The organism is Bordetella sp. 15P40C-2 (genome assembly GCF_009763235.1).
Lineage (GTDB): Bacteria > Pseudomonadota > Gammaproteobacteria > Burkholderiales > Burkholderiaceae_B > Bordetella_A.
Window position 1 is genome coordinate 57286 of the sequence record NZ_WSJA01000014.1, and the last position, 57671, is coordinate 114956.

The following is a 57671-nucleotide window of genomic DNA, read 5'->3' on the forward strand; positions in this document are numbered from 1 at the left end:
TATTCGGGACCTTTTCGCATGACCTAGCTCCCGATTTAGATGGACACCTACACCGTCGCAGCACCTGCAACGCTTAGCGTTTTGCAGCAGTTTCAAGCTTCCCTGAATGCATCGGATTCTGCCTTTGCGCATGAATCCGGCTCCCCCCAGTCTCCCGCCTCACTTCCTGGCTCGGCCCACGAACTCGCACAGTCCCTCGCCAAAGGGCTGATCGGCCACAACGCCATAGTCCCCGGACCGTTCGGACCCAAGCCGATGGTGTACGCCGACTATGTCGCCTCGGGTCGCGCGCTGATGCAAGTCGAGCAATTCGTGCTCGCACACGTGCTGCCTTACTACGCCAACTCACACACCGAAGCATCCTACTGTGGCGGCTACATCACGCGCCTGCGCCGCGAGGCGCGCGCGGCCATTGCTCGCTGCTGCGGCGCTTCGGCCGAGCATGCGGTGATCTTTGCAGGCTCTGGCGCGACCGCCGGGATCAACCGGCTGGTGAATCTGTTGGGCGTCAAGGCGGCGGTCGCCGAGGGCCGCGCGGCGCGCGTCATCATCGGCCCCTATGAGCACCATTCCAATATCCTGCCCTGGCGCGAAAGCGGCGCCGAATTGATCGTTCTGCCCGAATGCGAACACGGCGGTCCGGATCGCGACGCGCTGGCCGCTGCCTTGCAAGCGCCGGCCGGCACGCTTGTGATTTGCGCGTTTTCCGCCGCCTCTAACGTAACCGGCATCGTTGCCGACGTGGCCGGCATCACCCGCCAGGTCAAGCAGGCCGGCGCGAAAATGGTGTGGGACTATGCAGGCGGTGCGCCCTATTTGCCCATCACGATGATGCCCGATGCCGACTCGCCTATCGACGCTCTCGTTTTCTCGCCTCATAAATTCATCGGCGGCCCGGGCGCGTCCGGCGTACTCATCGTACGACGCGACGCCGTCACCACCGCCAAGCCCACGTGGGCCGGCGGTGGCACGGTGAAATTCGTATCGCCAACGGGCCATGACTACAGCGACAGCCTGGAATCGCGCGAGGAAGCCGGCACCCCCAACGTCATCGGCGACATTCGCGCGGCATTGGCGCTCTTGGTCAAGGAGTCCATCGGCGAAGCCTATTTCAAGGATCGGCAGACGCAATTAGTGCAGCGCGCGTTGGAAAAGTGGAAGGACGTGCCCAACCTGGAATTGCTGGGCTCCTTGACTGCGCAACGGCTGCCGATCTTTTCCTTCCGCGTGCGTCATCCCGCTGGCGGCCTCGTGCATCAACAGCTCGTCACCCGAATGCTAAGCGACCGTTTCGGCATTCAGGCCCGGGGTGGATGCGCGTGCGCCGGCCCGTATGTTCATGATCTGCTCGACATCGAGCCCGAAGAATCCGCGCGCATACGCGAGGCGATTCTGTCCGGCAACGAAATCGAAAAGCCAGGCTTCACGCGACTGAACCTGAGCATCCTGCTCGACGACGCCAAGGTCGATTTCATCCTGAATTCGGTCGCGACGCTGGCCGCTGATGCCTCGCAGTACGTGGATCAATATACATTCGATTCCAGCCGCGCGATCTTCACGCCGCTGCCGAATTGAGCGGGACTTTGATGCATTAAAAGTGTTGTTCGTAGACGCCAAATACGTGTTGTTACACCGCGCTTCGCCACGATGAGTATGATCAAAACGTTACCCACCGCCTGAGAGGAGTACACGTATGAGCATTATCATCATGATCATCGTTGGCTTTGTCGTCGGTCTGATCGCGCGTGCGATCATGCCCGGGGATCAATCCATGGGCATCATCATGACAACGATTCTAGGGATCATCGGCGCGGTCGTTGCCGGATTTTTAGGGCAGGCGATGGGGTGGTACGAGCCGGGCGAGCCCGCCGGATGGATTGGCTCGGTGGTAGGCGCCATCATCGTGCTGTTCGTCGTGGGTCTGGTGACGAAAAAACGAGCATAACGCACCAGTCTCGCGCCCACAGGCGCATGATTGCAAAAACGGGCGGCTTCTTCACGAAGCCGCCCGTTTTTATTTTCGGTACATAGCCGTCTCGCAACCTGCGCGCATGTCAGGGGCATGACGCTCCGGGCGCGTGGATGTACAAGCTGTACCCTTGCAATGAACAGCCTTTTCAGCGCCCCCCAGGTGCAACCGCAGCACCTGTGCTCTGCTCGGGCTGAGATGCGATGGTCGACTCCGTCCAGCCCCCGCCCAGCACCCGATACAAGGTCACGAGATTGGTCAAACGCGCGAGTCGCGTTTCGACCATGGTCCGTTGTGCCGTGTAGAGCGAACGCTGCGAATCCAACACACTCAGATAGTCGTCAATGCCTTGATCGAAACGGGATTGCGACAAGTCATATGCGCGCTGATAAGCAGCGACCAAGAGCCCCTGTGCTTCGATCTGATTTTCCAATGTGCCCTGCCCGGCCAAGGCGTCGGCGACTTCACGGAACGCAACCTGGATGGCGCGCTCATACTGCGCAATCTGGATGTTCTTGCGTACCTTGGCGACATCCAGTTCCGCTCGGAGCGCCCCACCGGCGAAAATCGGTACGGAGATCGATGGTGCAAAGCTCCACGCGCCGGATCCCGCATCAAACAAGCCGCCCAGACTGCTGCTGGCCGTACCGGCGCTGCCTGTCAGGCTGATCCTCGGGAAAAACGCGGCACGTGCCGCGCCGATATAGGCATTGGCGCCACGCAGCTGATGTTCGGCCGCGCGAATATCCGGCCGCCGCATCAACAAATCGGAAGGCAGGCCCGGGGGTAATGCCGCAGGCACCACGTTATCGGGCAGGGTCTTAGCCTGGTTCAATCTGGCAGCGATATCTTCCGGCAAAGGCTGACCCGCCAACAACACCAGTGCATTGCGGTCCTGGGCGACACGCCGCGTGTACTCCGCTTGATTACGCTGCGCGGTGCGCAACGAGGCCTCGGCCTGGCTGAGATCCAGCGCGGTCGCAACACCCAAGTCATAGCTTTGCTTGACGAGATCGTACGACTGTTGCTGCGAGGCCAGCGTCGACTGGGTCAGCGCCAGCAGCTCTTGATCGGCGCGCAGCGTTAAATAGGCAGAGGCGGTTTCCGCGATCAACGCCAACTGCGCGGCAATGCGGGTCTCATCCTGCGCCAGATAGTTCTCCAGCGCCTGATCGCTCAGGCTACGGATACGCCCAAACAGATCCAGTTCCCACGAAGCCGCGGCCCCGACCTGGTAGGACCGGTTGATGGCGCTGCTGCCCGTGCTGCTCAGATCCGCGGGCACACGCTGCACCGATCCCTCGCCACCCACGCCGACCGAAGGAAGAGCATCGGCACGTTGAATACGATATTGCGCGCGCGCCTGTTCCACATTCAATGCAGCAACGCGCAGATCCCGGTTCGCCGAAAGCGCCATCGAGATCAGTTGCTGTAGCAACGGGTCGGCATAGAAATCGCGCCACCCTATATCCGCGACTGGCGCCTGCGCGGCCGGCCCCTGAGCCGGACGGGGCGGCACATACGCCTCTCCCGTGGGATATGTGGCGCTGACGGGGGAGTCCGGCCGTTCGTAAGTCGGCGCCAACGAGCAGCCCGCCAGGGCCGCGGTCAGCGCGGCCAGCATAAAAGGTCGATGCATGATGGATGTCATTCTCACGATTGCCCCCCAGTATGACCGGGCAGCGGTGCGGGATGGGTGCCGGGGTGATTGCCGCCATCCTGGTCGTCATCGTCTTCCTCGGCCAGTCGCTCGCTCAGACGCTTGATTTTGAACGCCCTCAACATCACCACAAAGAACGCGGGCACAAAGAAGATCGCCAGGAACGTACCGGCCAACACGCCGCCGATCACGCCCGTACCAATCGCATGCTGGCTGCCCGAGCCCGCGCCGTTCGAAATGGCCAGCGGCACGACGCCCAGAATGAACGCCAACGAAGTCATCAAGATAGGACGCAAACGCTGGCGCGCGGCATGCACCGCCGCTTCGATCAGGCTGGCACCGGCCTCATAGTGGGCCTTGGCGAATTCGACGATCAGAATCGCGTTCTTCGCCGTCAGGCCGACGGTGGTCAGCAGACCCACCTGAAAGTACACGTCATTGGACAAGCCCCGCACCATCGTCGCCGCCAGCACGCCCACCACGCCCAACGGCACGGCCAGCATGACCGAGGTGGGAATCGCCCAACTCTCGTACAAAGCCGCCAGACACAAGAACACCACCAGCAGCGAGATCGCATACAAGGCAGGCGCCTGCGACCCGGACAAGCGTTCTTCGAACGACAACCCGGTCCACTGATACCCCACCCCGGTCGGCATGGTGGCAGCGATCCGTTCCATTTCTGCCATGGCATCGCCAGAGCTATAACCCGGCGCGGGACTGCCCTGGATGTTGAACGATGCCACGCCGTTAAAGCGATCCAGACGCGGCGGACCATAGATCCACTCGGCCGACGAGAAGGCGGAAAACGGCACCATCTCGCCACTGCTATTGCGCACATACCACTTGTTCAGATCCTCGGGCAGCATGCGCGAGTCGGGTTGACCCTGCACATACACCCGCTTGACGCGACCCCGGTCGAGAAAGTCGTTGACGTAGGAACTGCCCCAAGCCGTCGACAGCGTGCTGTTGATGTCAGCGATCGCCACGCCCAGCGCACGGGCCTTTTCCCGGTCGATATTCAACTGGTACTGCGGCTGATCGACCATGCCGTTCAAGCGCGTACCGACCAGGATAGGACTCTTGGCGGCCTCGGCCAGGAACTGGTCCCGCGCTTCGGCGAGCTTTTCATGCCCCAGACCGGCTCGGTCCATCAGCTGAAAATCAAAGCCCGACGCATTACCCAGCTCCATCACCGCGGGTGGCGCGAACGCGGCGACGCGGGCATCGTGCAAGTTCGTGGCGAAAAAGGCGTTCGCGCGTTGTGCCAGCGCCGCGACCTTCTGATCGGCGTTGGGCCGGTCCGCCCAGTCGCGCAGCTTGATGAACATGATGGCCGAGTTCTGACCACGTCCGCCAAAGCTAAAACCATGCACCGCAAACACCGATGCCACGACATCTTTCTCGTCCTCGAGCAGATACCGGGTTGCCTCACGCACCGTGGCACTGGTGCGCTCCGCAGTCGCCCCCGTGGGTGCCTGCACTTGGACAAACAGGATGCCCTGGTCTTCGTCGGGCAGAAAGGACGTTGGAATCTGCGTGAAGAGAAAGCCCATCCCCAGCACGAGCAGCGCGTAAATCACCATCAGGCGTTTCGTGCGTCCCAAGCCACGCGCGACCGAGTTGGCGTAGCGACGGTTAGAGCTCTCGAACATCCGGTTAAACCAACCGAAGAACCCTGTCTTGGCACCATGATGGCCCTTTGGAATCCGCTTGAGCATGGTCGCGCACAAGGCCGGCGTAAAGACGATCGCCACCAACACCGACAGCGTCATCGCCGCCACGATGGTGATGGAAAACTGTCGATAGATCACGCCCGTCGATCCGCCAAAAAACGCCATCGGCACAAACACCGCGGATAGCACCAGGCCGATACCTACCAGCGCACCCGTAATCTGCTCCATGGACTTGCGGGTGGCCTGCTTGGGCGACAAACCCTCCTCCGCCATCACGCGCTCGACGTTCTCGACCACCACGATCGCGTCATCCACCAGCAAACCGATCGCCAGCACCATGGCGAACATGGTGAGGGTATTGATGGTGTAGCCGAACGCCGCCAGTACCGCGAACGTGCCCAGCAGCACCACAGGCACAGCCAGCGTGGGAATCAGCGTGGCGCGGAAGTTCTGCAGGAACAGATACATCACGAGGAACACCAGGATGATGGCCTCGATCAGCGTATGAATGACGCTCTCGATCGACAGGGATACGAAGGGCGAGGTGTCATAGGGATAGACGACCTCCATCCCCGGCGGGAAATAAGGCTTCAGCCCTTCGATGGTCGCCCGCACGGCCTCGACCGTATCCAAGGCGTTCGCGCCGGGCGCGAGCTTGATGCCCAGACCCGTGGCGGGTGTGCCGTTATAGAAGCTGTCGATCGCGTAGTTCTGCGCGCCCAGCGACACGGTCGCCACATCGCGCAGTCGCACTTGCGATCCGTTCGGGTTGACCTTGAGCAGGATATCGCCGAACTCTTCGGCCGTCTGCAAACGCGTTGGCCCGATGATGGTGGCGTTCAACTGTTGGCCGCGCACCGAGGGCAAACCACCCAAGGCGCCAGAGGACACCTGCACGTTCTGCTCTTCGATCGCGCGCACCACATCGTTGGTGGTGAGCTGGAAGTTCAACAGCTTGGCCGGGTCCAGCCAGATCCGCATCGCGTACTGCGATCCAAATAGCTGAAAATCGCCCACGCCTTGCGTGCGGCTGATCGGGTCCTGCACGTTGGCGGCCACATAGTTGGCCAAGTCTTCCTTGGCCATGCTGCCGTCAGTCGAGATAAAGCCAGCAAAGATCAGGAAGTTCTTGGTCGCCTTGGTGACGCGGATACCTTGCTGCTGCACTTCGCGCGGCAACAAGGGTTGTGCCACCGCCAGCTTGTTCTGCACCTGCACCTGAGCCGTATCCGGATCGGTGCCCTGCTTGAACGTCAGCGTCACGCTCATGCTGCCGTCAGAGTTACTTTCCGACGTCATATAGCTCAGGTTATCGATGCCGTTCATCTGCTGCTCGATCACCTGAACCACGCTGTCTTGCACGGTCTGGGCGGACGCACCCGGGTAGTTCACCTGAATGCTGATCGCGGGCGGCGCGATATTCGGATACTGCGCCACCGGCAGCGCCAGGATCGACAGCACGCCCGCCAGCATCAGAACAATGGCGATGACCCAGGCAAAGACCGGCCGGTCAATAAAAAATTTGGCCATGCGGGCTCCTTACTTGGTCGCGCCAGCGGACGCGGGGGCAGCGGCCGCCGCGGCATTCCCGCCCTGGTGCTCGAAGGGCTTGGCCACCACTTCCACCCCGGGTCTGACGCTTTGCAGACCTTCGACGATGACGCGATCGCCGGCCTGCAAGCCCTCGGTAACCAGCCACTGATCGCCGATGGCGCGGTCGGTCTTGAGCGTACGCAATTCAACCTTGTCCTCGGCATTGACGACGAGCGCTGTGGCTTGGCCGCGCTGATTCCGCGTCACGCCCCGCTGGGGCACGAGCAAGCCTTCGGGCGCGACGCCTTCCAGGATGCGAGCGCGCACGAACATGCCCGGCAACAGCTTGTGGTCGGGATTCGGGAAGACCGCACGCAGTGTTACCGAGTCGGTACCTTCATCTACGGTGACTTCAGAGAACTCGAGTTTTCCTTCCAGGCTGTAGGGTTGGCCATTGGCCAACACCAAAGAAACCCGCGCCGAGTCCTTGCTCATGTCACGCTGCAACAAGCCACTCTCGATCGCATCGCGCAGGCGCAGCAGTTCGACGCTGGACTGTGTGACATCGACGTAAACGGGGTCGATCTGCTGAATAAAAGCCAACGGCTCGGCTTGATTGGCCGTCACCAGCGCCCCCTCGGTCACCGAGGACCGCCCGATAATGCCGTCGATGGGCGACAGGACTTGGGTGTAGACCAGATTGATCTGTGCGGTCTCCAGCGCCGCCTTGGCAGCCGCCACATCGGCCGCGGCTTGATCGCGGGCCGCCACGGCATCGTCATAGGCCTGCCGGCTGACTGCGCGCGTCTCGGTCAAGGGCTTATAGCGTTGCACCAACAGCGTGGCCGTCTTCAACTGCGCCTGCGCGCGCGCCAGCGCGGCTTTCTGGCTGTTGTAGCTGGCTTGATATAAGGCGGGGTCGATCTGATAAAGCGCCTGGTCAGCCTTGACCTGGCCACCCTCCGTGAATAACCGCTTCTTGATGATGCCGCTGACCTGCGGGCGAACCTCGGCCACGCGGTAGGGCGAAGCGCGGCCCGGCAGCTCCGTCGTCAGCACCACTGGCTGTGTGCGCAGCGTCACGACACTGACTTGCGGCTTGCCCGCGGGCGGTGGCTCGGCCTTCTCGCCACATGCCGACAGTACCAGCGTCGTCACAGCCAGAGTCAACAAAGCGGCGCCGCGCCGCAATCCAGAGCAATTCATACGATCCTTTCCGAGCTTTTTCTACCGGCCACCTTATGTGGTCGCCCGCCACTATCCGTGTGTGGTCCAGACGGACGCAGTGCAATATGTTGCACTGCGCAACGCGCTATTTTGCTTTATGCCAATTCAGAAACAAAGTAGGGACACGGCAAAACATCATCCCATATATGGAACAATCAACGATTCTTCACAACGACTAACTCACCAATGAAACGCCTGCAAGGGATGGAGCTCTTTGTCGAGGTAGCCAAAACCTGCAATTTTGGGCGCGCCGCTGACAATCTGGGCATCCCACGATCCACCTTGTCCCGACAGGTGGCAGAGCTGGAGCGTTCGCTAGGGCTGCAGCTGCTGAGCCGCACCACGCGTAAAGTCGAGCTGACTGAAGCGGGCAAGCTGTATTTCGAACGCTGCCAGCGCATCGTCGCCGAAGCCCAGGTGGCGCACGAAGAGCTACAGAATCTCGTACAGACGCCGTCGGGCCCCTTGCGCGTCAATATGCCCGCGGATTTCGGCACCGACTTTTTGGCAGAAGCGTTTCTCGAATTCGCCGAGCATTATCCCGAGGTCACGTTTTACCTGGACCTCGCCAGTCCCGAACATGCGGGACGCGTATTCCAGACCTGCGATATTTCCATCGAGATCGGCGCCCTGCCCGATTCCACGCAAATCGCACGCATGTTGGGGCGTCTGTCGGCGCATCTGTATGCCTCGCCCGAATACCTGGCGCGTCATGGCGTGCCTAAGCACCCCAGCGACTTGCAACACCATGAGTGTATCGAATTTCGCGCCGACAACGGTCGCGTCACCCGTTGGCCGCTCTCGCGCGAGGATGAGTATATCGAGATCACCCCGGGCAAGCGCTTTTCGGTCAATAGCATGGCGATGGTGCGCAGCCTGGCCTCGTTGGGCGCGGGTATCGCGATCCTGGGGCCGGCGCGCAGCGTGTTGCAAGACGTCGCCGAACAGCGCCTGCAACGGGTCTTGCCGGAATGGAGCGCCGGGCCCTTTCCCGTCTACGCCGTGACCGATACGCGTCTGCTGCCCGCCAAGACCCGGATATTTATCGAGTTTCTGATCGAACGACTGCGCGATGGACGCTTGATCTACCAGGAGGCGGCCGATTTGTCGCTGTAGGATGCAGGCCGCACAACACCGCGCATCTTGCGGTCAAGCCATCAGAACTGTTCATCGGGGCGTAGATAGCGCCATTGCCCAAGCGGCAAATCGCCCAGCCTCACCCGGCCAATGCGCACCCGTTTGAGACCCACCACGCGCAATCCGACCAGCTCGCACATACGGCGAATCTGGCGTTTTTTTCCTTCGCGCAGAATGAAGCAAAGCTGATCTTCGTTCTGCCACCGGACTTTTGCGGGACGCAGGGGCTTGCCATCGAGCGACAGTCCATGATTGAGCAGCGCCAGACCGCCCTCGCTAAGGCGTCCTTGCACGCGCACCAGATATTCCTTATCGACATCGGAGTCCTCGCCGATGAGCTGCCGCGCGATACGTCCGTCCTGCGTCAGCACCAAGAGCCCTTGCGAATCGATATCCAGCCGGCCAGCCACGGCCAGCCCCTGCAAATGACTGCGCGAAAAACGCAGCGGCGAGCGGTCGCGCGCATCTCGCGTGCGCGCGTCGATAAGCGCCGCAGCCGGGGTATAGCCTTTTTCGGCCTGGCCGGATACATAGCCGACGGGTTTATTGATCAGAATCGTCACGCGCGAGGTTTGCTGGGCTTTGGCCGCACGATCCAGCGTGATGACCTGATCCGGGAAAGCGCGCGCGCCGAGTTCGGATACCACGACGCCATCGACCTTTACCCAACCACGTTCGATGTAGCTGTCGGCCTCGCGACGCGAGCACAGGCCGCGTTCGGCCATCAATTTCGAGATTCTGACTTTTTCCATATGCCTGGTTGGTTGCGCCGGCGGCTCACGGTGTATCTGTGCGGGCCGACTGGCCGCTATTTTAGGCCCAGGCGGCAAGGCGCCCTGGAACCCACCGCGCAAGCGCACTGTCACGTCCGCCGGGCGCAGCGCTTGCGACACGTCCATCCGAACCTCCATCGCCCTCGTCCACTGCCCAGTCTTGGCATAATTAAGGGTATGACACAGACTCTTCCTCTCGCAGCGGGCTGGCACGGCCGCGTGCCGCCATCCTTATCACCGGCACACAAGTATTGGTTAATGCGCCCGGGCGCCTTGACGGCGGGCTTGCGGCAACTGGGCAAGATGGATCTGCGCGTGTTGCGCGAATACGCCGATGGTGCGCCGCTAGACGAGGCCCGGGCGATGGGCCTGGCGGTCAACACGCCGGTATGGATACGCGAAATCCTGATGTCGGTCGACGGCGTGGACAGTGTCGTGGCGCGCAGCCTCACGCCGCTCACCGCGTCGCACGGGGTTTGGCAAGGCATGCGTCGGCTGCTCACGCGTCCATTAGCCGACATGCTTTATCACGATCGTTCGATTGTGCGGTCACCCTTCGTGTGCCGGAGGCTGGCTTCGCCCGTACCCTTTTACGCGACGGCGCGTTCGGTGCAAACTGACGCCGATCTGCGCGCATTATGGGCTCGCCGTTCGGTATTCTGGCGCTATGGACAACCGCTACTGGTCGCGGAATGTTTTCTACCCGAATTCTGGGACCTGGCCACGCAGCAATGCTGAAATGATCTAGCGATCTTCATGCTATGTCCGGCTTCGCAGCGGCGCGGCGGATTTAGCGCCAGACCTCTGGCACGACCGTGACTTCGCCCTTCACGCTGGAGACAAAGGCTTCGCCGTCTTGCACGTTGATGTTGACGACCATGGTGCGTTCCGCCAGCGCGGCCAGCTCGCGCGTTTGCGCCGATGGCAAATGCATCACGCGCAGATTGCGCGCGCGTTCGAGTTTGTTGCGCACGCCTTCCCACCAGACAGAGCTGGCATGGCCGCCATAGCAGTACACCACCACCTGCTGCGCGCGTCCGCAAGCCTTGAGGATACGACGCTCGTCCGGCTGGCCGACTTCGATCCAGAGATCAATAGCGCCCGTCAGGTCTTTTAGCCAGACGTCGGGTTCATCCGTTTCGCTCAGTCCCTTGGTGAACGCCAGGCCATCTTGCGCGTGCAGGCCAAAGGCGAGCAATCGCACCATCATTCGTTCGTCGGTCTCCGAGGGATGACGCGCGATCGTCAGCGCGTGGCTGTCGTAATAGTGCCGATCCGTATCCGCGATATTCAGGTCGGCTTTGTAAATCGTCGCGCGCAGGGCCATGGCAGAGTCGACGGCATGACCGTCTTTAAAAAAGCGCTAATCATACCCGCTAGCTCCTAAGTGCTATGGCAGCCGCGGCGACATGGCGCGCTCACGGCCCAGGCGCCCCGCGAGCCATCGCGTTTCGCGATGGCCGGTTGACGATTCACGAATTGCCTCTTCGCGCTGCTTCTCCGAACATATGCGGCTAAAACCAGACATCAGGCCCAGCCAATCCGCCTGACCACTCGGAGACAGACATCGTGACCCTCCCCGACAAGGTTGACATCGTGGAAGTGGGGCTACGCGACGGGCTGCAGAGCGAGCCCGAGTTCGTGCCTACTGAAACCAAGGTCGAAATGCTCAACGCGCTCATCGATGCCGGCGTCCGGCATTTTGAGGCGACCTCGTTCGTATCGCCCCGCGCCGTGCCACAGCTGCGCGATGCCCAGGAGGTGCTCGCGGGCGTCCACAAACGACCCGGCGTCGTGCTGGCGGCGCTCGCGCCTAACCGCAAAGGCGTCGAGCGCGCGCTGCAGTCGCAAGCGGACGAGGTGGTAGTGTTTGTGTCGGCTTCGCAGACTCACAACCAAAAGAACCTGAACCGCCCCATCGAAAAGTCGCTGCAAGATATCGAAGAAATCGCCGAATTATTAGGCGATCAGCCGATGAAACGTAAAGGCGCAATCGCCGTCGCTTTCGGCTGCCCATTTGAGGGCGACGTGGATCTCGCCACGCTGAAGACGATTTTCCGCCAGTTTCATCGTTTGGGTTTCGATGGCGTGACGCTTGGTGACACCACCGGCATGGCCACCCCCGCATTGGTTCGCCGCACCGTCGAAGCGCTGCGGGCCGAAGCGCCGGACATGAACATCTCGCTGCACTTTCACAATACGCGAGGCATCGGACTGGTGAATGTGGTCGAAGGACTACGAGCAGGCATTACCTCGTATGAATCATCCCTAGGCGGACTGGGCGGCTGTCCCTTCGCGCCGGGAGCGACCGGCAATATCTGCACCGAAGATCTCGTCTATCTGTTAGACGAGATGGGCATTGATAGCGGGATCGATCTGCGCGCGCTGATCGACGTGGCGCAGCGGCTCGAACGTGTCATCGGCCGCAAGCTGCCCGGTCAGCTCATGAAGGCCGGGCCACGGCTACGGCTCTACGATGTCGAGGCGGTGGTATCGGCCGTGGGTTAGAAGCAAGACGCGCGCTAGATTCAATCTTTACGCTTTACGGAAAAGAAATACGCATATGCCGCTGACTGGAATCCGGGTACTCGACCTCACGCGCATTATTTCGGGGCCCTACTGCAGCTCGATCCTCGCTGACATGGGCGCCGAAGTCATTAAGATCGAACCGCCCGGCGAGGGCGATCCCGTGCGTCATCAGGGTGTCATCCGCAATGGCTTGAGCTGGTACTTCGCCAACTACAACCGCAACAAGCAATCTGTCACGCTAGATCTGTATAGCCAGGAAGGCAAAGATATTCTGCGTGCCCTGATCCCAAGCTGTGATGTGATCGTCGAAAATTACCGGCCGGGCATCATGGACAAGATGGGCTTTGGCGAGGCCGAACTAAAGGCTTTAAAACCCGACATCATTCACTGCAGCATCAATGGGTTCGGCACCTCCGGTCCCTATCGCGACCGGCCATCGTTCGACTTCATTGCCCAGGCCATGAGCGGATTCATGAGCCTCAATGGCGTAGAGGACGACCCGCCATTACGCGCAGGCCCGCCCATCAGCGATTTGGTGGCGGGCATGAATGGCGCGATTGGTATTCTGGCAGCGTTGTTGCGGCGCGAGCGCACGGGTAGGGGCGAGGCCATCAGCGTCAGCTTGCTCAGCAGCATGGTCGCCCTATTGAGCTTTCACGCCTCCAATTACTTTGCCGATGGCAAGATTCCAGCGCGCACGGGCAACGATCATGGCATCGTCGCTCCGTACGGCCTGTTCGCGACGGCTGACGGGCAGGTCGCCATCGCGCCGTCGAACGACACGATGTATTACAAGCTGCTGGACGCCCTCGATCTGCGGCACCTCCGGGAGGACCCCGCGTTTCGCACCAATGCGGATCGGATGCGCAACCGCGAAGCCATCAAGACCGTCGTCGAATCGCGCACCCGGGAAAACACCAGCCAGTATTGGATAGACCGGCTCAATGCCTTTGGCGTACCCTGCGGACAGGTGAAAAACATGCAGGAGGTCTTTGACGACCCGCAGGTTGTCGATCAGGAAATGATGATCTCGGTGCCTCACGAGAACGGCGACGAGGTGCGTATGCTCGGATTTCCCGTCAAATTCGATCAGGCCCCGTGCCGCATCAGTCGCCCGACGCCCGCATTAGGTGCCGATACTGACGCGGTATTGACATCATTAGGGTTATCTACCCAAGAGATCGAGTCGCTGCGCCAAGCCAAAAAGATTTAAGCCGGGCGTAGTATTACGCCATCATGAAACAACGCTGACACCGCATGATCAGCGCGAAAAACATCTAGGAGACAGACATCATGTTACGTCGCACCTTCCTCGCAAGCTGCTGCATGGCCTTGGCGCTACCCGCCTTCGCCCAAAACAACTATCCCGAGCAGCCCATCCGTATCATCGTGCCATTCACGCCGGGCGGCGGCACGGATTTTCTGTCGCGCACGGTGGCGGCGAAGCTCTCGGAATCGGCCAAATGGAATGTGGTGGCGGAAAACCGCGCGGGCGCGGGTGGCACGGTGGGCATTTCCGCTGCCGCGCGCGGGCGACCCGATGGCTACGAACTGGTCATGGGTCAAACCGACAACCTCGCCGTCGCGCCGTCGCTCTACAGCAAGTTGAGCTACGACCCGATCAATGATTTCCAGCCAATCGGTATCGTGGGCGAAGCGCCCCTCATCGTCGTCGCCGGAAAGAACAGCCCGTATAAAACGCTGGATGATCTGATCCAGGCGGCCAAAAAGGCCCCGGGCACGATTAATTATGGATCGCCGGGCGCCGGCACGATCACGCACTTGGCCGCTGAACTCCTGCAGCAAAAAGCCGGAATCAAGTTAGTGCATGTGCCTTATAAAGGTTCAGGGCCGGCGATGACGGACTTGCTGGGCGGCCAGGTGCCGGTGATTTTCACCTCTATTCCGTCATCGGCCCCACAGATCAAATCGCAAAGCGTGATCCCGCTTGCCGTCACGTCGCCCAAGCGCAGTCCCGCTATGCCCGACGTGCCTACCGTGGCCGAATTAGGCTACCCGGATTTCGATGTGCGTGTCTGGTATGGCCTGCTCGCACCGGCCAAGACCCCACAGCCCGTGATCGAAAAGGTAAACGCCGAGTTGAATAAAATCCTGGCGCTTCCCGATATTCAGAATGCGTTGGCGGCGCAAGGCGCAACCGCCATGCCCACCACCCCACAAGAATTTGCCGCAACGATCAAGAACGATCTGGGCAAATGGAAACCCGTGATCCAAGCCGCTAATTTGAAGCTGGATTAATCCCGGGTTCCATCACGCGCCAGCCCTAGGCCGCCACCCGCAGGTGGCGCTTGCCGCGCCTGGTAGGCGTCGCCGGCGGGCTGAGCAAGCTGCTTGGCACGCCGGCCAGCTCCGCCACCTCTCCACGCTGACTCAGCTGGCCCGGCAACACCCAACTCCTTCCATCCGAGCATTCGGACTCGCGAACTTGTTGGGCCAAACGCATCGCCTCGAATTCCGCACGCTCACGCGTCGAGCACATCAGCGGTGAAAAACGGGTGAAGCTGAACGTGCGCTCGCCATCGCGCCCGATCACTTCCACACATCCTCGGTATTGCCCCGCATCCATTTCATGAACCCGTGGGCGTATCGTATAGCTCACCGGGCAAGCAAACGCTGAATGAGTGTCCATAGCCGATCTCCCTAACGATGTCCTACGCTTTCAGGGTAGATCAGGATTACTGGAGAGGCGGTGCGGTTTTGCAATGTTTGAGGACGATTACCCTCGCGTTACATTCGCCATAATTCAAAACATGCCGCCATTCGTGGGGGCAAAGGCGGCTGTTCCGCCCCGCGATGCCCGCCATTTACCGGCCAGCGCCCCGCTGCCCACGACCCCGCGCTCGCGAGGACACGCTTTCGGCCACTTGCGCCGCCATGCTATGGCCTGTTGTCGCCGCGCCACGTTCCGGCTCATACACATTAACCGGTGCGGCGCTCTCCTGCAGCCCGCCAGGATTTGCTTCGCGCGGGCCACGCGATGGGTTGGGAGACAAGCGCCGACCGCGCTTGCGCTTGCTGGGTACCGTGGCGAAATCCGACGTATACAGATCCCAGCACGAGAAAAACAAGGCCGCCACCAAAGGCCCGATCACAAATCCGTTCAATCCGAACAGGCCCATGCCGCCCAACGTAGAAATCAACACCACGTAATCGGGCAGCTTGGTATCCTTGCCCACCAGCACGGGTCGCAACACGTTGTCGACCATGCCGATCACCAGCACGCCATAAAGCGCCAACGCAATGCCCTGCCATGTCGCGCCGCTGACCAAGAAATACACGGCGACCGGTCCCCAGACCAACCCCGCGCCGATCGCGGGCAGCAAGGACAAAAACGCCATCACCACGCCCCACAACACGGGACCCTGGATGCCCAGCACATAAAAGATCACACCGCCTAGTGCACCCTGAGCGGCCGCCACGGCAATATTGCCTTTAACCGTGGCCCGGATCACCGTGGTGAACTTGCGCAACAAAAGCATCTTGTGCCCGTCGTTCAAGGGAATCGCTTCTCTGACTCGCGCGGCGACAATCGAGCCATCGCGCAACAAGAAGAAAAGCAAATACAGCATCACGCCAAAACTCACGATGAACTCGGCCGTGTTCTGTCCGATGTTCACCGCCTGTGTGGCGAGAAATTGGCTTGCCTGCATGGCTCCTTCGGTAAGCCGGTCTTGCAGGCTGGATAAATCGCTCACGCCAAAGCGTGCCAGCATACTTTGCACGCTGGCAGGCATGGCATCGAGGATTTGCTGCACGTAAGAGCCGAAATTCAGGTTGCCGGACTTCACGCGCTCGTACAGATTGGCGCCCTCTTGCACCAGCGAGCCCGCGATGAAGATCACCGGCACGATGACAACGATGAGCACCACCAGCAATGAGATCGATGCCGCGACGTTACGCCGGCTGCCCAGTTTGGCGGCAATGCGCCGGTGAATGGGCGCAAATAGAATGGCCAGAATAGCGCCCCAGAATACGGCGCCGTAGAGTGGCCACAGGATCCAGGCAAAAGCGACCGAGACGGCCACCAAAAGAATAAGAAAGGGTCGGTAGTGCTGGCTAGAACCGTTCATGACGCGTGTTTCCAGGCGCGGCACCGGCCGCGGGTGCTCCATTGTACAAACGCCTGGCCATCGTCTTGGTCAATAAGATTGCAGTTAATGCAGCCGCGCCGTCGCCGCCTCGATCGCGTCGGTATGCCCGTTGAGTTTTTCCAGAAGCTGATTAAGATCGCGCTGTACCGACGGGTCGCGCACTGCGGCGGTATCTCCGTCGGTGATCAACTGATCAGCGTGCGCTTGCAGATAATCCGCGACCGATAAAGTGTCGTTGAGCGCGGCCAATGCCACCAGGGTCATGGCTTCGAGCTCCGCCATCGAAAAGGTGACCGTTTTATTGAAGGCTGCGTCGTAAACCGCCCGCAGATCCGCGGGTTGATCCCATTCTGCTTGCGACGCCCGCGCGCGTTCAACAGCGAGGCGCAGGGCCTGCAAGCCGTTGGTCAGGGCACGGCGATCGGCGCGCAAGATTTCGTGGCGCGCCTGGATCTGCGCGACCGACCCCAATCGCTCATGATCGAAGGTATTGGCCAGATGCAGTACCTGTGTCTGCGCCAGCGCTTGGAAATCGTTGAGCACTGCGTACTGTTCAGCGTACTGGCCCAATGCTTCGCGCTGGTTTTCATCGAGCTCCGGCACGCGCGCACCGGGCGCGTCCACCACTTGCGTCTGCAGCCAGGCGATAAACGCGGCGCGCTCCTCGGGCTCCTTGTTCGTACAAGCGACGAGAATCAGACTGGAAAACGCCAGCACGAGCAATCTATAGGCAATCCGCATGATGTTTGTTCTTTAATCTTTAACAAAATGGCTGATTCGCGCGGGGCAAATGGATGCATCGACCCCGGACGCGCGAGCCAGATGCCCTACCCTACAATATGTGAATGAATTCATCCACCACACCTCAACCAACCGACTCCCGCGAAACGCCGCCATGGGGCTACACGCATCCCGATTGCAAAGGCTCGTCCGCGTTTCTATTTTTCGTCTCTGACCTTGCGCGCGTGGTCAACGAGGCACTGTCCGGCCGCGCGCTGGACAATGCCAGCATGACGGTCGCGCAAGACGCGGTCGATGCCCTGGTTCAAAAATACATCGACATCGAAGCCGCTCCCGCCGCCTTCCGCGGACAACGCATCTTGTTGAAGCTGGAACCGGCCCAAGGTGGCCGCGGCCCGCAGGTGGCGTTGCAGATGTCCCCCGAGTTGGAAGATCAGATCATCGAGGCGCAACGTCTCGCTCAGCATCAAAGCGCGTTAAAGCAGTAATTTTTACCCTGGCCCGATGGGTCAGGGCAGAAAATGCTTGCGCGATCTATCGCTTTTCGATAAAATTTAAAAAATGCTGTTCAGGCGCCCTGGGTTGGTCAGGCAATAATGCCGACCTACTACTAAAACCCATATGTAACCCGGGTAGCCCTACGCGAATACCACGTGTGTGTTTCGCACATAACGCGCTGGGCGCGTTTCACCCCTTCAGCTTGAAATTCTTCCCCGCTTTCACCCGGGGACTGCCGTAGCATCTTGTCTGTTGCTCATCCTGGGCACGATGATTGCTATAGCCGGATGGCTGTCCTTGCCTGGCTCTTTTTGAAGTCCGTTGAGGCCTGTCATCGCATTTCCATAATGACAATTCAAAATAGGATCATCATGACTCAAACCATTCGCCCCATCACCCCGTCGGATCTGCTGCCCCGCCGCGCCAAGAGCCAAATCGACCAAACGCCCATCCATATCGGCGACACCGTCGTTTTGCGCCCGGCCAATGGCCCGGATATCCGCGCCACGGTGATTTACAACGCGCCCATCAACGGCACGGTCACGTATACGACAGACGTCGTTCGTTGCGGCCGCCCCGATCAGCCGGGCATGCGCATCCGCTTCCGTCACGAACATGTTCATCGCATCGAGTCGGTACGCCAGGCTGCTGCTTAATATCGCTATGGCGGGCCACGTGCCCGCTTGGTGTTCTACTGCCGTAGTTTGCGCGGCCCCGAGTCGGTCGGATGACCGATTTTTTGCGTTCCGGCAGCGTGATAAAGTGACCTCCTCTTAATTGAGTATGTCCACGTCATGCCGTCACCTCGCTCAAGCGTCCGGATCTGGGACCTTCCCACACGTCTATTCCATTGGGCATTAGCCGTCTGCGTCATCGGCGCGTACGTGAGCGTAAAGCTCGGCGGCTTATACATGGACTGGCATGTACGGTTTGGTCTTGCCACGCTCGGACTGGTGACCTTCCGTTTGATCTGGGGCTTCGTTGGGCCGCGTTACGCGCGTTTTTCCAGCTTTGTGCGCGGCCCTGCCGCGCTCGGCCGTTATCTGCGTGGCCAAGCCCCTGTCGCGGGACATACTCCGCTGGGCGCCCTCTCGGTGATCGCCATGCTGGCCATCATTGCGTTTCAGGCCGTCAGCGGTCTTTTTGTGAGCGACGACATCCTGACCCAAGGCCCGCTCCATGGGCGCGCGCCCGAAGCACTGGCATCATGGTTCGCGTCTTGGCACCACCGCAATGAATGGATCATCGTGGGCCTGGTGGCGCTGCATCTTTGCGCCATACTCTGGTACGTCTGCGTGAGGCGCAAACGTCTGGTGCGTCCAATGATCACAGGCGATGCCCAAACCACCGACCTGCCGCCTGGCACGCCGCCCTCACAAGACGGGCCCACGCTGTGGATGCGCGCGCTTGTGGTTGCGGCCCTCGCCACGGCACTCGTGCTGTGGATCCAGTCATTGGAATTGGTGGCGGACTTTAGCTTTTCTTAACCCGCGCCCCAAATCAGTGATGATGAAAAAAACCCCGTGATGTTCTCACGGGGTTTTTGGTCTGTTATTTCTTCGCGCGGTAGCTGTCGTGGCAGGACTTGCAGCTCGCGCCGACGTTGCCAAACGCGGCGCGCACTTTATCCAGATCGCCGGAATCCGCCGCCGTCTGCAGCTTGGCGATGTTTTCCTTGAAAGCATCGCGTTTTTGCGCAAAGCCGGCTGCGTCGGACCAGACCTCGGGCCGCGCGTCGCCGCCTTCCGTGCCGGGACCGAAGGCGGCCCAGGGCAGTTCGGATAGCGTGCTGAGCAGCTTCACATTGTTTTTGATCGCCTCGGCGTCATAGGGGGCCTGCCCTTTGACGACTGGCTGCATGCGGCCAAAATGCGATGCGATAAGGGTCAGCGCCGCTTGGCGATACTTCACCGCATCGGCCGGCTTGGCGAATTGCGCCACGGCCGGAGCCGTCCACGAGGACAAGGCAATCGTACAAGCCGCGATGGCCAGCGCTGGAAACGACTTCATGGAAACCTCCGGAAAAAAGAGGGCCGACATACGCCGGCCCAGATCATTCATGCCCTGACGGCAGCAGTGACTATACCGCGCGACTAGACTTCGCGCGCGAGTTTCGCGGCCAGGCCAATGTAGGAACGCGGCGTCATCTCCAACAGGCGCGCACGGGCGTCATCAGGCAATTCCAGACCGCTGATGAATTCGCGCAACGCCGATTCAGTAATGCCCTTGCCACGCGTGAGCGCCTTGAGCTGCTCGTACGGTTGCGGCAGGCCATAACGGCGCATGACCGTTTGCACGGGCTCGGCCAGGACTTCCCAGCAGGCGTCGATATCGGCGTCGATGACAGCGGCGTTGACTTCCAGTTTGCCCAGACCACGCAGGCAGGAATCCCAAGCCACCAGGCTATAGCCGAAGCCCACGCCCAGGTTACGCAACACCGTCGAATCGGTCAGGTCACGCTGCCAGCGCGAGACGGGCAACTTCTCCGAGAGGTGACGCAGCACGGCGTTGGCCAGGCCCAGGTTGCCTTCGGAGTTTTCGAAGTCGATCGGGTTGACCTTGTGCGGCATGGTCGACGAACCGACCTCGCCTTCTTTCAGGCGCTGTTTGAAATAACCCAGCGACACATAGCCCCAGATGTCACGGTCCAGATCCAGGATGATGACATTGGCGCGAGCCACGGCATCGAACAGCGCCGCCATCCAGTCGTGCGGCTCGATCTGGATGGTGTGACGGTTCTGGGTCAGGCCCAGGCCGTTCAACACGCGGGCGCTAAAGGCCGGCCAGTCGATTTCCGGGTAAGCGGACAGGTGGGCGTTGTAGTTGCCGGTCGCGCCATTGAGCTTGGCCAGGGGCTCGACAGCCTCGATGGCGGCGATGGCGCGTTGCAGACGGGCGGCCACGTTGGCGAATTCCTTGCCCAGCGTGGTGGGGCTGGCCGGCTGGCCGTGGGTGCGCGACAGCAGCGGCTGGTCGGCCTGTTGCTGCGCCATCTCGTTGAGCTTGTCGGCGATCTCGCGCAGGCGCGGCACGATGACATCGGCGCGGGCGCGCTTGAGCATCAAGGCGTGCGAGGTATTGTTGATGTCCTCGGACGTGCAGGCAAAGTGGATGAATTCCGCGGCGCGGGCGAGTTCTTCGTCACCGGCGACCTTTTCTTTCAGCCAGTACTCGACCGCCTTGACGTCATGGTTCGTCGTGCGCTCGATATCTTTGATACGCGCGGCGTCAGCCTCGGAGAAATCGCTCACCAACTGGGCAAGACGGTCACGGGCGCCTTGCGAAAAGCTAGGCAATTCGGGCAGGCCGGCGTCGGACAAGGCGACCAGCCAGGCGACTTCCACCTCGACGCGGTGCGCCATGAAGCCGGCTTCGGACAACAGGCCGCGCAGCGCGTCGCCGCGCGATGCATAGCGGCCGTCCAGCGGCGAAAGAGCGTTAAGATGACTGATCTGGTCGGCGATATGCATGGCGTTGTGAAAAAAAGTAAAAGTGGTGCAACCCGCGATTTTATCATTGAGGGCGCACAGGTCCGCCCGAAAAGGATGCCGGTAAGCCCGCTTTGCAGTAGAGTTAGGTCTGTGCCTGCTATACTTCGGCCGCTTTCCGACTTCGCCTGTGGCTCCCATGAAACTGATCGGTTCTCTCACTAGCCCTTACGTTCGCAAAGTACGGGTCGTCATGGCCGAGAAAAAGCTGGACTACCAGCTTGAAATCGAAAATGTATGGTCACCCGACTCGCAGATCCAGACGTTCAATCCGTTGGGTAAGGTCCCGTGCCTGGCCATGGAAGATGGCGGCACGCTGTTTGATTCCCGCGTGATCGTGGAATACCTGGACACGCTTTCCCCGGTGGCGCGCTTGATCCCGCCCTCGGGCCGCGAGCGTGCGGCGGTCAAGTGCTGGGAAGCCATCGCCGACGGTTTGCTGGACGCGTGCGTATTGATCGTGCGCGAAAACATGCGCCCCGAGGCCCAGCGCAGCCAGGACTGGATCGATCGTCAATACGGCAAGATCGATGCGGCGCTGCACGCCATGGAAGAAAGCCTGGGCGAACAACCCTATTGCATGGGAATCAACTACGGGCTCGCCGATATCGCCGTGGGCTGTGCGTTGGGCTATCTGGACCTGCGCTTCCCGCACCTGAACTGGCGTGATTCGCACCCCAACCTGACGCGCCATTACGAAAAAGTGTCGGTCCGTCAATCCTTCATCGACAGCGCACCGCCCGCTGTATAAATCCGGGCCCCAGGCTATATCCCGACCCACCGGCCGGGCATAAAAAAACTGCAAGCAGCGAGGCATCGCCGGCTTGCAGTTTTTTTATGGGCTTTACTCCGGGCTCATACAGCCCGGCGCATCCGATCACAGATCAAACACGCCAGGCTTAGTCGGCCAGAAGCGTCCGGTCAGAGACCAAACGCCTGTACCGCCTTGAACAGCATGTAGGCCGCCAGCACGAACAACAGCCCGGAGAACACGCGCTTGAGCGTGCTGACCGGCAAGCGATAGGCCATTTTGGCGCCCACCGGTGCCATCAATACGCTGGTGGCGACCAAGGCCAGCAGCGCGGGCCAGTAGATATAGCCCAGCATATGCGGGTAGTCGATATCCATGGTCAAGCCCGAGGCGATATAGCCGATGGTGTTGGCCAATGCAATCGGGAAACCCAAAGCGGCCGAGGTCGACACCGCCGCGTGCAGGGCGACGTTACACCACACCATGAACGGCACCGACAGAAAGCCGCCACCCGCGCCCACCAGCCCCGACAGAAAACCGATCACCACGCCAACGGCACTGGTGCCCACAATACCCGGCATCTGACGGCTAGGCTTGGGCTTGGTGTTGCGCAGCATGCTAAAGCCCGAATACCCCACGAACAGCGCGAAGAAGGTCGACAGCCAGGCAGTGCTGATGAACGCAAACGCCGCGCCGCCGGACAGCAGGCCACCCAAGATGATGCCCGGCGCCATCGCCAGGACGATTTTCCACTGGATGGTGCCCTTGCGCTGGTGAGCCCGCACGCTAGAGAGCGACGTGAACAGAATCGAGGTCATCGAGGTGGCGATCGCGGAGTGCACCACCAGCTCAAGTGGCATGCCATGCCAGGTAAACAACATCGTGAGAAACGGCACCAGCAGCATGCCACCGCCAATCCCCAACAGTCCCGCTGCAAAACCGGCAACCGCGCCAAGCGCCAGCAGGCATACCAACATCAACACATCCACATCATTCCCCTCAGGTTTACAGTGATCGAAACACGCGCACAGGCTCGGAAGCTATCCATCCTGAAAATAACGAGCGCCCGGGGGTCGCGATCAACGCGTCAGCCACACGGGCGCGAGCGCCATTGTAAGAGCCTGACGCAATGCATGCTAACGTTAACGACAGCCCAGCTGTATCAATCTGTCGCGCTCGCGATGATCCCGCCGCCTAAACAAACATCGCCGTCATAGAGCACCGCGGACTGCCCGGGGGTCACGGCCCATTGGGGCTCGGTGAACGACAGCTCGAATTGGCTGGCGTCAGCGCTCACGAGCTGGCAGGCCGCGTCCGGCTGGCGGTAGCGGGTTTTCGCCCCGTATTGCTGGACGTTTGGCGCGCGGCCGGCGATCCAACTGGCGTCCAACGCCTGCAACCCACGCGACAACAGCCAGGGATGGTCGTGCCCTTGCACCGCGTACAGCACATTGCGCTCGAGGTCTTTGCGCGCGGCATACCATGCGTCGGCAGTGCCGTCTTCGCGCTGATTGCCTTTGACGCCACCGATGCCCAGGCCCTTGCGTTGCCCCAAGGTGTAGAACGCGAGCCCATGATGACGGCCGATGCGCTTGCCCTCTGGAGTCAAAATATCGCCAGGAGCCGTGGGCAGATAACGATTCAGAAATTCGCGAAATGGCCGCTCGCCGATAAAGCAGATACCGGTAGAGTCCTTTTTTGCCGCGTTATGCAGACCGATTTCGTGCGCGATACGGCGCACCTCGGTTTTGGGTATGTCGCCCAAGGGGAACAGGGTGCGCGACAACTGCGCCTGATTCAAACGGTGCAGGAAGTAGCTTTGGTCCTTGGTGCTATCCAGCGCTTTGAGGAGCTGATACTCCGTGCCTTGCGGGCCTTGCACCGCGCGCACGCGGGCGTAATGCCCCGTGGCGATATGGTCGGCGCCCAAGTTCATGGCGTGATCGAGAAACGCCTTGAACTTGATCTCGGCGTTGCACAACACATCGGGATTAGGCGTGCGGCCCGCGGAATATTCGCGCAGAAACTCGGCGAAAACACGGTCCTTATATTCCGCCGCGAAGTTCACGTATTCGAAATCCACGCCCACGCGATCGGCGACGCTCGCGGCGTCCAGCAGATCCTGGCGGGTCGAGCAATATTCGGAATCGTCGTCGTCTTCCCAATTTTTCATGAAAAGACCGATGACTTCGTACCCCTGTTGTTTAAGCAACCAGGCGGTGACCGAGGAATCGACGCCCCCGGACATGCCGACAACGACACGGCCCCGGGCGGAGGAGGAAGGAGAAGGTAAGGACATGATGGCGGTATTTTAGCCGCTGCCTTTCCCCTGCTGGCGGTAGGGTCGCTACAGACGCTGTGCAGCGCCTGCCCTTCGTGTATAACTACCCAACTGTGGAGGAGGAGCGACGATGCAGATCGGAATCCCGCGAGAATCCCGAGAGGGCGAAACTCGCGTTGCAGCGACACCCGAGACGATAAAAAAATATATAGCCGGCAAACATACCGTCGTCGTAGAACGCGGCGCCGGCCTGGCGGCGCGATATCCGGATGAGGTCTACGCCGCGGCCGGTGCGACGATGGGATCGGCGCAGGATGCTCTGGGCAGTGAACTGGTTCTGAAAGTCCGCGCGCCCGAGGGCGATGAGCTGGCGCACTTGAAACCAGGCGCTGTGGTGGTCGGGATGCTCGATCCCTATGACGAAGTGGGGATAGAGGCTTTAGCCCACACTGGCGTAACCGGCTTCGCACTCGAGGCTGCGCCGCGCATCACCCGCGCGCAGAGCCTGGATGTCCTGTCTTCGCAGGCCAACCTCGCTGGCTATAAAGCGGTATTGCTGGCGGCTCATTACTACGGGCGGCTCTTTCCCATGATGATGACCGCCGCGGGCACGGTGAAGGCCGCTCGCGTCGTCGTGTTGGGCGCCGGTGTCGCCGGTCTGCAAGCCATCGCCACCGCGAGGCGTCTGGGCGCGGTGGTGGAAGCCTCCGACGTGCGTCCCGCCGCGCGCGAGCAGGTCGAATCACTCGGTGCAAAGTTCATTGATGTGCCTTTCGAAACCGATGAAGAGCGCGCGATCGCTGAAGGCACGGGCGGCTACGCGCGCGCGATGCCGCCCGCCTGGATGGCGCGGCAGGCCGAACGGGTTGCCGAGCGATGCAAACAAGCCGATATCGTCATCACTACCGCCCTGATCCCCGGCCGCCCTGCCCCGACGCTGCTGACCGAGGAAACCGTCCAGGCCATGAAGCCTGGCTCTGTGGTCGTCGATCTCGCGGTCGAGCGCGGTGGTAACTGCCCGCTGTCCGAGCGCGACCGTGTGGTGGAAAAACATGGCGTCACGCTTATTGGCCTGACAAACCTGCCCGGCTTAGTAGCGACCGACGCATCCGCCCTCTACGCGCGCAACCTGCTCGATTTTCTCAAGCTGATCACCAATGCCGATGGGGCATTGGCAATTCAACGCGAAGACGAAATCGTCGCTGCCTGCCTGCTATGCGAAGGCGGCAATGTCACCCAAAAGCGAGGCTGAGCATGGACGCCATTAATCCAACACTCATCAACCTGATTATCTTTGTGCTGGCAATCTATGTGGGCTACCACGTGGTGTGGAACGTCACCCCCGCGCTACACACGCCCTTGATGGCTGTCACCAATGCGATTTCGGCCATCATCATCGTAGGTGCAATGCTCGCGGCCGCGCTGACCGAAGGCTACCTCGCGCGCGGCATGGGCGTGTTTGCCGTGGCGTTGGCGGCTGTCAACGTGTTTGGCGGTTTTCTCGTCACGCGTCGCATGCTGGAGATGTTCAAGAAAAAGGACAAGAAGCCCACCTCGGAGCCGCGCCCATGATCTCGCTCAATGTGGTGACTCTGCTGTATCTGGTGGCCTCGGTCTGCTTTATTCAGGCGCTTAAAGGCCTTTCTCATCCGACGACCTCGCGCATGGGTAACGCGTTTGGGATGGCCGGCATGGCCATCGCCGTGTTGACCACGGCGGCGCTGATCGTCGAACTGGCCAGTTCGGGAACCGCAGGCATGGGGCTCGGATGGGTAGTGCTTGGCTTGCTCGTAGGCGGCTCGGTCGGCACCCTGATGGCCAAGCGCGTCGAAATGACAAAGATGCCCGAACTCGTCGCATTCATGCACAGCATGATTGGATTGGCCGCCGTCGCAATCGCCGTGGCGGTCGTGGCTGAGCCACATGCCTTTGGCATTGCCGAGCCGGGTGTAGCCCTGCCTGTAGGTAACCGGCTGGAATTGTTCATTGGCACCTTTGTTGGCGCCATTACCTTTTCCGGCTCCGTCATCGCGTTCGGCAAGCTCTCGGGCAAGTATAAATTCCGTCTGTTCCAGGGCGCGCCTGTGGTGTTCGCGGGCCAGCACCTCATCAATCTGATCCTCGCACTGGCCATGCTGGCCGCGGGTTTCTGGTTCATGGCGACGCAATCATGGACGCCCTTTATCGTCATGACCGCCCTGGCCTTCGTGTTGGGCGTGCTGATCATCATCCCGATTGGCGGCGCGGACATGCCCGTGGTGGTGTCCATGCTCAACAGCTATTCCGGATGGGCGGCCGCGGGCATTGGGTTTTCGCTCAACAATCCCATGTTGATCATTGCGGGATCGCTCGTGGGGTCCTCGGGCGCGATCCTGTCGTACATCATGTGCAAGGCCATGAACCGCTCGTTTTTCAATGTCATCCTGGGTGGTTTCGGCAATACGGGCGGCGGTGCCGCGGCTTCGGGCGATGGTCAACAACGCAGCGTCAAATCCGGTAGCCCCGACGATGCCGCCTTTCTATTGGCCAATGCAGAGACCGTCACCATCATTCCCGGCTATGGACTGGCGGTCGCCCGCGCCCAGCACGCGTTAAAAGAGCTCGCGACCAAGCTCGGCGAAAAAGGCATCACGGTCAAATACGCCATTCATCCCGTTGCCGGCCGCATGCCTGGTCACATGAATGTGCTGTTGGCAGAGGCCGAAGTCCCATACGACCAGGTGTTCGAAATGGATGACATCAATGGCGAGTTTGGCCAGACGGACGTGGTCCTCGTGCTCGGCGCCAATGACGTGGTCAACCCGGCAGCCAAAAACGATCCTTCGTCTCCCATTGCCGGCATGCCGATTCTGGAGGCTTATAAGGCGCGCACCATCATCGTTAACAAACGATCCATGGCGGCGGGCTATGCGGGCCTGGATAATGAACTCTTCTATATGGACCGCACCATGATGGTATTTGGCGACGCGAAAAAGGTCTTGGAGGACATGGTCAAAGCCGTAGAATGAGCGCGGTGTCGCGGGGCGACGGACCAAACGCACCGATCATCCGCGCAGCTGTTCGTCCACGACCTCCACCCAATGCCGCACCGGCACCTCCGTCCCGCTTTGCAGGTGTGTCACGCAGCCTATATTCGCTGACACGATCACCTCTGGCCTCGTCTGCGAGATCGCGCTGAGCTTGCGATCGCGTAGCTCCAATGCCATCTCGGGATTCAACACCGAATACGCGCCGGCCGATCCGCAACATAAATGTGTGTCTGCAAACGGCTGCAGCTCAAAGCCCAGATCCAGCAGCAACCGTTCGCTCAACGGCCGTAACCCTTGCCAATGCTGCAGCGTACACGGCGGATGAAACGCCGCGCGGACCCCTGGCGTAAGCCGCGACCGCAAGGTCTCGACATGCGGGGCGACGATCTCGGCCACGTCCTTGACCAGTGACACGATGCGTTCCGCGCGCGCGGCATACGCCGGGTCGAGACGCAGATGGTGCGCATATTCCTTCACCATTGCGCCGCATCCCGAGGCGTTCATCACAATCGCTTCAACCGAGCCTGCCTCCACCAAGGGCCACCAGGCATCGATATTGGCGCGCATTTGATCCAGCGCCTCGCTTTGCGCATCGAGGTGAAAATTCACCGCCCCACAACAACCCGCACCTGGCCCCAAGCGCGCGCCGATACCAATTGCATCCAGCACTCTGAGTGTCGCCGCATCGATCGTGGGCATCATCGATGGCTGCACGCAGCCGGTCAGCATCAACACTTGACGAGTATGCCGCGATACATCCGGCAGCGCGCCTACATCACGCCGCTCGGGAACTTTACGCCGCAATGAATCCGGCAGCATGTCGCGCATCGCCTGCCCCAACCTCATCGCCGGGGCAAACAAAGACGAGTTCATGCCTTTGCGCAACAGCAATCGCCGCAGCCTGTCTGGCCACGGTCGCGTCACTTTCTGGTCCACGAGATTGCGCCCGATATCGACCAGATGACCGTACTGCACGCCCGACGGGCAGGTCGTTTCGCAATTGCGGCAAGTCAGACAACGATCCAAATGCTCCTGCGTGGACCTCGTCGGTTCTTTGCCTTCCAATACCTGCTTGATCAGGTAGATCCGCCCGCGCGGTCCATCCAACTCATCGCCCAGCACTTGATAGGTGGGACAGGTGGCCGTACAGAAACCGCAGTGCACGCAGCGCCGCAGAATCGCGTCGGCTTCACGGCCTTGATCGGTGTTTCGAGCCCAGGAGGCTAAATCGGTCTGCATGCTGCGCTATAGCTCCATCACCAATCGGCCGGGATTAAACAGCCCCGAGGGATCTAATTCCTGCTTGAGCCGCCGTGTGATCGCGGCGACGCCCGGCGCCAGCGGATGGAAAACGCCATCCGTCGGAATCGGCCCACCTGCCGCGCGGAATAAGGTGGCGTGCCCGCCAAGGCTTTGTGCGCGCGCGCGCACGGCCTGCGCGTCCAGGCTGCCACTAAACCAACGCTGCCCGCCACCCCACTCAATCAAGGTCGGCGCACCGAAATCTTCTGCCGGTGTGGTGGGCGGTAAAGCCACACGCCACAAGGGCCGTCCGTGTTTAAAAAACGGATGCGTTTGCTCGCGCAATGAACGCCACCAATCGGCCGCCTGCGCACCGTCGAGTTCGTGGCCGCCGATCGCGGCCTTGGCGGCGCGGATGGCCGGGGGTGCTCCTGACAACCGCACCGTCACACAGCCCGGTGTATCGGCGCCGAGGTACGTATCGCTATCCTCCAGCGCCGCCCAACTCGTCGCCGATATGGCCAGCGGCTGACTGCGCCATTGCGCGAAACGCGTCAATGCCTCCTGCTGTGTCGCTTCGAAGCGCAGGCTCAGCTCCTCGAAAGGTTTAGGCAGCACTTTGAGCGACACCTCGATAATGGCGCCGAAGATACCCAGCGATCCGGCCAGTAAGCGAGAGACATCGTATCCGGCGACGTTCTTCATCACCTCGCCACCAAACGAAAGCAGACGGCCTTGCGAGTCCAGCAGTCTTGCGCCCAGCACGAAATCGCGCACCCCGCCGACCGCCATACGCCGCGGCCCCGCCAGACCGGCGGCCACACACCCGCCCACGGTCGATGAAGCGCCAAAGTGAGGAGGCTCGAACGCCAGCATTTGCCCATATTCGGCCAGCTCCGCTTCCAAGGCCGCAAGCGAGGTGCCCGCGCGCACCGTGACGACCAATTCGGACGGTTGGTAATTGATGATGCCGTTGTAGGCCGACATATCCAGCAGGCAATGCCCGTCTTGCGGCGTCACCGGACGGTAGTTGCCGTAAAACGATTTGCTGCCGCCGCCACACACGTACAGCGGCTTGTGACCGGCGTGCGCGGTCATCACCTGATCACAGAGTTCAGACAGAACGAATTGCATACTCGCGCAACCTAAAAGCGCGGAAGATCAGGAAAACGCAGCTCTCCACTATGCACGTGCATTTTTCCGTACTCGGCGCAACGCGCCAAAGTCGGAATGACTTTCTCGGGGTTTAACAATCCCGCCGGATCGAACGCTCGCTTCACCGCCAAAAACGCATCCAGCTCATCACGCGAAAATTGCACGCACATCTGATTTATTTTCTCCATTCCCACCCCGTGCTCGCCTGTCACGGTGCCTCCCACCTGCACACACAGCTCCAGAATCGCTGCGCCGAACTTCTCTGCCCGTTCGACTTCGTCGGGCTTATTGGAATCAAACAAAATCAAGGGATGCAGGTTGCCATCGCCTGCATGAAATACATTCGCGCAACGCAGTCCGTATTCGTCTTCCATCTGCTCGATGGCTCCCAATACCCGTGCCAAGTGGCGTCGCGGTATCGTGCCGTCCATGCAGTAGTAATCCGGCGAAACACGTCCGGCGGCAGGAAACGCGTTCTTGCGTCCGGCCCAGAACAACAGCCGCTCCGCCTCGGAGCGCGACACTTGCAAACGGGTTGCCCCCGCTTGCCGAAATAGCGTTTCCATCCGCTCGATTTCGTGCGCGACTTCCTCCGCAGTGCCGTCGGATTCGCATAGCAGAATCGCTTGCGCGTCGACGTCATAGCCTGCCTTGACGAACGGCTCGACCATTTGCACGGCGCGATGGTCCATCATTTCCAGCCCCGCAGGAATGATGCCCGCGGCGATCACATCGGTCACGGCCTGCCCTGCCGCCTCGACACTGGCAAAACTCGCCATGACGACTTGGGCACAGGTGGGCTTTGGAATGAGTTTGACGGTGACTTCCGTCACCACGCCCAACATACCTTCCGAGCCAATGAAGACTGCCAGCAGATCAAGGCCGGCAGCGTCGGGAGCCTCAGATCCAAATTCGACGACATCGCCATCGATGGTCACCACCCGAGCGCGCAACACATTATGGACAGTCAGACCGTATTTCAGACAATGCACGCCGCCAGAATTTTCGGCCACATTGCCACCGATAGAACAGGCAATCTGGCTCGACGGATCGGGTGCGTAATACAGCCCATACGGCGCAGCCGCCTCGGAAATAGCCAGGTTACGCACGCCGGGTTCGACCACGGCCGTGGCGCTTTGCGGGTCGATACGGCGGATGCGGTTGAACTTCGACATCCCGAGCAAAACGCCGCGTGTGTGCGGCATCGCGCCGCCTGACAAACCCGTCCCGGCGCCGCGCGCCACAATGGGCACATTCAGACGTTTGCACACCCGCATGACGGCGACCACCTCGCCTTCGGACTCGGGCAGCACGACGATAGGGGGCAAGGCGCGATATAACGACAAGCCGTCACACTCGTACGGCCGCGTGTCCTCCTCGCGGTGCAAGATGCAATGCGCGGGGAGAACGCCGCGCAGCGCCTCCAGCAGCGCGGTGGTCTCGAAAGCCGCCTGAGACGACGGCGAGAGGAGTTCGGCAAACGCATTCATGCAGACACAATAGCCTGACACTATGGTTTGTGGGAGGGCGGAATAACCCGCATCCACGCCCCGCTAACACTGAGGACAGTAACGCTCAGTGACTAACCGACCCCTAGGCGTTTAGTTTACTTACCAAGTGATGATTTTGCCGGGATTCAGAATGTTGTTCGGGTCGAACGCATGCTTGAGGCTGCGCATCAACGCGAGCGCTTCATCGCCGTGTTCTTCGGCCATGAACTGCATCTTATGCAATCCGACGCCGTGCTCGCCGGTGCAGGTACCATCCGCGGCAATCGCGCGACGAACCAGATTATGGTTGATCGTTTCCGATTCGCGCCATTCGGTTTCGCTGTCGGGGTCCAACAACATCAGCACGTGGAAATTTCCATCGCCCACGTGACCCACGATGGTGTAGGGAAAACTGGCACGATCCAGCTCGTCCACGGTCTCCCGCACGCAATCCGCCAAGCGCGAAATCGGCACGCACACATCCGTGGTGCTGGCACGGCACCCCGGGCGCAATTGCAGACCAGCGAAATAGGCATTGTGCCGCGCAGTCCACAGACGATTACGGTCCTCGGGACGATCGGCCCATTCGAAATCCATGCCGCCGTGCTCAGTTGTAATGCTTTGCACAATAGCGGCCTGCTCCTGCACGCCTGCCGGACTGCCATGGAATTCGAACACCAGCATCGGCGTTTCGCGCAATGTCAGTTTGCTATGCAAATTGACTGCGCGTACGGCGGCGGCGTCCATGAATTCGACGCGCGCCACGGGCACACCCATCTGAATGATCTCGATGACGCTTTTAACCGCGGCATCCAGCGTGGGGAAATTGCAGACCGCGGCGGACACGGCCTCGGGCTGGGGATATAGGCGCACCGTCACCTCGGTGATGATGCCCAGCGTACCCTCGCTGCCCACGAAAATGCGAGTCAGGTCATAGCCGGCCGACGATTTACGAGCGCGGCCCGCCGTACGCACGATGCGACCATCCGCTGTCACCACCGTTAACGACACCACGTTCTCGCGCATCGTGCCATATCGCACGGCGTTGGTGCCGGAGGCGCGCGTGGCCGCCATACCGCCCAGGCTGGCATCGGCGCCCGGATCAATGGGAAAGAACAAACCCGTGTCGCGAATGTCCTCGTTCAATTGCTTGCGCGTGACACCGGCCTGAACCGTCGCGGTCAGATCCTCGGCGTTAACCGCCAAGACCTGATTCATCTGCGACAGATCCAGGCTGATGCCGCCCTGGATCGCCAGAAGATGCCCTTCCAGCGAGGAGCCCGCGCCGTAGGGAATCAGCGGTACGCGATGTTCATTGCACAGCCGCGCGACGACCGCGACTTCCTCGGTACTACGCGCGAAAACCACCGCATCGGGCAACATCGGCGGATACGGGGATTCGTCGCGCCCGTGATGCTCGCGCACCGCATGGGAAACGGACAAGCGGTCGGCAAATCGCTCACGCAAGGCATCCAGGCAAGCAGCAGGCACCGGGCGGCGCAGGTTTTCGGCAATAGCAGGCGCGTTCATGGCAGAAAGACGGCGTAGAGAGGAAAAGATACATTCTACGCCCTGTGCTGCCCTATTTGCTCACGGTGGAAGCCACGAGACGGCGCGCTTTAACCGCGGCGGCCAGGCGTTCCAACACGGCCACCGACGCCTCCCAATCGATGCAGCCGTCGGTAATGCTCTGACCGTAGACGAGCGGCTGACCGGGCACCAGGTCTTGGCGACCGGCCACCAGATGGCTTTCGATCATCAGACCGACGATACGCCCGTCGCCCGCTTCGATCTGGCGCGCGACGTCCTCGGCCACCAGTGGCTGATTCTCGGGCTTCTTGCTGCTGTTGGCGTGGCTGGCGTCGATCATGACACGCTGAGCGAGACCGGCCTTGGCCATGGCCTCGCAGGCGGCAGAGATGCTGGCGGCGTCATAGTTCGGCGCCTTGCCGCCACGCAGGATCACGTGGCAGTCCTCGTTACCCGAGGTGGACACAATCGCCGAATGACCGCCCTTGGTCACCGACAAAAAGTGATGCGACTGTGACGCCGCCTTGATCGCGTCGACCGCGATGCGCACGTTGCCGTCGGTGCCGTTCTTAAAGCCAACCGGGCACGATAGGCCGGAAGCCAGCTCGCGGTGAACTTGGCTTTCGGTCGTACGCGCCCCGATGGCGCCCCAGGACACCAGATCGGCAATGTATTGCGGCGTAATCATGTCGAGGAATTCGCAGCCCGCTGGCAAGCCCATGCTCGTGATGTCCAGCAGCAGTTCGCGCGCCACGCGGATACCGCGATTAATATCGAAGCTGCCATCCAGACCCGGGTCGTTGATCAAGCCCTTCCAGCCCACCGTGGTGCGCGGTTTTTCGAAGTACACGCGCATGACGACTTCCAGCTCGCCTTTGAGGCGGTCGCGCACCGGCTTGAGCCGGCTGGCGTATTCCAATGCCGCCTTGGTGTCGTGGATCGAGCAAGGGCCAATCACAACGATCAGCCGATCATCCATGCCGTGCAGGATGCGGTGCATCGACTGGCGGGCGGCGAAAACCGTCTTGGACGCGTCCTGCGTACACGGGAACTCGCGCATGACATGCGAGGGGGGATTGAGTTCTTTGATTTCGCGGATGCGAATGTCATCGGTATTGTGCGACACGAGTAACTCCTGGGTTTCCCGCCCGTCTGACGGCATGAAAAAAGCCGCCAGGGCGCTGGCGGCTTTTTTAAGGATCTGGGCAACTTCAGTTTGAGTGCGTCCCTTCCTCCGCCAGCGGCTTCAGAAACTTATAAAAATAAAAATAAAAGGCGGGGGACGCGAATTTCATAACGAAAGACTCTAGCACAGATATTTAGCGGCCGTCTATCAACTTTTGTCGAACAAGGTCTGGTGACCTTGCCCATCGGTGGATCGATTGTGGCGATGTCCCGGCGCATGCGTGAAGGCTAGGCCCGCTGCGCCGGGGTGGTCGTCAGGCCGTGCCGCCGACCGTGAGGCCTTCCATGCGGACCGTCGGCATCCCGACGCCTACCGGCACGCTCTGGCCGTCCTTGCCGCAGGTGCCCACGCCCGAATCCAACTGCATATCGTTGCCGATCAGACTCACCCGGTTCATGGCATCCGGGCCGTTGCCGATCAAGGTCGCGCCTTTGACCGGATACGTGATCTTGCCGTTCTCGATCATGTATGCCTCGGATGCCGAGAACACGAACTTCCCGTTAGTGATATCGACCTGCCCCCCGCCGAAATTGGCGGCGTACAAGCCATGCTTGACCGAGGCAATAATTTCCTCGGGCGGCGTGCTGCCGGCCAACATATAGGTGTTGGTCATACGCGGCATCGGCAGGTGTGCAAAGGATTCGCGACGGCCGTTGCCGGTAGCGGACGTCTTCATCAGGCGGGCGTTCAAGGTGTCCTGCATATAGCCGCGCAGAATGCCGTCTTCGATCAACACATTGCACTGCGTGGCGTTGCCCTCGTCATCGACATTGAGCGAGCCACGACGGTCCGGCAAGGTGCCATCGTCCACGACCGTGACACCCTTGGAGGCCACGCGTTCGCCGATACGGCCGGAAAAAACGCTGGAGCCCTTGCGATTGAAGTCGCCCTCCAGGCCATGGCCGACGGCCTCGTGCAGCAAAATGCCCGGCCATCCCGAACCCAACACGACCGTCATTTCCCCGGCGGGCGCCGGGCGCGCCTCCAGGTTCACGAGCGCCTCGTGTACCGCGCGCTCGACATAGCCCTGCAGCACCTCGTCGGAAAAATATCCTAGCCCTAGTCGGCCACCACCGCCGGCATGACCCATCTCGCGACGACCATCGCGCTCGGCGATCACGGTCAACGACAGGCGCACCAAAGGACGCACATCGGCGGCCAGACGCCCGTCGCTGCCCGCGACAAGAATCACATCGTATTCAGCGCCCAGACCAGCCATGACTTGAATGACGTGCGGATCGCGCGCGCGCGCCATGCGCTCGACGCGTTCGAGCAAGGCCACTTTTTCGGAAGCCGTCAGCGTACCCAGCGGGTCCACATCCCCATAGAGGCTGCGGCCGGCTTCGGGCGGCACTTGAGCGGCGACCTTTACCCGGCCCGCGCCCCGACGCGCGATACCGCGCACGGTACGGGCCGAGGACAACAAGGCCTCGGGCGAGAGCGAATCCGAGTACGCGAAGGCGGTTTTTTCCCCGCTGATCGCGCGCACACCCACGCCCTGACCAATCGAGAAGCTGCCGGTTTTGACGATACCCTCTTCCAGGCTCCAGCCTTCGCTACGCGTGTACTGAAAATACAGGTCGGCGTAATCCACCTTATGGGTAAAGATTTCCCCCAGCGCCCGGGCCATATCGGCCTCGGTCAGGCCCCAAGGGTCCAGCAATAAGGATTTGGCCGTGGCCAACGATTGGATATCAGGATCAATCAAGTTCATAGAATCTCTGGTTTACAGGACGCGGTGTCGCAGCGCGGGCAGCGATGCGCGCACCTGAGTCAGGCGCTCAGCCTCTATCGTACCTCTGACTACGCCCGGGCCTTCGGGCAGGACGTCGATAATTTCGCCCCACGGATCGATCAGCATGGAATGGCCCCAGGTGCGGCGTCCGTTTTCATGATGGCCGCCCTGTGCGGCAGCCAATACGTAACACTGGTTCTCGACCGCGCGAGCGCGCAGCAGTAATTCCCAATGCGCCTTACCTGTCGTGTAGGTGAAGGCGGCCGGCACCAAAATCAAGTCCACCTGCCCCATCGCGCGATACAGCTCGGGAAAGCGCAGGTCATAGCATACGGATAATCCCACGCGGCCCAAAGGTGTTTGAATCGCCTGGACGGATTCACCGGGACGAATCGCAATTGATTCGTCATACGACTCCGTGCCACGCTTGAAATTGAATAAATGAATTTTGTCGTAGCGCGAGGCGAGACGTCCGTCGGGGTCATAAACCAGACTCGTATTAAACACGCGCTCGGGATCCGGGCAGTCCAGGGGCAATGTCCCTCCTGCAATCCATATTCCGTGCTTGGCCGCCATATTCGCGAGAAAATCCTGAATCGGACCATCCCCCAAGCGTTCCTTAATCAGGAATTTTTGCCGATCGCTCGTTCCCATGAAGCAGAAATACTCCGGCAAACACGCAAATTTCGTACCCAGGTCCGCCGCTTGCGCGATTAATTCGCCAGCCTGCTTCAAATTATCTTCAACGCTGGGGCTCGAGACCATTTGAATAGCGGCCACGTTGATGTCTGTTAATACGGGATCATTCATGCTTGCTCCATAAAAACCGTGACAAAGCTTTTAATGCCATGAATATCAGTCTGATTTTGGGTATTATGTTGGCACAGGCCGACAATTAGCGCAGACAACAATTAGCATGTGCTCCACCGGCCGACCAAATTAATAGGATTACTCATGCCCCGTGAAAGCTACGCTACGCTTCAAGCCAAGATAGAAAAGGAAATCAGCAAACTCCAAAAGAAAGCTGAGGCCCTGCAGAACAAACGGCGCAAGCCGGTTATCGCCTCCATCATTTCCTCGATGCGTGACTACAATATCACTCCCGAGGAAATCGCCACGGCGTTTAACAGTGCTAGCAAAGCGCCTCGCCAAGCCGGTCGCCGCGCCGTCACTACATCCAAGCGCCCTGTCGCCCCCAAATATCGCCATCCCAAAACCGGCGAGACCTGGAGTGGCCGTGGTAAAGCCCCTCGTTGGCTTGCCGCCGAAGAAGCCGCCGGCAAGCAGCGTGAATCGTTCCTGATTGCTGAGTAGTAATCTAGGCAAACGTTTTCCTGCAGTCTAGCGAAGTGGATTATGGGCGTGCGCACTGACATTATCGATCAGCGCGCAGGAAACTCCACTTCGCGCTCAGAGCCATTATTACCCGGGAAATTATCGAATATGGCGCGGGCCAGATATGGCATGGTCCGTATTAAATCCGACCGCCCGGTCACAATGTACGCACTGGCGCGATAGACCTCGGCACCATGTCGCTCGTTATCGGAAATTTCGACGGTCAAGCGATTCCGAAACGCTACCGACGGTACATCGACCCAACTTGGTCCCCAAAAACCGGTGCCCCACCAAGGTGGCCCGTAAACCACCCCGAATCCGCCATAGAAATACGGATCGTAAGGCTGACGCACCATTACCTGCGTCTGCTCGCTACCGTAGTTGAACGACACATTAAAACGGGCATTTGTCCCTGCCGGCGCCTCCACCAGGCCCGTTGGCCCCATGCTGGCCCGCAGGATGTCTCGGTAAGATTGATATTCAAGATTATTGCGTTGGGCAGGCGTGGCGTCCACGAACTGGTAAGTCGCGCCCACGGCATTGGCTGGCCATTGCTGGAACGAGGTGACGGTGGCCGACACCGTAGGACCCGCGCAGCCCGTCAGCATTGACGCGGCCAGCACGGTCGCGACCGCCGCTGCGCGCCAAACCATTGGCCCGGTACGCGTATTCAACATAAAAGATCCTCCCGCTCGTTCGTTGGCCCAGCCAGTCTCCGGGCCTACGCTCCGAAAGAGAACGGTGGGCCGGCGACCATATTGGCATGATACTGCGAGAGGGTTGGACCTTTTTGTCCCAGGAAAGTTTTCAACCGAATATGTCAGCAGGTCTGTGGGATGGCGGGTACTACTACAATAAGGCGTTACCCATACCCATTCGAATCCAGGCATGCGCACCGAAACGCCAGTCACCGTATATCGCAAAGATTATCAGCCCTATCCTTTCGCCATTCCGGAAGTCGCGCTGGCGTTTGATCTGGATCCGGAGGTCACGCTCGTGCATAGCACGCTGCGGCTGGAGCGGCGTGCCGATGCGCCCGCGGATGCCCCGCTGGTGCTCGATGGCGAAGAACTGGAACTGGTGTCCTTGCGCGTCGATGGCGCGGAATGGCCCACGGACCGATATCGCGTCGAGACCCATACACTGACGGTGCTGGATTTGCCAGCCTCGGCGACCTTGGAAATTGTCAGCCGCTGCCGTCCGAGCGCGAATTCGGCATTAATGGGTTTGTATGTTTCGGGGGGGAACTTCTTTACCCAATGCGAAGCGGAAGGTTTTCGTCGGATTACCTGGTTTGCCGACCGGCCGGACGTAATGTCGCGCTATCGTGTGACGATGCGCGCGAGCGTCGATTATCCCGTGCTGCTCTCCAATGGGAACCTGCTGGCGATGCGCACGCTCCCTGATGGCCGCCAAGAAGCCGAATGGGAAGACCCGTTTCCCAAACCCTGTTATCTGTTCGCGCTTGTGGCCGGCCGTTTGACGCATCGCGAAACCAAGGTGAAAACCGCCTCTGGCCGCGAGGTGCTGCTGCAAGTCTATAGCGATCCCGGCTCGGAAGATCGGACGGAATGGGCGCTGGAATCGCTGGTCCGGGCGCTGCGCTGGGATGAAGACCGCTTCGGGTTGGAACTCGATTTGGATCGCTTCATGGTGGTCGCGGTGAGCGACTTCAATATGGGCGCGATGGAAAACAAAGGCTTGAACATTTTCAATGCCGCCTATGTTTTGGCCGACCCGGAATCAGCGACCGACGCGAACTACGAAGGGATCGAAGCGGTTATCGGCCACGAGTATTTCCATAATTGGACCGGTAACCGCGTGACGTGCCGCGACTGGTTCCAACTGAGTTTGAAAGAAGGCCTGACGGTATTCCGCGACCAGGAATTCACGGCGGATATGATGGCGCGCGATCTGGATGCCGCCGCTGCCGCCAGCGCGCGAGCCGTCAAGCGCATCGATGACGTTGTGACGCTGCGCGCGGCGCAGTTTCCCGAAGACGCGGGGCCAATGGCGCACCCGATCCGCCCGGAAAGCTATCAGGAAATCGGCAACTTTTATACGGCGACGGTTTACGAGAAAGGCGCAGAAGTCATTCGCATGCAGCATACGCTGCTAGGCGCGGAGGGTTTTCGCGCCGGTATCGATGAGTATTTCCGGCGACATGACGGCCAGGCCGTGACTTGCGATGATTTCGTGGCTGCCATGGAATCGGTGTACACGCGCTTGAATCCCGGACGTGATTTGGCGGTATTTCGCCGTTGGTATCAACAAGCAGGTACGCCGCGTGTAACGGTCAAGCTCGATTACGATGCGGCGCAGCAGCGTTGCACTGTGACGCTGAGCCAGCGATGTCCGGCGGTTGGCGTGGAAAAGCGCGCGGGCGCCGATTATGTGAAGCAACCGTTCCATATCCCATTTGCGTTGGGTTTGCTGGGCCCGGACGGCAGCGCCCTGCCCTTGCATCGCCAAGGTTCCGATACCATCGAGCAAACGGCATTGCTGGAGCTGACCGAAGGTACGCAGCAGTGGGTATTCGATCACGTCCCCGCCAAGCCCGTGCCCTCGCTGCTGCGCGGGTTCTCGGCCCCGGTCATGGTGGAGTACGAATGGACCAACGAAGAGCTCGCGCTACTCTCAGCCCACGACACGGATCCTTTTGCCCGCTGGGAAGCCGGACAGGAACTGGCCACGCGCCAGATTCTGCAGCTTGCGGGCAGCCATCAGGCTGGCGTATCTCTCCTGGCGGATGCGGCGTTCATCGAGGCCTGGCGCGCGCTGTTGACGGATCCGGACCTGGATGCCGGCTACCGCGCCCGCGCCCTGGCGCTGCCATCGGAAAAAACGCTGGCCGAGCGCCAGGATGCGATCGATCCGCCGGCGCTGGCCGCCGCCCGGGATTTCCTGCGCGCAGAACTTGGCCGTCAGCTGGCCGATCAATGGCGTCAGGCGTTCGACAATAACCAAACGCCGGGCGAATACAGCCCCGCGCCCGGTCCGGCCGGAAAACGCGCGCTGAAGAATCTGGCGCTGGCGCACCTGATGGCCGCGGGCGTCGAGGGCGCCCAAGCCCTCGCGCAAGCGCAGTTCGACGACGCCACCAACATGACGGACAAGCTCGCCGCGCTCGGTGCCCTGGTGCACTACGCCCCGGCCGATGTGGCGGCGCGCGCGCTCCAAGCATTCTATGAGCGCTGGAAAGACAACGCGCTGGTTGTGGATAAATGGTTCGCGCTGCAAGCCGCATCGCAAAGCACCACCGTCGATCGTGCGCGCGAATTGATGACCCACCCGGCGTTCACCCTGCGCAACCCGAATCGCGCCAGAGCGCTGGTATTCCAGTTCTGCCTGAATAATGCGCGCGGTCTGCATCGCCCGGATGGAAAGGGCTACGATTTCTGGGCCGATCAAGTGCTGGCCCTCGATGCCCTGAACCCCGAGATCGCCGCGCGTCTGGCGCGTGCGCTGGATAACTGGGCACGCTTTGTTCCAAGCCTGCGTCAGCCTATGCAAGCTGCGCTGCAGCGCGTGCGCGACCATGCAGGCCTGTCGCGTAACGTGCTGGAAATCGTTTCCAAAGCGCTCGATCTGGCTGGCTGATCCATTGACTGCCGGAGGGGGGGAACCTCGTCCGGCCTTGCCCGCGCGGCAGCCACACCGCCGCCGTGCGCGCCCTCACGATTATCGTTAATGACGGAGAAATCCTTGAAACGCAAAACCCTTACCCAATACCTGGTGGAGCAGCAGCGCTCCGCGCAGGCTCTCGCGCCGGAAGTCCGGTTGCTTATCGAAGTCGTGGCGCGCGCGTGCAAAAGCATCAGCCACGCCGTCAGCAAAGGCGCACTCGGTGGCGTGTTGGGCGCGCTGGAGACCGAGAACGTCCAAGGCGAAGTCCAGAAAAAGCTGGACGTGATGTCCAACGAAATTCTGCTCGAAGCCAATGAATGGGGCGGACATCTGGCCGCGATGGCGTCCGAAGAGATGGAAACCATCCATCTGATCCCGAACCGCTATCCCAAGGGCGAATACCTGTTGATGTTCGATCCGCTGGATGGGTCCTCGAATATCGACGTGAATGTGTCGATCGGCACGATCTTTTCCGTCCTGCGCGCGCCGCATCACGTCGCGGGTACCGTCGTCTGCGAACAGGATTTCCTGCAACCGGGCAAGGATCAAGTCGTCGCCGGTTATGCCGTGTATGGCCCGCAGACCATGCTGGTGCTGACCATCGGTCAAGGCGTGGTCGGCTTTACGCTGGATCGCGAGATGGGTTCCTGGGTGCTGACGCACGAGAATATCCGTGTGCCGAAAGACACTAAGGAGTTCGCCATCAATATGTCGAACATGCGTCATTGGGCGCCCCCGGTGAAGCGTTATATCGACGAGTGCCTGGCGGGCAAGACCGGTCCGCGTGGCAAGGACTTCAATATGCGCTGGATCGCGTCGATGGTCGCCGATGTGCATCGCATCCTGACCCGTGGCGGCATCTTTATGTACCCCTGGGACGCGCGCGAACCGGGCAAGGCGGGCAAACTGCGCCTGATGTACGAGGCGAACCCGATGAGCTGGATTATCGAGCAGGCAGGTGGCGCGGCGATTAATGGCACGCAGCGTATTCTGGACATTCAGCCCGAGGCGCTGCATCAGCGCGTAAGCGTGATCCTGGGTTCGAAGAACGAGGTCGAACTCGTGGGTCGTTACCACGCCGAGGCACAGCAAGGGTAAGCTGGCCGGCGGTCATCGGGCGTCGTAAATCGACGCCATAAAAAGAAACCCCTGGCGTTGAGAATATTCAGCGCCAGGGGTTTCTTTATGGTGACTCGGAATGGCCGGCGGGCTTGCCCTCGCGGTCACCCGCGTCTTTACTTCACTTCTTCGATGCTTTTCACATCGCTCTTATTGACCTGGACCTTCTTGCCGTCTTTCTCGGCTTCGACAAAACCAGTGTCGTTATCCGTCTCCGGCTCATCGGCGGTCATGATCTGATTACCCTCGCGCGTCTCGATAACGGACGGTGATGAACACCCCGCCATCACCGCGAATCCAGACATGGCGCAAGCGAGCATTAGCATTTTAGTTTTCATAAGCGAAGACTCCGTCTAACGAGAATGAGTCTTCACTGTAAGGGGCTCGCCACGGCCATGTAGTGACGAACCCGCCCAAAATGTATCCGAATTGAGGTCGACGACCGCCCTGCACTGCCGATCTCAACAGGCTGACATGCTCGTTACACTTTCGCGTGCGCCTGGATATAGCTGCGAACCGCGTTGAGGTCGCAGTCCATCACCTCTACGCGTTGTGGCAAGGCTTCCAGACCGGCCAATGCGGCGGGCGGCGGCACCGACTTGCCCAACGCCGCCTGCATCGTCTCGGCGAACTTTGCCGGCAAGGCAGTTTCTAGCACCAGCATCGGAATGCCGGGCTCGACATAGTCCTGCGCAACCTTCACGCCGTCCGCGGTGTGCGGGTCGACCAGCACGCCGGTACGCTCGTGCAAACTGCGGATGGTGGCTAGGCGATCCTGATGGGTGCTGGTGCCCGCGACAAAGCCGTATTCGGATTCGAATTTGGGCTTGAGCGACGACAGATCGAAGAAACCATCGCGCGCCAAATCAGCCCAGAGCGCATTGACGCGCTGCGAATCCCGCCCGACCAGATCGAAGACAAAGCGCTCGAAGTTCGAGGCGCGCGAGATGTCCATCGATGGGCTCGAGGTCTCGTACGTTTGCGCGGCGTCGCGCGGTCGGTAGATGCCGGTACGGAAAAACTCCTCGAGCACGTTGTTTTCGTTGGTGGCCAGCACCAGACGGCGCACAGGCAGACCCATACGGCGCGCGATATGGCCGGACAGAATATTGCCGAAATTGCCCGAAGGCACGGCAAACGAAACCTGTTGACCCGCGCCCGTGGTCGCACGCAACCAGCCGTGGAAGTAATAGACCACTTGAGCGGCGATGCGCGCCCAGTTGATCGAGTTCACTGCACCGAGGCGATATTCCGTCTTGAAGGACAGATCACGCGCGAGCGCCTTGACGATGTCTTGCGCATCGTCGAACACGCCGCGCACTGCGATGTTGTGAATGTTCTCGTCTTGCAGCGAATACATCTGCGCGCGCTGAAAGGCGCTCATGCGACCATGCGGCGACAGCATGAAGAGGGCAACACCGCGCTTGCCGCGCAAGGCGTATTCGGCCGCCGAGCCGGTGTCACCGGAGGTCGCGCCCAGAATATTCAAGGTTTCGTTGCGCTGGGTCAGCACGTATTCGAACACCTGACCCAGGAACTGCATGGCCATGTCCTTGAAGGCCAGTGTCGGGCCTTCGGACAAACCGAGCAGCTGCAGCCCGCCGTCCAACGGTCGCAGCGGAACAATCGCGTCGCTGCCGAAGACTTCCGCGCGATACGCGGCATGCGTCAGGCGGCGCAAGTCGTCAGCCGGAATATCGGTCGCGAATAAAGACAGCACCTCGAACGCCAGATCAGCGTACGACAGGCCACGCCACGTTTCGAGCGTCTCTGCCGACACCTGCGGCAAGGTCTCGGGCACGGCTAATCCGCCATCGGGCGCGAGGCCCTCGAGCAGGATATCGGTAAAGGCTTGCGGCGCCATGCCGCCACGGGTAGAGATGTATTTCATTGCAAGGTCTCCACGCGCAGGCGCGTGACACTGGAACGCACAAAAGGAAGTTGTTCGATTTCGCTGATGGCCTTGTTGACGTGGCCTTCCACCGCTTGATGCGTGAGGAAAATAATGTCCGCGCCGCCAATGTGCGAGGGTTGTTGAATCATAGAACCGATCGAAATCTGGTGTTCGGCCAGCACGCGCGCGATGTCGGCCAGCACGCCTGGCTGATCGTCCACGCGCAGACGCAGATAGTACGAAGTCGCGACTTGCTCGATCGGCAGAATCGCGAGGTCAGAAAGCGCATCGGGCTGGAATGCGAGATGCGGCACACGATTACCCGGATCGGCCGTGTGCAGGCGGGTCACATCCACCAGATCGGCGACCACGGCCGACGCGGTGGGTTCCTCGCCCGCGCCTTGACCATAGTAGAGCGTGGGGCCGACGGCATCGCCGCGCACCAGCACGGCGTTCATCGCTCCCTCGACATTGGCGAGTAAACGCTCGGCGGGCACCAGCGCGGGATGCACGCGCAGCTCGATCCCATCGACGCGGCGCTTGGTGATTCCCAGCAGCTTGATGCGATAGCCCAGGCGCTCGGCGTGGGCGATGTCTTCCTGAGCCAGGTGGGAGATGCCTTCGATATGGGCCTTGTCGAATTGCACGGGCACGCCGAACGCCAACGAGGCGAGCAGCGTGAGCTTGTGCGCGGCGTCCACGCCTTCGACGTCAAAGGTCGGGTCGGCCTCGGCATAACCCAGGCGCTGCGCCTCGGCCAGCACGTCGGCGAACGGCAGGCCGCGCGAACGCATTTCCGACAGAATGAAGTTGGTGGTGCCGTTGATGATCCCGGCCACCCACTCGATACGGTTGGCGGTCAGGCCCTCGCGGATGGCCTTGATAATGGGCACGCCACCGGCCACGGCCGCCTCGAACGTCACCATGACGCCCTTTTCGGACGCGGCGGCGAAGATCTCGTTACCATGCTTGGCGAGCAACGCCTTGTTGGCGGTCACGACGTGCTTGCCGTTAGCGATGGCTTCCAGCACCAGTTCGCGCGCCAACGTATCGCCGCCGATCAGTTCGACGACGATGTCGATCTCGGGATCACGAACGAGCGCATGAACATCGGTATCCACGGGCAGGGTTTCGCCGATGCGGCTGCGCGCTTTGGCGACATCGCGCACGGCAATGCGGCTGATCTCAATGCGACGGCCGGCACGGCGGGCGATTTCTTCAGCGTTGCGTGTCAGCACACTCCAGGTGCCGCCGCCCACCACACCCAAGCCCAACAGGCCAATCTTGATGGGTTTCAGGTCGGTGCCGGAGTGATCTGGCCCGGAGGTGGGCGGTGTACTTGCAACGTTCGTCATCTCAAAATTTCCAGAATGCAGTGTCCGACGGGTGGGTCCGTATTCGCGTACGTATGTGGCCGCCACCGATTTATTTCAACAAGCCGTCCTTGGGAACCTATCTTTGATACCCGCACCGCCTGGCGGGAGAATTTCCTCATGGGAAAAACCGTATCCTAGATGGGCGTGGACGCGCGCCTTTGCGGCGCAGCAAAACCTAGTAATCTAGCGCAAGCTGGCCCAGGCGGCAAATGGCGGCACGGGATTTGCGCCGCTGCAACATACCGTCATCTCGATGCGCTATTATCAGAAGCATAAAGCCGGAGTTTTTATTGAAGCTGCATACCGACCCTGCATCGTCGGCCCTGAATACGGTCACCGCCTACGGCGACGATTACATCGAAGTTAATCAGGTCCGATTTTCCCATGCCGTGACCTTCGGTCCCGAAGGCGCGGTCTCCGAATGGCCAGTCCGGGCCGCGAGCGAAATCACGGTTTCGTTACTGAAACAGGCCGCCGGGCTGTCCGAGGTCAAACGCGACCCGCTGGCATTCCTGGACGCGCCCGAAGGCGGCGGCATCCCCAAGGGTGTCGGGCCCGAAGTGCTGCTGGTCGGCACGGGCGGGCGCCAGCGCATGCTCGCGCAGTCTGTCATCGGGCCGCTCCTGGCCGCCGGTATTGGTGTCGAAGTGATGGACACGCAGGCTGCGGCTCGTACCTATAACATCCTGATGGCCGAAGGCCGACGCGTGGTCGTCGCCCTGCTGCCGACTAATGGAGAGTCTTCTACATGACCGCGCTCATCGGCAAACCCGCGCCGTTGTTCACCGCCGAAAGCACGATTGGGCCCTTGAGCCTGGAACAATGCCAAGGCCGAGCCGTCGTGCTCTATTTTTACCCCAAGGACAATACGCCGGGGTGCACGACGGAAAGCCAGAATTTTCGAGATCTGCACGACGAGTTTCTCGCTGCCAGCACGATCGTGATCGGTATTTCGCGCGATTCGCTGAAGTCTCACGAGAACTTCCGTACGAAATACGATTTGCCGTTTCCGCTGATCGCGGACACGGACGAGACGGTTTGCAATCTGTATGGCGTCATCAAGATGAAAAACATGTACGGCAAACAGGTGCGTGGCATCGAACGCAGTACGTTTTTGATCGACGCGTACGGGCGGCTGGTGCAGGAATGGCGGGGCGTGAAGGTGCCTAACCACGCCAGCGAAGTCCTGCAGGCCGCGCGCAGTATCGGTTAACGCTGTCCCAAGCAGCATTTGTCAGGCGCTAGAGCCGGCCCCCCAGGAGAACCCCCTATATGCCGCTACCCAAGTTGCCCTCACGCCCCGCAGCTATCCTGACATTCCCTTCGGGCGAAAGCCCGAGTCCCAAGGCACGTAGCACCAAGGCCGCGAAGAAGGCGGCCACCCCGCCCGCTCCGGAAGCCGCCGAGGCATTGCCGGTTCAACCAGAACTCAGTGGTTTGCAAACCGCGGCCAAGGCCCGCGAAGCGGCGCCCGCGCCGAATGTCGCCAAATTGCCCGTGGGGGACCCGGCTCCGGTCGCCGAGGCGCCAAAGCCCGCGAAGAAAGCGCCTGCGGCCTCGCCTGCAAAGGCATCGACCCGCAAGGGCCGTGCGCAGGCCGACAATGGGCCGCGCCGATTGTTCGTGCTGGACACGAACGTGCTGCTGCACGATCCGTCTTCGTTGTTCCGTTTCCAGGAACACGACATTTATCTGCCCATGATGACCCTCGAAGAGCTGGATCATCAGAAAAAGGGCATGTCCGAAGTCGCGCGAAACGCCCGGCAGGTGAGTCGCTCGCTCGATGCATTGGTGCAGGACGCCACCCGGCTGGATGATGGCCTGGAGCTGAGCAAGCTGGGCAACAAGGACGCCACTGGCCGTCTGATGTTCCAGACCACGGCCGTGCATAGCGCCCTGCCCGACGATTTGCCCATGGGCAAGGCCGACAACCAGATCCTGGGAGTCGTGCGCGCGTTGCAGGAAAAGTACAAGGACCGCGAAGTCGTGCTGGTGTCCAAGGACATCAACATGCGCTTGAAAGCCCGCACGCTGGGCATGGCGGCGGAGGACTATTACAACGATCACGTGTTGGAAGACTCGGATCTGTTGTACCCGGGTGTGCTGCAGCTACCCGACGATTTTTGGAACCGGCACGGCAAGGATGTGGAATCGTGGCAGCAAGGCGGCACGACGTTCTATCGCATCCATGGACCGCTGTGTTCGCAGTTCGTGGTGAATCAGTTCGTCTACTTTGACGGTCAGCTGCCCCTGCATGCCCAGGTCCGCGAGGTCAGCGGGAAAACGGCGGTACTGGCAACGCTGCGCGATTACACGCATGGCAAGAACAACGTCTGGGGGATCACCGCGCGCAATCGCGAACAGAACTTTGCGATGAACCTGCTGATGAATCCGGACTGCGATTTCGTGTCGCTGCTAGGTCAGGCGGGTACCGGCAAGACGCTGCTGGCATTGGCCGCGGGCATCACCCAGGTGCTCGAGACCAAGCGCTATAACGAGATCATCATGACGCGCGTGACGGTGCCAGTCGGTGATGACATCGGATTTCTACCGGGCACCGAGGAAGAAAAAATGCTGCCGTGGATGGGTGCGCTCGAGGACAACCTCGATGTGCTGAACATGAACGACAGCGAGTCTGGCGCCGACTGGGGCCGCGCGGCCACCATGGACCTGATTCGTTCGCGCATCAAGGTGAAGTCGCTGAACTTCATGCGCGGCCGGACCTTCCTGAACAAGTATTTGATCATCGACGAGGCGCAGAACCTGACGCCCAAGCAGATGAAGACGCTGATCACCCGGGCCGGCCCGGGCACCAAGGTCGTCTGTTTGGGTAATGTGGCGCAGATCGATACGCCTTATCTGACGGAGGGCAGTTCCGGTTTGACGTTCGTGGTGGACCGGTTCAAAGGTTGGCCGCATGCGGGTCACGTCACGCTGCAGCGCGGTGAACGGTCGCGTCTGGCCGACTATGCCGGAGATGTTTTGTAATGCGCGTGCGCTGAGTGCAAAATAGGCAAATGTCGTCGCGGCGAGGTGCAGGCCTCGCCGTTTTCCTTTGTGAGCGCACGCGCATCGCGCGCGAGCGGTTTGTTGTGGGGCCATATCATGTCTGAATTGCATCCTGTCGGCATCACCATGGGCGATGCAGCCGGCATCGGTCCGGAAATCGTCGTGAAAGCCTGCGCGCAAGGGTTGCGTGCGCCTGCCGTGGTGTACGGCGACGCGGGCGCGCTGCGGCGCGCGGCCGATGCGTTAGGCGCGCGGCTGGACGTGGTCGAAATCCCCGACGTGAGCGCGGCGACTGGCACGCCGGGGCAGATCGAAGTCATCGCCTGCCGCGAGCCGCTGCCGGCGGATCTGCCATTGCGGCAGGCCAGCGCGGCCGCAGGCCAGGCCGCCTACGACTATCTCTGCGCGGCGATCGACGACGCCATGACGCAGCGCATCCGCGCCATCGTGACCGCGCCCCTGAGCAAGCATTCCATGCATATGGCCGGTATCGACCAGCCCGGGCACACCGAGATCCTGGCCGAGCGTTCCAACACCGCGGATTTCGCCATGATGCTGGCCAATGATGAACTGCGGGTGTTGCTGGTCACGATCCATATGGCGCTGGCCGATGTGCCCAAAGCCATCACGGCAGAGGCCGAGATGCGTGCGATCCGGCTCGCGCATCGGGCATGTCGGCACATGGGGATCGAGCAGCCGCGTATTGCGGTGGCGGGCTTGAATCCCCATGCGGGAGAAGATGGCAAGTTTGGACGCGAAGACGTGGACATCATCGCGCCCGCGATTGCGCAAGCGCGCGCCGAAGGGCTGGATGTGTCGGGTCCTTGGCCCGGCGACACGATTTTCATGCGGGCGCGCCGTGGTGAATTCGATATTGTCGTCGCGCAATATCACGACCAGGGGTTGATACCGGTGAAATATCTGGGTGTCGATCAAGGCGTGAACGTCACCGTGGGTTTGCCCTTTGTGCGCACGAGCGTGGATCATGGGACGGCGTTTGATATTGCTGGCAAGGGGATCGCCGATCATTCTTCGCTAGTGGCGGCGTTCGATCTCGCGTTGCGCATGACGCCGTAGGCCAGCGAAGTATGCCGCATGCGCGGGCACCCTGCAGGCGGCGTCGCGCGTGCGCATGACCCGAGCCATGCGTAGCGGTACCCGCCGCCGCGGATACGTATCCTTCCGGTCAACGGCGTGTCAGGCGTGGCGCTCTACAATAGGCGCCTTTACGCGCCCCCTTTTGGCGCTGCCCGGTTGCTACGTTACATGTCCCGCCTTATCCGTTTTTTGCCTGATCGCTTCACGCTCTTTATCATCGCCACTGTTCTCATCGCGAGCCTCGCCCCGGCACACGGACAGGGTCTGGCGGCTTTCGAATGGATCACGAATCTGGCCATCGCGGTCCTGTTCTTTTTGCATGGGGCGCGCCTGTCGCGCGAGGCGATCGTGGCCGGGATGCTGCATTGGCGCCTGCATTTAACGGTGTTTTCGGCGACGTTTCTAATGTTTCCGCTGCTGGGGCTGGCGCTAAGGCCGGTGCTCACGCCGCTGGTCACGCCTGAGCTCTACGCGGGGATTCTTTTTCTTTGCTGTCTGCCGGCGACCGTGCAGTCGGCCATCGCATTCACGTCCATGGCGCGTGGCAACGTGCCGGCCGCGGTATGCAGCGCCTCCGCCTCCAGCTTGTTGGGTATTTTCCTGACGCCCCTGTTGGCCGGCATGATCGTGGTGTCCAGCAGCGCGGCGCCGATCTCGTATGACGCGGTGGGCAAGATCATGCTGCAGCTGCTGCTGCCGTTTCTGTTGGGGCAGATCGCGCGCCGCTGGATTGGCGCCTGGGTGCATCGCCGCAAGCCTTTGTTGAAGTTTGTGGATCAGGGATCGATTCTGCTGGTGGTCTATACGGCCTTCTCTGAAGCCATGAACGAAGGTCTCTGGCGCGATACGCCGGTGCCGGCCTTGATTGGGCTGGTGTTTTGCTGCGCGGTGCTGCTGGCGGTGGCGTTGTTGGGGTGCATCGTACTGGGCAAGATCTTCAAATTCGATCTGGCTGACCGCATTACCTTGCTGTTTGGCGGCTCGAAGAAGAGCCTGGCCACCGGTATTCCCATGGCCCAGGTGATTTTCGCGGGACAGGCGGTCGGGGCGATCGTGTTGCCCTTGATGCTGTTTCATCAGATTCAGTTGATGGTGTGCGCCGTACTGGCGGCGCGCTACGCGAAACGGCCGCATTGACGGCGATGAAACCGGCTGACTGCGTGCGTGCTTGGGCATCCACGCAGAAGACTTCGTATGCGCGCCACGGGAAGTGGCAGATGCCGGCCGCGAACTGAGTTCTCGCTTTCCCGACACTTTCTCTTTTATTCGTCGCGCGCCTGTTCGTCCTGTTTAGCCACTGGCGCGGCGATCAATGCGTCAGCGGGATAAGGTTGCAGGAATAAGGGCATGTCTTGCAGCGTGGCATTGAGCCACGCGGTGTACGACTCATCGGGCAAGATCACGACCATGCGCTTTTCATCATTGGGGCGGTGATACTGCTGAAATAGCGGATGGTGATCGGCGTTGATCGTCAGCATGGTGTAGCTCAGACGCCAGTTGCCGGACGCATCCTTGTATTGATCCCAGAGTCCGGCTATCCCCAGCGGTGCACCATCAGCGCGGGTAAAGCGGGTAGGAATCGCTTTGCCCGTGCGCCAGTCGGGCTCGTAGATGGCCTCGGCAGGGATGATGCAGCGCTGGCCTTTGCGCCACGCATGGCTGAACGTGAAGGATTTATGCGCGGTTTCTGAGCGCGCATTGAATGTCGATAATTTCTCGGCGCGCGGCAAGTTATCGGCGCGCGTCATCGCCGAAATCAGGCCCCAGCGGCCCAGCTCGGTTTCGCGTTCGGGCACGGCCTCGTCACCGCTATCCCATTCCGGTGGCCGGCGGATAAATTCGCCCAGGCGGCGCGGCCACATGTCCGCGCCAGGCGGTAGCGGCAAGCCGCGCGAACGGAAGTATTTTTCCATTTGTTCGCGCTTCTTGATGCCTTGATAGTGGCTGCACATGGCTCCCCCCTGCACGCAACGGTGAAGCCATATCATTCCACACTTTGATGATCAGTTGATCGACACCCCCGTCAGATCCACGAGCTCGCGCCAGTTCTTCACCTCGGATGCTTGATAGGCCTTTAAGTCTGCGGCAGAACCCGGCGTCGGCGTCATGCCGATCTGCTTGGCCAGTTGTTGTAGTTCGTCGCTCTTTAATACCGCGTTGGCTTCGCGGTTGAGTCGGTCGATGACCTCGGCGGGCGTACCTTTAGGGGCAAACATCGCGAACCAGACGACCAGATCGTATTTATCCAAACCGCCCTCGCCCACGGTGGGCACTTCGGGCGCGAAGGCCGCGCGCTCCTTGGAAGTGACCGCTACCGCCTGGATTTTCCCTGCCGCGATTTGCGGCAAGGACGGTCCTACGTTTTCAAACGCGTACGAGATGCGGCCACTGATCAGATCCGTCATCATGCCGCCCACATTGCTATAGAGCACGGTCGCTACGTCGATGTCGGCCGCGCGTTTCAACAGTTCGATCCAAACGCGCGCGGTGGTGTTGCTAGCGCCAAAGTTGATCGTACCCGGTTTCGCGCGCGCCTCTTGAATCAGCTCGGGCAAGGTGCGAGCCTTCACCTCCGGGTTCGCGATCAGCACCATGGGCAGTTTGCCCATCAATGCCACCGGCGCGAAGTCCGCGACGGGATCGTGAGGCAGATTGTTGTAGAGACTGACATTGGCCGCCATGGGCCCATTGGTGCCCATCATCAGGGTGTAACCATCAGGCTGACTACGCGCCACGACATTCGCGCCGATATTGCCGCCCGCCCCCGCTTTATTTTCCACGGTCACCGGTTGGCCCAAGCGTTCGCTCAACCCCTTTGCCATGCCGCGCGCAAGAATGTCGGTCGCCGAGCCGGCGCCGAATGGAACCACGATATTAATGGGCTTGTCCGGATACGCGGCCCAGGCTGGCGACATGCTCGTCGCGCTCAAGGCGCAGATAGCGGCCCACCGCATTACATGCTTGATCATTTTTTTACCCCGTCAACAATCTGACTGTTACGAAACCGTCGGGCCGGCGTCTTGTACCGTGGCGCGACGCATCGAACGACGAAAACGCTCATCGAATCCGGTCCCGCGATGCATGGTGCGCCGGTTATCCCACAGGACAAGGTCATCAACGCGCCAACGATGTCGATACACGAACTGAGCTTGCGTGGCGAAAGCCATCAGGTCATCGACTAACGCACGGCTTTCCTCGACGTCCATGCCTTCGATGCCGCTGATATGCGAGGCGAGGTAGAGCGAACGTTTTCCCGTGGCCGTATGTTGTCGCACCAGCACTTGTCGTACGGGCGGCTGCATTTCGCGCCATGCTGGAGGGATGCCGTCGACATCAAAGCCCGTCAAACCGCGCGAATGAAAATAATCGTGCGTGGCGATGAGCGGCAGCAGACGGGTCTGCATGTCCGGATCCAGTGCATCCCACACGGCCGTCATATCGGCGAATTCGGTAGCGCCGCCAACTGGAGGGATTTCCTGCGCGGAAAGCAGGGAAACACTGGCCGGCGTTCGTTTGAACGAGCTGTCCGTATGCCAGAGTTGATTGCTCAGGTTGATCAGCCGTCGGATGTCTCCCGCATCGAGGATCTGGCCTTTCTCATCCAGATTCGAAATGTCGGAAAGTTCCGCATGGCCAAGCCTGCGCGGCCGCTGGGCGTTATAGACGGACGCGCCGACGGATATCTCCAGCGGGCCGAATACCTTGGCCACCTCGAGCTGTTGGGCTTCGGTCAAGGGTTGATCGGGGAACACCAGCACGGCATATTGGTCCACGGCGGCGCGCAGCGCCTGGGCATCGTCGGCCGACAAACCTTGGGCGAGATTCAGCCCATAGACCTCGGCCACGAAATCGGGTCTGACGACGGTCAGCTCGATCATGACGTCTCCTTCCATCAAAGTGTGGTATTTTTCGTTGTACGAAAATGTTTTCTTTAATCGAAAACCATAATGCCAAAAACGAGAAACTCGGAAACTAGGGATTTACCCAAAGGCGGAGACCTGTTCGTGGAAGCCTTTGCGCGCGGCTTGGGCGTAATCAGCGCGTTTGGCCCAGGGCACCAGCGCATGACGTTGAGCGAAATTGCCGCGCGTGCAAACGTGACGCCGGCGGGCGCGCGCCGGTTACTACATACCTTGGTGACGCTGGGCTATGCCGTCCAGCAAGATCGCAGCTTTAGTCTCACACCAAAAGTGATGGAAATCGGCTATGCGTACTTGGCTTCGTTGCCATTGCGCGATCTGGCGCGCACTGCGGTTGAGGCGTTCATGAAAGACACGGGCGAGATCTGCACGGCCTCTGTGCTCGATGGTGACGCCGTGGTGTATGTGGCGCGCGCCGAAATGCCAAGCCCCGTGTCTCGACGGTTAGGCATAGGCGAGCGGCTGCCTGCGCATGCGACATCAAGCGGCCTGGTTTTGCTGGGTGGCTTGGATGATGAGATGCTTGAGGCCTATTTGAGCCGCGCGCCGTTTGAGCCGTTGACGGAACATACGTTGACGCAGCGCGATGCGCTGCGCCACGCGGTGATGCAAGCTCGCAAAGACCGCTACGCCATCGCCGCCGAACATTTAGAGCTGGGCATCTGCGGGCTGGCGGTGCCCATATTCGACGATCGGGGCGCGATAGCCGCCGCGCTTACCACCAGCTTGCGGCTGGCCAAGCATAAACGGCCCGATATCGTGGATCGATTTCTACCGCGCCTGCGCGAAGGCGCAAGACAAATCAGCCAGGCGCTGGGTTATCGAGGATGATCGCTCGCGGTGACAGCCAGTCGCCATACCAAACGAGCTAAACCCCAATTGCATCGCCTCGCACCCCGCGCCGGGGGTGCCCGGAGAACAAAGGCAGACGCGATTCGATCCGCCGCAACATCTCGGTGGCGGCGCTCGACAAGGGCCGCCCCAACCTGACCATGAGCTGCATCTCCGCTTGCCGCAATACCGGATGCGCGATGGGCACCAGCACCAGCTCCCCACTGGACAGATCGAGCGAGGCGCCTATATCGGTCATCAACACCGCGCCCGCGCCTGCCAAGGCATACTGACGCAGCACACCCAACGAGTTGGTCGTCAACGCCGGCGAGATGTGGATCTTCTCGGTGAATTCCAACAGCTCCACGATACGTCGCAAGCCATAAGGCGCGGTCATCAGTGCCAGAGGATGCTGCATGAGATCCTTGACGGTGATCGGGCGCCGCTTGCGCGCCAAGGGATGATCGGCTCGCACCAACGCCCCCACAGCCAGCGCCTGCCGAGCCCGGATGCGCACCTCGGGATGCACCGGGGGATTAAATGCCAATCCGATATGCACGCGGTCGGTACGCACTGCCTCCACGACTTCGTCGACCGACGCCGTGTTGATGCCGACGCGGATATTGGGAAACTCCTGGCAGAACGGCCCCATCACATACTGCATCAGGGCTTCGATCATGCCTTCGCTAATACTCAGTTCGACGTGTCCGCGGCGCATGCCGCGCAATTCTTGTAGCCGGTCCTGCAAGTGCTCGTGTTGCGCTCTATACCCGCGCAAGAATTCTTCCAGCATCTCCGCCGCGTCGGTGGGCGCCAACCCGCGTGCTCGGCGTTCAAATAGCGGCAATCCGATTTCCTTTTCAAGCAGCTGAATCTGCCGACTGATGACCGATGGCGACATCTCGAGCTTTTCCGCTGCGCCCCGAATCGAGCCGCAGACGATCACCTCGTGCATATAGCGCAGCCTCGCCTGATTCAGTTCTTTCATCGCCCTTGCCTTGCCGTTTAGTGTTGCTTAAAAGCGAACGATAAGTGACAGAATCGACTCTTGTCCACAACACAGCTCTCTGCGAGGATGGCGATTCCAGAAGGCAGTCCATTACTACACCTAAAGGGAAAACTTGCATGACTTCCGGGACGACTCTCGCGGTATCGCAGCCTGCGCGCACACCCGATGCATTGACCGCGATCTATAAGAAAATCAGCTGGCGCTTGTTGCCGCTGCTCTTGCTCTGCTACACCTTCGCCTATCTCGATCGGGTCAACATCGGGTTCGCCAAACTGCAGATGCAGGCCGATATCGGCATCTCCGACGCGGTGTATGGACTCGGCGCCGGGATATTTTTCCTGGGCTATGTGATGTTCGAAGTGCCCAGCAATCTGTTGCTGGTGCGAATCGGCGCACGCAAGACCATCTGCCGCATCATGCTGCTTTGGGGGCTGACATCGGCCAGCATGTTGTTCGTGCAAGGTGAATACAGCTTTTACGCGTTGCGCTTTTTGCTCGGCGTATTCGAAGCCGGCTTCGCGCCTGGCATGATTTTCTTTTTGACCTATTGGTATTCAAGTTCGCGCATGGCGGGCGTCATGGCAGTGGTGATGTGCGCGGGGCCCATCGGCGGCATGCTTGGCGGCCCGGTGTCCGCATGGATTATGACGCGCTTCAATGGTCTGCATGGACTGGAGGGCTGGCAGTGGATGTTCCTGATCGAAGGCTTGCCCTGTGTGTTGCTTGGATTCATCGCCTATCGATGCCTGACGGATAAACCCGAAGAAGCGCGCTGGCTGACGGATGACGAACGCAAGCTGCTTGCCGCCGACCTGCAGACCCGCAAGCCCGCCGACACCACGCACTCGTTTCGCGACGTGTTGAAAGACCCCGGCATCTACGCGCTGGCGATTCCTTATTTCTGCCTGATCTCGGGTATCTATGCCGTGAGCTTCTGGCTGCCGACGTTGCTACAGGCCTCTGGCGTGCAGGACACCATGGCGATCGGCTTCTGGTCGGCCGTGCCGTATATCGCGGCCATCATCGCGATGTTTGTGTTGTCACGTAGCTCCGACAGAATACGCGAACGCCGCTGGCATGTGACCGGCACGGCGATTGTGGCGGGCGTGGCGTTGATTGCCGCATTGCGTATGCCCGAGTATTTCCTGCTGTCGATGACCTTGCTGGTGATTTCAACCGCGTTGATGTGGGCCGCGTATACCGTGTTCTGGGCAGTGCCGTCGCAGCATCTCACGGGTCCGGCCGCCGCTGGCGGTATCGCATTGATTAATAGCATCGGTCTGCTCGGCGGTTTTGCCAGCCCGGCATTGATCGGCTGGTTGAAGACCGCGACCGGGTCGCTCAATGCCGGTTTGTATGTCATCGTGGGACTGCTGATTGTCGGCACTCTGCCTTTGCTGTTTACCCGCCACGCGCGTGTCCAAGGATAAATCTGTCATGAGAATTCTGGTCGCTGGTTTCCAGCATGAAACCAATACCTTTGCGCCTACGCCGACCGATTACGATAATTTCGTGCGCGGCGAAGGCTTTCCTGCCCTGGCGCGTGGCGACGAGGTGCTGGCGCTAGCGGGCGTCAACATCCCCGCGGGCGGCTTCTTGCAGGCCGCCCAAGCCGACGGGCATGAGATCGTGCCAGTCCTCTGGGCCGCCGCCAGCCCGGCCGCGCATGTGACGCGCCGAGCATTCGAAACGATCGCCACCGAGATTGTCGAGGCCGCGCGCAAAGCAACATATGACGCGATTTATCTGGATCTGCACGGCGCCATGGTGACGGTTGATGCGGACGATGGCGAGGGCGAACTGCTGGCGCGCCTGCGGGCCTGTGTGGGACCCGACATGCCCATCGTGGTGAGTCTGGACCTGCACGCGAACGTCACTGCCGGCATGCTGCGCGACGCGACGGCGATGGTGGCGTATCGCAGCTATCCGCACGTGGACATGGCGGACACGGGTGCCAACGCCTATCGGTTGCTTCAACAAGTGATGCAAGCCGGCGGCAAACTGCATACCTTCTCGCTGCGTCTGCCCTTTCTTATTCCGATCAATGGCATGTGCACGCTGCTGGAACCGGCGCGTTCGATTTACGACGCCGTGGCGTCATTGGAAGCTGAGGCGGGGCTGGCGTCGCTGTCGTTTACTCCGGGTTTTCCGGCGGCCGATTTCCCCGAATGCGGACCTGTCGTATGGGGCCACGGCACCGAGCCTGACGCGCTGCGCACGGCGGTGCAGGCGCTGTACGATCGCGTCGAACAGGCTGAACCCGAATGGGCGGTGCCCTTCCTGGCACCCGCCGAAGCAATCCTGCAAGCGCAGGATTTGGCCAGACATGCATCCAAGCCCGTCGTGATCGCCGATACGCAGGACAATCCGGGTGCGGGCGGCGACTCCAACACTACCGGCATGCTGCGCGCGCTCATCGATGCGGATGCGCAGGACGCCGCGCTGGGGCTGCTCTGGGACCCCGAGGCCGTCCAGCAAGCCATTGCTGCTGGCGTGGGCAACAAGGTGACACTCTCGCTAGGCGGGAAATCCAAGGTAGCCGGGGTGGAACCTTTGCTAGCCGAATTTCTCGTCGAATACGTGGGGGATGGAAAATGCCGCTTTGATGGCCCGATGATGCATGGCGTTCAGGCTGATGTGGGGCCTGTCGTATGTCTGCGTATTGGTGGCGTGCGCGTTGTGGTCAGTTCAGGTAAATCGCAGATGCTGGACCG

The 57671-nt window shown here is 60.7% G+C and carries 52 protein-coding genes (1 of these 52 running past the window's edge); 25 read left to right on the forward strand and 27 right to left on the reverse strand.

The genetic code is table 11. The annotated features are described in order from the left end of the window. The first annotated feature begins 39 nt into the window (after positions 1–39). Together GOQ25_RS05855 and GOQ25_RS05860 are read left to right on the forward strand one after the other, a co-directional pair. On the forward strand, positions 40–1575 hold the full coding sequence (locus GOQ25_RS05855) for an aminotransferase class V-fold PLP-dependent enzyme (RefSeq protein ID WP_160349522.1): 1536 nt from the start codon (positions 40–42) through the stop codon (positions 1573–1575). A gap of 118 nt (positions 1576–1693) precedes the next feature. Beyond that, positions 1694–1945 (forward strand): GlsB/YeaQ/YmgE family stress response membrane protein, encoded by a 252-nt coding sequence (locus tag GOQ25_RS05860; RefSeq protein ID WP_160349523.1) that lies wholly within the window; start codon positions 1694–1696, stop codon positions 1943–1945. 172 nt (positions 1946–2117) lie between these two features. Here the strand turns inward: GOQ25_RS05860 and GOQ25_RS05865 are convergent, their stop codons facing one another. The 3 genes from GOQ25_RS05865 to GOQ25_RS05875 are packed head-to-tail and all read right to left on the reverse strand — an operon-like array spanning position 2118 to position 8041. Beyond that, positions 2118–3608: an efflux transporter outer membrane subunit gene (locus GOQ25_RS05865; RefSeq protein ID WP_160349524.1), complete on the reverse strand. Its 1491-nt coding sequence runs from the start codon at positions 3606–3608 to the stop codon at positions 2118–2120. 14 nt (positions 3609–3622) lie between these two features. Beyond that, positions 3623–6832, reverse strand: a complete 3210-nt coding sequence (locus GOQ25_RS05870; protein WP_160349525.1) for an efflux RND transporter permease subunit — start codon at positions 6830–6832, stop codon at positions 3623–3625. 9 nt (positions 6833–6841) lie between these two features. Next, positions 6842–8041 (reverse strand): efflux RND transporter periplasmic adaptor subunit, encoded by a 1200-nt coding sequence (locus tag GOQ25_RS05875; protein WP_160349526.1) that lies wholly within the window; start codon positions 8039–8041, stop codon positions 6842–6844. Positions 8042–8248: 207 nt separating this feature from the next. On the opposite strand from GOQ25_RS05875, the gene GOQ25_RS05880 reads away from it, so the two are divergent. Continuing rightward, positions 8249–9178: a LysR family transcriptional regulator gene (locus tag GOQ25_RS05880; RefSeq protein WP_236844499.1), complete on the forward strand. Its 930-nt coding sequence runs from the start codon at positions 8249–8251 to the stop codon at positions 9176–9178. A 41-nt stretch (positions 9179–9219) separates the two neighbouring features. Here the strand turns inward: GOQ25_RS05880 and GOQ25_RS05885 are convergent, their stop codons facing one another. Beyond that, on the reverse strand, positions 9220–9951 hold the full coding sequence (locus tag GOQ25_RS05885) for a pseudouridine synthase (protein ID WP_160349527.1): 732 nt from the start codon (positions 9949–9951) through the stop codon (positions 9220–9222). Between the two features lie 198 nt (positions 9952–10149). Between GOQ25_RS05885 and GOQ25_RS05890 the strand changes: the two genes are divergently transcribed. Next, positions 10150–10710: a chorismate lyase gene (locus tag GOQ25_RS05890; protein WP_160349528.1), complete on the forward strand. Its 561-nt coding sequence runs from the start codon at positions 10150–10152 to the stop codon at positions 10708–10710. A 52-nt stretch (positions 10711–10762) separates the two neighbouring features. Here GOQ25_RS05890 and GOQ25_RS05895 read toward each other — a convergent pair whose 3' ends face one another. Continuing rightward, positions 10763–11299 carry a YaeQ family protein gene (locus GOQ25_RS05895; RefSeq protein WP_160349529.1) on the reverse strand — a complete coding sequence of 179 codons (537 nt, stop codon included), beginning with the start codon at positions 11297–11299 and terminating at the stop codon, positions 10763–10765. A gap of 242 nt (positions 11300–11541) precedes the next feature. Here GOQ25_RS05895 and GOQ25_RS05900 point away from each other — a divergent pair, with 242 nt between their 5' ends. From GOQ25_RS05900 to GOQ25_RS05910, 3 genes are all read left to right on the forward strand, one after another. Further along, positions 11542–12480 carry a hydroxymethylglutaryl-CoA lyase gene (locus GOQ25_RS05900; RefSeq protein ID WP_160349530.1) on the forward strand — a complete coding sequence of 313 codons (939 nt, stop codon included), beginning with the start codon at positions 11542–11544 and terminating at the stop codon, positions 12478–12480. 55 nt (positions 12481–12535) lie between these two features. Beyond that, on the forward strand, positions 12536–13714 hold the full coding sequence (locus GOQ25_RS05905) for a CaiB/BaiF CoA-transferase family protein (RefSeq protein WP_160349531.1): 1179 nt from the start codon (positions 12536–12538) through the stop codon (positions 13712–13714). Positions 13715–13794: 80 nt separating this feature from the next. After that, positions 13795–14760 (forward strand): tripartite tricarboxylate transporter substrate binding protein, encoded by a 966-nt coding sequence (locus GOQ25_RS05910; protein ID WP_160349532.1) that lies wholly within the window; start codon positions 13795–13797, stop codon positions 14758–14760. Positions 14761–14785: 25 nt separating this feature from the next. Here GOQ25_RS05910 and GOQ25_RS05915 read toward each other — a convergent pair whose 3' ends face one another. From GOQ25_RS05915 to GOQ25_RS05925, 3 genes are all read right to left on the reverse strand, one after another. Continuing rightward, positions 14786–15151, reverse strand: coding sequence for a hypothetical protein (locus GOQ25_RS05915; protein ID WP_160349533.1), 366 nt, complete (start codon positions 15149–15151; stop codon positions 14786–14788). A gap of 175 nt (positions 15152–15326) precedes the next feature. Continuing rightward, positions 15327–16592: an AI-2E family transporter gene (locus tag GOQ25_RS05920; RefSeq protein WP_160349534.1), complete on the reverse strand. Its 1266-nt coding sequence runs from the start codon at positions 16590–16592 to the stop codon at positions 15327–15329. 84 nt (positions 16593–16676) lie between these two features. Beyond that, entirely contained in the window at positions 16677–17354 is a 678-nt protein-coding gene (locus tag GOQ25_RS05925) for a DUF3053 family protein (protein WP_160349535.1), read from the reverse strand. 104 nt (positions 17355–17458) lie between these two features. Between GOQ25_RS05925 and GOQ25_RS05930 the strand changes: the two genes are divergently transcribed. The 3 genes from GOQ25_RS05930 to GOQ25_RS05940 all read left to right on the forward strand — a co-directional run bounded on the left by GOQ25_RS05930 (position 17459) and on the right by GOQ25_RS05940 (position 19339). Further along, positions 17459–17842, forward strand: a complete 384-nt coding sequence (locus tag GOQ25_RS05930) for a hypothetical protein (protein ID WP_160349536.1) — start codon at positions 17459–17461, stop codon at positions 17840–17842. Positions 17843–18223: 381 nt separating this feature from the next. Next, positions 18224–18508, forward strand: a complete 285-nt coding sequence (locus tag GOQ25_RS05935; protein ID WP_160349537.1) for a hypothetical protein — start codon at positions 18224–18226, stop codon at positions 18506–18508. 138 nt (positions 18509–18646) lie between these two features. Further along, complete coding sequence (locus tag GOQ25_RS05940) at positions 18647–19339, forward strand: cytochrome b/b6 domain-containing protein (RefSeq protein ID WP_160349538.1); 693 nt, start codon at positions 18647–18649, stop codon at positions 19337–19339. Between the two features lie 64 nt (positions 19340–19403). Here the strand turns inward: GOQ25_RS05940 and GOQ25_RS05945 are convergent, their stop codons facing one another. Next, complete coding sequence (locus GOQ25_RS05945) at positions 19404–19862, reverse strand: cytochrome c (protein ID WP_160349539.1); 459 nt, start codon at positions 19860–19862, stop codon at positions 19404–19406. Positions 19863–19945: 83 nt separating this feature from the next. Beyond that, positions 19946–21322, reverse strand: coding sequence for an adenylosuccinate lyase (gene purB / locus GOQ25_RS05950; protein WP_160349540.1), 1377 nt, complete (start codon positions 21320–21322; stop codon positions 19946–19948). 157 nt (positions 21323–21479) lie between these two features. On the opposite strand from purB, the gene GOQ25_RS05955 reads away from it, so the two are divergent. Then, entirely contained in the window at positions 21480–22091 is a 612-nt protein-coding gene (locus GOQ25_RS05955; RefSeq protein ID WP_160349541.1) for a glutathione S-transferase N-terminal domain-containing protein, read from the forward strand. Between the two features lie 170 nt (positions 22092–22261). On the opposite strand, the gene GOQ25_RS05960 is transcribed toward GOQ25_RS05955, so the two are convergent. Together GOQ25_RS05960 and mnmA are read right to left on the reverse strand one after the other, a co-directional pair. Beyond that, positions 22262–23080, reverse strand: coding sequence for a sulfite exporter TauE/SafE family protein (locus GOQ25_RS05960; protein WP_160349542.1), 819 nt, complete (start codon positions 23078–23080; stop codon positions 22262–22264). Between the two features lie 173 nt (positions 23081–23253). Further along, complete coding sequence (gene mnmA / locus GOQ25_RS05965) at positions 23254–24390, reverse strand: tRNA 2-thiouridine(34) synthase MnmA (protein WP_160349543.1); 1137 nt, start codon at positions 24388–24390, stop codon at positions 23254–23256. Between the two features lie 112 nt (positions 24391–24502). On the opposite strand from mnmA, the gene GOQ25_RS05970 reads away from it, so the two are divergent. The 3 genes from GOQ25_RS05970 to GOQ25_RS05980 are packed head-to-tail and all read left to right on the forward strand — an operon-like array spanning position 24503 to position 27380. Continuing rightward, a complete protein-coding gene (locus GOQ25_RS05970) occupies positions 24503–25624 on the forward strand; it encodes a Re/Si-specific NAD(P)(+) transhydrogenase subunit alpha (protein ID WP_160349544.1) in 1122 nt (373 codons plus the stop codon). A gap of 2 nt (positions 25625–25626) precedes the next feature. Beyond that, entirely contained in the window at positions 25627–25944 is a 318-nt protein-coding gene (locus GOQ25_RS05975; RefSeq protein WP_160349545.1) for an NAD(P) transhydrogenase subunit alpha, read from the forward strand. Further along, positions 25941–27380, forward strand: a complete 1440-nt coding sequence (locus tag GOQ25_RS05980) for an NAD(P)(+) transhydrogenase (Re/Si-specific) subunit beta (RefSeq protein ID WP_160349546.1) — start codon at positions 25941–25943, stop codon at positions 27378–27380. The genes GOQ25_RS05975 and GOQ25_RS05980 overlap by 4 nt, the downstream gene beginning before the upstream one ends. A 36-nt stretch (positions 27381–27416) precedes the next feature. On the opposite strand, the gene glcF is transcribed toward GOQ25_RS05980, so the two are convergent. The 7 genes from glcF to GOQ25_RS06015 all read right to left on the reverse strand — a co-directional run bounded on the left by glcF (position 27417) and on the right by GOQ25_RS06015 (position 36549). Continuing rightward, positions 27417–28640 (reverse strand): glycolate oxidase subunit GlcF, encoded by a 1224-nt coding sequence (glcF, locus tag GOQ25_RS05985; protein ID WP_160349547.1) that lies wholly within the window; start codon positions 28638–28640, stop codon positions 27417–27419. Positions 28641–28646: 6 nt separating this feature from the next. Continuing rightward, a complete protein-coding gene (gene glcE, locus GOQ25_RS05990; protein ID WP_160349548.1) occupies positions 28647–29777 on the reverse strand; it encodes a glycolate oxidase subunit GlcE in 1131 nt (376 codons plus the stop codon). 11 nt (positions 29778–29788) lie between these two features. Beyond that, positions 29789–31288 (reverse strand): FAD-linked oxidase C-terminal domain-containing protein, encoded by a 1500-nt coding sequence (locus GOQ25_RS05995; RefSeq protein ID WP_160349549.1) that lies wholly within the window; start codon positions 31286–31288, stop codon positions 29789–29791. 120 nt (positions 31289–31408) lie between these two features. Beyond that, positions 31409–32818, reverse strand: coding sequence for an FAD-binding oxidoreductase (locus GOQ25_RS06000; protein ID WP_160349550.1), 1410 nt, complete (start codon positions 32816–32818; stop codon positions 31409–31411). Positions 32819–32870: 52 nt separating this feature from the next. Further along, positions 32871–33944: a 3-deoxy-7-phosphoheptulonate synthase AroG gene (gene aroG, locus GOQ25_RS06005; protein ID WP_160349551.1), complete on the reverse strand. Its 1074-nt coding sequence runs from the start codon at positions 33942–33944 to the stop codon at positions 32871–32873. A 313-nt stretch (positions 33945–34257) separates the two neighbouring features. Continuing rightward, positions 34258–35718, reverse strand: coding sequence for a metalloprotease TldD (gene tldD / locus GOQ25_RS06010; RefSeq protein WP_160349552.1), 1461 nt, complete (start codon positions 35716–35718; stop codon positions 34258–34260). Positions 35719–35730: 12 nt separating this feature from the next. Next, positions 35731–36549 carry a carbon-nitrogen hydrolase family protein gene (locus tag GOQ25_RS06015; protein ID WP_160349553.1) on the reverse strand — a complete coding sequence of 273 codons (819 nt, stop codon included), beginning with the start codon at positions 36547–36549 and terminating at the stop codon, positions 35731–35733. A gap of 144 nt (positions 36550–36693) precedes the next feature. Between GOQ25_RS06015 and GOQ25_RS06020 the strand changes: the two genes are divergently transcribed. Continuing rightward, positions 36694–37053 (forward strand): H-NS family nucleoid-associated regulatory protein, encoded by a 360-nt coding sequence (locus GOQ25_RS06020; RefSeq protein WP_160349554.1) that lies wholly within the window; start codon positions 36694–36696, stop codon positions 37051–37053. A 68-nt stretch (positions 37054–37121) separates the two neighbouring features. Here GOQ25_RS06020 and GOQ25_RS06025 read toward each other — a convergent pair whose 3' ends face one another. Beyond that, the gene (locus GOQ25_RS06025; RefSeq protein ID WP_160349555.1) at positions 37122–37751 is read right to left on the reverse strand and encodes a DUF4136 domain-containing protein; all 630 of its coding nucleotides are present in this window, start codon (positions 37749–37751) and stop codon (positions 37122–37124) included. Positions 37752–37962: 211 nt separating this feature from the next. Between GOQ25_RS06025 and pepN the strand changes: the two genes are divergently transcribed. Both pepN and GOQ25_RS06035 read left to right on the forward strand, forming a co-directional pair. Then, entirely contained in the window at positions 37963–40674 is a 2712-nt protein-coding gene (gene pepN, locus GOQ25_RS06030) for an aminopeptidase N (RefSeq protein ID WP_160349556.1), read from the forward strand. 105 nt (positions 40675–40779) lie between these two features. Continuing rightward, complete coding sequence (locus GOQ25_RS06035) at positions 40780–41799, forward strand: class 1 fructose-bisphosphatase (RefSeq protein ID WP_160349557.1); 1020 nt, start codon at positions 40780–40782, stop codon at positions 41797–41799. A gap of 137 nt (positions 41800–41936) precedes the next feature. Here GOQ25_RS06035 and GOQ25_RS06040 read toward each other — a convergent pair whose 3' ends face one another. The 3 genes from GOQ25_RS06040 to GOQ25_RS06050 all read right to left on the reverse strand — a co-directional run bounded on the left by GOQ25_RS06040 (position 41937) and on the right by GOQ25_RS06050 (position 45012). Then, positions 41937–42158 carry a YgdI/YgdR family lipoprotein gene (locus GOQ25_RS06040; RefSeq protein ID WP_160349558.1) on the reverse strand — a complete coding sequence of 74 codons (222 nt, stop codon included), beginning with the start codon at positions 42156–42158 and terminating at the stop codon, positions 41937–41939. A 143-nt stretch (positions 42159–42301) separates the two neighbouring features. Further along, positions 42302–43711: a threonine synthase gene (gene thrC / locus GOQ25_RS06045; RefSeq protein WP_160349559.1), complete on the reverse strand. Its 1410-nt coding sequence runs from the start codon at positions 43709–43711 to the stop codon at positions 42302–42304. Further along, positions 43708–45012, reverse strand: coding sequence for a homoserine dehydrogenase (locus tag GOQ25_RS06050; RefSeq protein WP_160349731.1), 1305 nt, complete (start codon positions 45010–45012; stop codon positions 43708–43710). Before GOQ25_RS06050 ends, thrC begins: the two co-directional genes overlap by 4 nt. Positions 45013–45380: 368 nt before the next feature. Between GOQ25_RS06050 and GOQ25_RS06055 the strand changes: the two genes are divergently transcribed. The 5 genes from GOQ25_RS06055 to GOQ25_RS06075 all read left to right on the forward strand — a co-directional run bounded on the left by GOQ25_RS06055 (position 45381) and on the right by GOQ25_RS06075 (position 50334). Then, positions 45381–45842 (forward strand): Mth938-like domain-containing protein, encoded by a 462-nt coding sequence (locus GOQ25_RS06055; protein ID WP_160349560.1) that lies wholly within the window; start codon positions 45381–45383, stop codon positions 45840–45842. Beyond that, positions 45839–46303: a peroxiredoxin gene (locus tag GOQ25_RS06060; protein ID WP_160349561.1), complete on the forward strand. Its 465-nt coding sequence runs from the start codon at positions 45839–45841 to the stop codon at positions 46301–46303. The genes GOQ25_RS06055 and GOQ25_RS06060 overlap by 4 nt, the downstream gene beginning before the upstream one ends. Positions 46304–46362: 59 nt before the next feature. Then, a complete protein-coding gene (locus GOQ25_RS06065) occupies positions 46363–48078 on the forward strand; it encodes a PhoH family protein (protein ID WP_160349562.1) in 1716 nt (571 codons plus the stop codon). Between the two features lie 117 nt (positions 48079–48195). Next, complete coding sequence (pdxA, locus tag GOQ25_RS06070; protein WP_160349563.1) at positions 48196–49176, forward strand: 4-hydroxythreonine-4-phosphate dehydrogenase PdxA; 981 nt, start codon at positions 48196–48198, stop codon at positions 49174–49176. Between the two features lie 189 nt (positions 49177–49365). Beyond that, positions 49366–50334, forward strand: coding sequence for a bile acid:sodium symporter family protein (locus GOQ25_RS06075; RefSeq protein WP_202109342.1), 969 nt, complete (start codon positions 49366–49368; stop codon positions 50332–50334). A 125-nt stretch (positions 50335–50459) separates the two neighbouring features. Here the strand turns inward: GOQ25_RS06075 and GOQ25_RS06080 are convergent, their stop codons facing one another. The 3 genes from GOQ25_RS06080 to GOQ25_RS06090 are packed head-to-tail and all read right to left on the reverse strand — an operon-like array spanning position 50460 to position 53075. After that, the gene (locus GOQ25_RS06080) at positions 50460–51149 is read right to left on the reverse strand and encodes an SOS response-associated peptidase (RefSeq protein WP_160349564.1); all 690 of its coding nucleotides are present in this window, start codon (positions 51147–51149) and stop codon (positions 50460–50462) included. Positions 51150–51200: 51 nt separating this feature from the next. After that, on the reverse strand, positions 51201–52166 hold the full coding sequence (locus GOQ25_RS06085; protein ID WP_160349565.1) for a tripartite tricarboxylate transporter substrate binding protein: 966 nt from the start codon (positions 52164–52166) through the stop codon (positions 51201–51203). Positions 52167–52193: 27 nt separating this feature from the next. Then, positions 52194–53075, reverse strand: a complete 882-nt coding sequence (locus GOQ25_RS06090; protein WP_160349566.1) for a TauD/TfdA family dioxygenase — start codon at positions 53073–53075, stop codon at positions 52194–52196. Between the two features lie 126 nt (positions 53076–53201). Between GOQ25_RS06090 and GOQ25_RS06095 the strand changes: the two genes are divergently transcribed. After that, positions 53202–53948 carry an IclR family transcriptional regulator C-terminal domain-containing protein gene (locus tag GOQ25_RS06095; RefSeq protein ID WP_160349567.1) on the forward strand — a complete coding sequence of 249 codons (747 nt, stop codon included), beginning with the start codon at positions 53202–53204 and terminating at the stop codon, positions 53946–53948. 37 nt (positions 53949–53985) lie between these two features. Here GOQ25_RS06095 and GOQ25_RS06100 read toward each other — a convergent pair whose 3' ends face one another. Beyond that, on the reverse strand, positions 53986–54936 hold the full coding sequence (locus GOQ25_RS06100) for a LysR family transcriptional regulator (protein WP_160349568.1): 951 nt from the start codon (positions 54934–54936) through the stop codon (positions 53986–53988). A gap of 137 nt (positions 54937–55073) precedes the next feature. Here GOQ25_RS06100 and GOQ25_RS06105 point away from each other — a divergent pair, with 137 nt between their 5' ends. Together GOQ25_RS06105 and GOQ25_RS06110 are read left to right on the forward strand one after the other, a co-directional pair. Next, on the forward strand, positions 55074–56387 hold the full coding sequence (locus GOQ25_RS06105; RefSeq protein ID WP_160349569.1) for an MFS transporter: 1314 nt from the start codon (positions 55074–55076) through the stop codon (positions 56385–56387). 7 nt (positions 56388–56394) lie between these two features. Beyond that, on the forward strand, positions 56395–57671 hold the 5' portion of the coding sequence (locus GOQ25_RS06110) for a M81 family metallopeptidase (RefSeq protein ID WP_160349570.1). Its footprint extends 217 nt past the window's final position; only the first 1277 of its 1494 coding nucleotides appear in the window; its start codon is at positions 56395–56397; the stop codon falls past the right edge of the window.

Coding starts and splice junctions, on each gene's coding strand:
- GOQ25_RS05855 (WP_160349522.1), top strand. CDS start 40: ATGGACACCTACACCGTCGCAGCACCTGCAACGCTTAGCGTTTTGCAG.
- GOQ25_RS05860 (WP_160349523.1), top strand. CDS start 1,694: ATGAGCATTATCATCATGATCATCGTTGGCTTTGTCGTCGGTCTGATC.
- GOQ25_RS05865 (WP_160349524.1), bottom strand. CDS start 3,608: ATGCATCGACCTTTTATGCTGGCCGCGCTGACCGCGGCCCTGGCGGGC.
- GOQ25_RS05870 (WP_160349525.1), bottom strand. CDS start 6,832: ATGGCCAAATTTTTTATTGACCGGCCGGTCTTTGCCTGGGTCATCGCC.
- GOQ25_RS05875 (WP_160349526.1), bottom strand. CDS start 8,041: ATGAATTGCTCTGGATTGCGGCGCGGCGCCGCTTTGTTGACTCTGGCT.
- GOQ25_RS05880 (WP_236844499.1), top strand. CDS start 8,249: ATGAAACGCCTGCAAGGGATGGAGCTCTTTGTCGAGGTAGCCAAAACC.
- GOQ25_RS05885 (WP_160349527.1), bottom strand. CDS start 9,951: ATGGAAAAAGTCAGAATCTCGAAATTGATGGCCGAACGCGGCCTGTGC.
- GOQ25_RS05890 (WP_160349528.1), top strand. CDS start 10,150: ATGACACAGACTCTTCCTCTCGCAGCGGGCTGGCACGGCCGCGTGCCG.
- GOQ25_RS05895 (WP_160349529.1), bottom strand. CDS start 11,299: ATGGCCCTGCGCGCGACGATTTACAAAGCCGACCTGAATATCGCGGAT.
- GOQ25_RS05905 (WP_160349531.1), top strand. CDS start 12,536: ATGCCGCTGACTGGAATCCGGGTACTCGACCTCACGCGCATTATTTCG.
- GOQ25_RS05910 (WP_160349532.1), top strand. CDS start 13,795: ATGTTACGTCGCACCTTCCTCGCAAGCTGCTGCATGGCCTTGGCGCTA.
- GOQ25_RS05915 (WP_160349533.1), bottom strand. CDS start 15,151: ATGGACACTCATTCAGCGTTTGCTTGCCCGGTGAGCTATACGATACGC.
- GOQ25_RS05920 (WP_160349534.1), bottom strand. CDS start 16,592: ATGAACGGTTCTAGCCAGCACTACCGACCCTTTCTTATTCTTTTGGTG.
- GOQ25_RS05925 (WP_160349535.1), bottom strand. CDS start 17,354: ATGCGGATTGCCTATAGATTGCTCGTGCTGGCGTTTTCCAGTCTGATT.
- GOQ25_RS05930 (WP_160349536.1), top strand. CDS start 17,459: ATGAATTCATCCACCACACCTCAACCAACCGACTCCCGCGAAACGCCG.
- GOQ25_RS05935 (WP_160349537.1), top strand. CDS start 18,224: ATGACTCAAACCATTCGCCCCATCACCCCGTCGGATCTGCTGCCCCGC.
- GOQ25_RS05940 (WP_160349538.1), top strand. CDS start 18,647: ATGCCGTCACCTCGCTCAAGCGTCCGGATCTGGGACCTTCCCACACGT.
- GOQ25_RS05945 (WP_160349539.1), bottom strand. CDS start 19,862: ATGAAGTCGTTTCCAGCGCTGGCCATCGCGGCTTGTACGATTGCCTTG.
- purB (WP_160349540.1), bottom strand. CDS start 21,322: ATGCATATCGCCGACCAGATCAGTCATCTTAACGCTCTTTCGCCGCTG.
- GOQ25_RS05955 (WP_160349541.1), top strand. CDS start 21,480: ATGAAACTGATCGGTTCTCTCACTAGCCCTTACGTTCGCAAAGTACGG.
- mnmA (WP_160349543.1), bottom strand. CDS start 24,390: ATGTCCTTACCTTCTCCTTCCTCCTCCGCCCGGGGCCGTGTCGTTGTC.
- GOQ25_RS05970 (WP_160349544.1), top strand. CDS start 24,503: ATGCAGATCGGAATCCCGCGAGAATCCCGAGAGGGCGAAACTCGCGTT.
- GOQ25_RS05975 (WP_160349545.1), top strand. CDS start 25,627: ATGGACGCCATTAATCCAACACTCATCAACCTGATTATCTTTGTGCTG.
- GOQ25_RS05980 (WP_160349546.1), top strand. CDS start 25,941: ATGATCTCGCTCAATGTGGTGACTCTGCTGTATCTGGTGGCCTCGGTC.
- glcF (WP_160349547.1), bottom strand. CDS start 28,640: ATGCAGACCGATTTAGCCTCCTGGGCTCGAAACACCGATCAAGGCCGT.
- glcE (WP_160349548.1), bottom strand. CDS start 29,777: ATGCAATTCGTTCTGTCTGAACTCTGTGATCAGGTGATGACCGCGCAC.
- GOQ25_RS05995 (WP_160349549.1), bottom strand. CDS start 31,288: ATGAATGCGTTTGCCGAACTCCTCTCGCCGTCGTCTCAGGCGGCTTTC.
- GOQ25_RS06000 (WP_160349550.1), bottom strand. CDS start 32,818: ATGAACGCGCCTGCTATTGCCGAAAACCTGCGCCGCCCGGTGCCTGCT.
- tldD (WP_160349552.1), bottom strand. CDS start 35,718: ATGAACTTGATTGATCCTGATATCCAATCGTTGGCCACGGCCAAATCC.
- GOQ25_RS06015 (WP_160349553.1), bottom strand. CDS start 36,549: ATGAATGATCCCGTATTAACAGACATCAACGTGGCCGCTATTCAAATG.
- GOQ25_RS06020 (WP_160349554.1), top strand. CDS start 36,694: ATGCCCCGTGAAAGCTACGCTACGCTTCAAGCCAAGATAGAAAAGGAA.
- GOQ25_RS06025 (WP_160349555.1), bottom strand. CDS start 37,751: ATGTTGAATACGCGTACCGGGCCAATGGTTTGGCGCGCAGCGGCGGTC.
- pepN (WP_160349556.1), top strand. CDS start 37,963: ATGCGCACCGAAACGCCAGTCACCGTATATCGCAAAGATTATCAGCCC.
- GOQ25_RS06040 (WP_160349558.1), bottom strand. CDS start 42,158: ATGAAAACTAAAATGCTAATGCTCGCTTGCGCCATGTCTGGATTCGCG.
- thrC (WP_160349559.1), bottom strand. CDS start 43,711: ATGAAATACATCTCTACCCGTGGCGGCATGGCGCCGCAAGCCTTTACC.
- GOQ25_RS06060 (WP_160349561.1), top strand. CDS start 45,839: ATGACCGCGCTCATCGGCAAACCCGCGCCGTTGTTCACCGCCGAAAGC.
- GOQ25_RS06065 (WP_160349562.1), top strand. CDS start 46,363: ATGCCGCTACCCAAGTTGCCCTCACGCCCCGCAGCTATCCTGACATTC.
- pdxA (WP_160349563.1), top strand. CDS start 48,196: ATGTCTGAATTGCATCCTGTCGGCATCACCATGGGCGATGCAGCCGGC.
- GOQ25_RS06075 (WP_202109342.1), top strand. CDS start 49,366: ATGTCCCGCCTTATCCGTTTTTTGCCTGATCGCTTCACGCTCTTTATC.
- GOQ25_RS06080 (WP_160349564.1), bottom strand. CDS start 51,149: ATGTGCAGCCACTATCAAGGCATCAAGAAGCGCGAACAAATGGAAAAA.
- GOQ25_RS06085 (WP_160349565.1), bottom strand. CDS start 52,166: ATGATCAAGCATGTAATGCGGTGGGCCGCTATCTGCGCCTTGAGCGCG.
- GOQ25_RS06090 (WP_160349566.1), bottom strand. CDS start 53,075: ATGATCGAGCTGACCGTCGTCAGACCCGATTTCGTGGCCGAGGTCTAT.
- GOQ25_RS06100 (WP_160349568.1), bottom strand. CDS start 54,936: ATGAAAGAACTGAATCAGGCGAGGCTGCGCTATATGCACGAGGTGATC.
- GOQ25_RS06105 (WP_160349569.1), top strand. CDS start 55,074: ATGACTTCCGGGACGACTCTCGCGGTATCGCAGCCTGCGCGCACACCC.